Genomic DNA, 51804 nt, shown 5'->3' with positions numbered 1-51804 from the left:
ACGAGGCCCCCGGGAAGCCTTGGGTGCAGGGGCCAGCGCGGCCTTCAGTGCCACCATCGCAGGGGTGACGTCGCTGCCGCCCTCCCAGGCCGCCACCACCGCTTCGGCAGTCATGCGCAGACCACCGCCGCCACGGCCCACAGAAGGCCGCTGAGTGGCCTCAGGCCCTGACCGCCGCGTTTGGGGTGACCGTCGACGCCTCCACCGCATCCACGGAGTCGCTGTGAGTGAGCGCGGGGGTGATGGGCGCTTGCGGCTGAAACTCGTCATCCGCCGACCCATCGATCAGCGCCGGGTCGACGCCCAGGCGCTCGTCGCGAGGGCGGTCGTCCGTCACATCCTCACCCCCGATCGCGTCGAGCCCGACCGCCGTGATCGCGAAGCCGCGCCGGCCGTCCTCGGTTGCGATGATCAGCATTTCGCGTGCGTGGGCGTCGAGTTCCGCGAGCGCCAACAGGCCGCGCTTGGCCAGCGCCTCGCACACGCGCTGCAGTGACGCGCCAGGCAGGCGCTTGTGCTTCGTCACCAGGCGGTCGTCGCGCGCAGCCGCAGCACTCAGGACCAGAAGGTGGGTATCGGAAAGGGTTGTCATCTTCAGGGCTCCTCTCGTGGCGGAGCCCGACCACCGGGCTCCTACGAGCCCAAGCCCCGCTCCCGGGGCAGCGCGCGACGCCCGCATTGCGCCCGGGTCAGCCTGGCGCGAATTCTCCGCGACGACGGTAGGCTTTCTTCGTCCGACCAGCCCGCATCGCTCTCTCCATCTCCGTGCCACCAACACGTCGCTCTGTGCGGCCGCAAAGTGAAGCGGAGAAGAGAGCAACGACATTACGATCTTCGTGCGACCGCGATCGCATCATGATCACGCCAGCCCGGAGCGCCCGTGCCGGCACTCGAGTGTTTAAGTGGTCAGCAGCGCCGGTCCGTGCTCGGCGCCATGGACGACGGCGCAGCTCACCGTGCTGGCGATGCCGTGGCATGCAGTCATTGATGCAGTCGTGAACACACGCGTCCCGAACCGCAGCGCACTCGCTGACGTTAACTTTGTTCCGACAAGGCATCGCGCCAGACAATGCTGCTCTCGGAACGCTCACACGGCCACGAATGGTCGCCCTTTGACGGCATGAGGTTGTGCGTGAGGCCATAGTGACGAAAGAGCCCGTGCTTAAGGAGCAAGGCCATCGATCTCTACGTTCTTCTTTTCGCGCTGGCGGGCGGCGTCATGTTGTTGACCGCATGGCTCCCGGTTCTGCTCGTCCGCGCCCCGCTGTCGTTGCCAATGGTCTGCATCGCAATCGGTGCGGCCTATGTCTGGTCGCCGATGCCCATGCTCGGCGTGGCCAATCCACTAGAGAACCTTGCGCTGACCGAACGGCTGACGGAGTTTGTCGTCATCGTCTCACTGATGGGGGCAGGGCTGAAGCTGGACCGGCCGCCAGGGCTTCGAACCTGGATGACGACGTGGCGGCTGCTGGCCATAGCGATGCCGCTGACCATCGGCGCCATTGCGGCGCTCGGCTGGGCCTTTCTGGGCCTGGGAGCGGCGTCTGCGGTCCTTCTGGGCGCAACTCTCGCGCCGACCGATCCTGTCCTGGCAAGCGATGTGCAAGTTGGTCCGCCGAACTCCGCCGAGGAGGATCCAGTGCGCTTCGCGCTGACCTCAGAGGCCGGGCTGAATGATGGCCTGAGCTTCCCCTTCGTCCATTTCGCGATCGCGCTCGCGCTGTCGGCAGAGACGAGCGAGCCTTGGCTGGCCACGTGGTTCGTGGGCGACGTGGTTTGGAAGCTTTCAGCGGGTGCAACGATCGGTTGGATGACGGGCCGCATCATCGGCTACGTCACGTTCAGCTTGCCGGCGAAGCTACAGCTGTCCGATACGAATGACGGGTTGGTCGCACTCGGGCTGACGCTGCTTTCCTATGGCGTCGCCGAGATGATCCACGGCTACGGGTTCGTTGCCGTTTTCGTCGCAGCAGTGACCCTGCGCGCGGCGGAGCGTGCTCACAGCTACCACGAGGAGCTGCACGCGTTTGCCGAACGGATAGAGCGTCTGGCGATGACACTCCTCCTGGTGTGCTTCGGTGCGGCGATCGCCGAGGGCTCGGTCTTCGGGTCGATCGACTGGGCCATGATCGCAGTCGCGTTGGTGACGCTGCTTGCGGTACGTCCCGCGGCTGCTTTCGTCAGCCTGATCGGCACGACCCCGCCGCTAGGCGATCGAGCCGCCATCGCCTTCTTCGGCATCCGAGGCTTCGGCTCGTTCTACTACCTCGCCTACGCGCTCGGGCGTGCCCCATTTGACAGTGGGGGCACGCTCTGGACGGTCATTTGCCTCGTCGTCGTCCTGTCAGTGGTGATGCACGGGATCGCGGTCACGCCGGTCATGGCGTATCTCGATCGAAAGCGCGCTGCCTCCGTGGCGTCCTGAGCAAAGGCGCTATAGAGCGCGTAGCGTGACCGGACCGCCTTGGTCTCGCTGTGGCAGCCCGCTCCTCAATCAGCCGGTCGGCGGGCCCGCGGATAGGCCAGCAGCAACCCGCCGAACACGGCGATCCAAAACAGATAGTGGGCAACAAACACCACCCAGGCCAGCGTCGGCTTCAGCGAGCTCAGGTTCGGATGTCACGAGGCCAGGTAATTGCGCACGCCGGTGGCGATGAAGGTGCGCGCCTCCCCAGGCTTGCCCTCGATCGATTTCGCGATGCCATACACGTCATCGGCGTTGCGCTTCAGGAACAGCCAGGAATCCTCATTGCGGAACTGCTGGTCGCCGCCCCAATCACGCGTGTAGATGAAGTCCACATCCTCGGTCTCGCGCGGCGACGTTGACCGCTCCACGCGCCGCACCTCGGTGCCAGTGACATAGCCGTGCCCACAAACGGACGGCTCATTTCGAACGGCACCCACAGCACGATCGCGGCAACGACGATGGCCAGCGCACGAAAGTCGCGCCGCCGGAGGCTGCGCCAGGCCAGCAGCAGCAGGATGGCCAGCAGCACCAGGCCAAGCGAAACGTAGTTGTAGAGAAAACTCATCAGCGTTCCGTCCTGCCTGTCGGCGTCGCCGCGCCACCGCGACCTACGCAACTCTATTGGACACGGCCCCAGGGAGCACGCTCAGGGTTGCCATGCGCGCAGGGATCACAAGATGGAGCCGTCCTGCGCGACGAGGCGGCCTCGGAAGAACACGAGGCGCCGCGGCGGATGCTGGCCAATCGCCTCGCCGATGGTCTCGGCCGAGATGCTAAAGAAACTCGCCTCCTTTCCCGCAGCGATGCCGTGGCCGGCGATGCCGAGGACCTCTGCTCCGACGGCAGAGCACATTCCGAACAACTGCTCCAGCAGAGTGTCGTGACGGACATCGACGCGCCAGCCGATGATCGCCGCGCGTTCCAGCATGTCGCCGTTGCCGTAGGGGCTCCAGGTGTCGCGCACATCGTCATTACCGCAGAAGACGCGAACGCCTGCATCAGCGAGCGCGAAGAGCGGCGGCAGCGTGGCGCCGCCAGCGCCATGGCTCGCCAACGCAACGCCGGCTTCTGCCATGAGCTCGGATGTTGCCTTCTGCTTGCTTTCGGCTACGCCACCGAGGCAGAAGCCGTGGCTGATCGTCACCTTTCCCTGCATGCCAAGAGCGCGCGTACGAGCGCAGATCTCCTGCACAGCGTAGAGGCCGAGCTCGCCCGGCTCGTGCAGATGGATGTCGATGCCGACCCCATGTCGCTCGGCGATGTCGAAGATGGTGTCGAGCTGGCCGCGGGCGTCGCGATCGACTTCGGATGGATCGATGCCACCGACCAAGTCCGCGCCGGCGCGGATCGCGTCCTCGACCAGTGCGGCGACACCGGGGACGCGCATCACGCCGGCCTGCGGAAAAGCCACGATCTGGATGCTGGCGAGATGCGCGTGCGCCTCCCGCGCCGCCAGCACGCCTTCGAGGGCACTCAGCTTGAAGGCGGGGGTGATGTCCGCATGAGTCCGAATATGGCCGGTGCCATGGGCCACGCAGCGGCGAATCAGCGCGCCCGCCCGCGCGGCCGTTGGGAGCGGCAGGGCTGGCAGCGTCTCCTGGTCGGTTTCGATGCGACTCATGCGGAAGGGCTTCGCGCGATGCGGCATCCAGGGCAAGCCGAACAGGGTCTTGTCGAGGTGCATGTGCCCGTCAGTCAGTGCGGGCAGCACGAGATCGCCGCCAAGGTCATGAACAACACCAGCTTGGGGCATGAGGCCGCTCGGGGGAATAATGGCGGCGATGCGCGTGCCCTGGACGGCGATCGCCATGCCCTCTCGGCCGTCAGGCAGACGGACATTGGTGAGCAGGATGTCGGCGGCGGTCATTGCAGGAGCTCCGCTGTTAGGGCCTGCGCGAAATCCTGAGTGTCGCCCAGGCGTCCGGAGGCCGGCAAGTTGACGCACGCAGGACGTTGCTCGCCCATGCGACCTGCGCGCCCAAGCCAGACGGCGTACAAGCCAACAAAGCTCCAAACCCCCAAGCTACTGAAAAGTTCAGCAGGTCACCACGCAGCCTGTGCCGGTAATCCCCCGGGCGCGCGAGCGGCGTCGATCTTGGTACGAGCGCGAACGAGTTCACCAACCGCGTCGTCGGCCGCGCCTATGCCGAGTACCTGGCGAACGCAGACCTCGCCACGCCCATCCCCCGCGATGACACCATCCCCCTCGTCACCGAGGGGACGCAGATCCTCAGCATCACCCACACGCCGCTGGCTGTGACCAACCGAATTCGGCTCACCTGCCTAGGCTTCGGCATCGCGGCCAGCGGCTATACGGCGATGGCGCTCTTCCGAGACGGCGTCGGCGTCCAGGTCGGTCGCGCGACGAACAACGCTTCGTGGGAGGTGCCGCTTGGCTTCGACTACGAGGAGGCCGCCGGCACGACCTCGCCGATCGCGTACACGGCCCGCGCTGGTGCGTCCTCAGGATCGATGCGCATGAATGGCACGACCACAGGCCCGGCTCTACGGGGGCGCCGCGCGCACCACGCTGGTGCTCACGGAGCTGCGGCCATGACGATCGTCGCACGCTGGGGTGATGCGGAGCGGTGCTCCGTGCTAGTGCTGAGCGGCATGGATGGCGCGCCGCTGGCTGCAGAGGCGGTGCCGGGGGATGCGGTCTGGGCTGCGCTGGTCGCGGCGGGCGTGACCCCGGAGCCCTACGCCGAGCCGGCGCCGCCGCCCGACGCGCTCGTGTCGCTCTCCGTGGTCACGGAGCGGCTGAAGGCTGCCGGCGTCTGGCAGGCGATCGTCGCGCTGGTCTTCGATCCTGCGAACCGCAGTGCGCTCGCAGACCTCGTCATGGTCCAGCAGGGCATCGCGCCGAACGATCCCGTCGCACGCGCGCTCATCAGCGCGGCGGGAGCGGATCCGGAGGTCGTGCTGCGGCCGCCATGCTTCCATTCGCCGCGTTATCAAGCGTCGCCCCGCCCAGAAGAAAACTGGGCGGGCCGTTTCGCGCTATGGCGCAGCTGCCTCCGATCGGCGGCAAATGATCAACCTCCCAACGGCTATTTGCCGGGGTGCGCCCGCCGGGCGGGAGCGCAGGCACTCTGCCGTACGCCAGCAGCGACGCGAATAACTCGTGTTCGTCGCGCCAGAGGCGGCGGATCCATCCGATCGCGCAACGCAAGTGGCCTATGTCGCCAGTGCCTTGTGCGGCGCTTGCAACGCGGCGCTCAATCTCGCGACGCGCTCTCAACGCCGGCGGTAGGCCCGTCTTCAACCGGCAGCTCGCAGTGGTTATGGATGTGTGTCGCGGCGACAGCGGCGTGGCCCATCCCTACGACGATCTGGTCGAGCCCCAGCACCACGTCGCCAACGGCATACAGCCCCTTCACAGTCGTCTGGCAATGGGCGTCCACCAGAACCGCACCGGCGGCGTCACGTTCGGCGCCCAACGCTCCGGCCAACCCAGAGCGGTAGGTCAGCCCGAGCGCCGAGTAGAGGATGTCGAAGCGCAGTTCCGCCCCGCCGGAGGTGCGCACGGCCGCTATACGGCCATCTTGCACGTCGAGCCCCGAGATCGGCTCGTCCACGAGACGGATGCGGTGTCGCTCCGCGAGCGCACGCTGCGGCGGGAGCAGGTCAAGGGGACGGCCGAGCGTCAGCAGCGTGACGTCGTCCGAGTAGGTGCGCGCGATAAAGGAAGCCTCGCCCAGGCCGCGCGGCCCATGCCCGATCACCGCGATGCGGCGGTCCCGCGATTCGTAGCCATCGCAGATCGGGCAATAACGGACGAGGCCGCGACGCACGGCATCCGGGAGGTCCGGCAGATCTGGCTCGACATCGATCCCGCCAGTGGCAAGCAGCACCCGTCGCGCGTCCACCTCGCAGCCCCCCTCCCTCGTTTCAACCTCTGCACGGAAGCCGTCTCGTCCCGACTTGCGCAGCGCAGCGACGCGGCCGTCGAGCGGCGAGACACCGTAGCGGCCGGCGTGCTCGCGCACGCGCGCAAGAATCTCCGGGCCCGGGATACCGTCGGCGAAGAAGGGGATGTTGTGGCTGCTGGGAATCCAAGCGGCGCGCGGATCCCCCTCGTCGACCACCAGCGCACGCCGACGGAAGCGTGCGAGGTAGAGCGCTGCCGTCATGCCCGCAGGTCCCCCGCCGACGATCAGGCAATCCAGGCCGTTCTGGGATACAGGCAAGCTCATGCGGGAACCTTCAGCAGGTCGCGAGTCGCACTGCGCTCGGTGCAAGCGGTCATCTTGCTCCCAAGCGGCTCGACCGCCCTTCGTGCAACCATAGCTTGTGTGCTGCGCCCGGTTCCTTCGCCCACCGCGTTGCCAGCGATGTTTGACTGTTCTCATTGCTGCTTTCTGCGCGCCGTACGCCGGGGCGCTCCGCTCGCTGCAAGCCCGTGCGATGCTAACCTACCTCACGTTTGCCCATCCCAGGCGCCACGGCAGGAGTTGGCGCATCGAGCCTGAGATCAATCGCACGAGGCGCTGCGTGGTGGCCGTGGGCGAGATGGCCCATGGCCGACGCGACCTCACCAAAGGTGGGCGGGCTGCGGAGGCGCAGCGAGATGACGCCGTCGTCATACACGAAGCGCAGACGGCCGGCGGCTGGGACGCAAGGGTCACGTGTGTGCACCATGTTTCGAACTCCGTTGGAAGATGGCTTAAGGGGCGATCGCCGTACACGCCTGTTCGAAGGACTCGGCTGTAGGCTTCGCCGCACGGCACCATCGGGCGCTCTTGGGCGCGAATGGGCCTCTTCACCTGTGTGGAGAGTAGCGCTTCGGTCTACCGGCGCGGCACCCTCGGAAACTACCAACGCGCAACGCTGCAGCGTGTCAGCCGCGCTGAAGCGGTGCAGCCGAGGCTGCGAGGTGGGCGAGCGCAGGCAGCGAGGTTGCCTCCGTCTCGCGCATGATCGCGGCCCGGTGATTTCGACGGTCCTTCGGCTTATGCCAAGGTCGACGTTGATATTCTTGCGAGGCACGCCGGCGAGGACAGATCCATGATCTGACGCTGACGTGACGTTAGCCCAGCGAGCCGGCGCGCTGCGGCTTCCGCCTCCTGCCGAGTGAGCCGTCGGCCTATCCCGAGTGATCGGCGGTGGTAGCAGGCACGACCGCTGGCAGCCGATGCGCTGCTGGTACAAGCGTCCGTCCAGCAGATTCCCAGTCGGCTGAGCGCGGCCATCCGACCTTGATCTCGAAATCGAAGCCGGCCAGCCAGGTGACGCCCACTGCCGTCCGGTTTGGATAGGGGGGCGCGCCGATGGCGCGCTCTCGCACCGCCATCACGGCCTCGAGCTGCGCTGGCGGGTCGGTATGGAAGGTCGTGACATCGATGACGTCGTCGAGCGTGCAGCCGGCGGCCTGGAGCACCGCGGCAAGGTTGTCGAAGGCGAGCTGAACCTGGCGCGCAAAGTTCGGCTCGGGCGAACCCTCCTCGCGGCTCCCCACCTGGCCGGAGACGAAGAGGAGATCGCCGGAGCGGATCGCGGCGGAGTAGCGGTACTTCTCGTAAAGCGCACGCCGTCTGTCGGGAACTATGGCTTGCCGTTCGGGCATGGCTCGGTCCTCTCTGGAGTGTGGGAGACGTCGTCGCGAATAAGGCGTCTCCCCCTCATCCGCAGAAGAGTTGCTCGATCGTCAGCCGTCCAAATTCTTGGGTAACTGCACGAGAACCATCTGCGAGTCGGATGCTCGCCCAGCCTCAGATCCTGACTTCCGATCCGTCCGGGTTCGCCTTGATGTGGTACTGCCCGCTTTCGCGGAAGCTGCGGACGGTGGCGAAGGTGTCTTCCATGAATTGGACATAGTGCAGCTTGCCGTCTCTGCCGCGTGCCAGGACCGAGAAGGGCGATGTCACGGTCTTGCCCAGTGTGTTGGACGTATAGGTGAATGTGCCGAAGATCGCTGCGCCGTCCTCGTTCTCGAAGCTGTCCTGGATCTCGAACTCATCGACCCGCCAGTAGCGGCTCACATCGACAAAAGCCTGGACCAGACCTTCGGTGCCTCTGGTCGTCCCCGCCCACGGCAGAACGTGCTTCACTTCCGGACTTTCGTAGTTCAGCGAGACATAGGTGAAGTCATCGGTCGTGTACTGCTCGACGAAATCCAGATCCGTCGGGTTCGACAAAATCGCCTGCATGATCGCCAGAGGCGATGTTTCAGACGCCGGATTGCGACGCGTGTTCACAGTGCCAGGCATGATATGCTCCTTCGCTGATCATGGATGAGAACCAACCCGGCATTGTCGCCGGGATCTGACCCTCCCCTTTGTTGCGAAGCGCTGATTCGTCGCTTGCACAGACCGGGAGCGCGGGGACAGGGGGTGGAGAAGCGTCAGAGCCGAGCAATGCCCGGCCGGAGTGCTATGTGCTTGTGCTCCTCGAAATCTTCCAAGGCGGCCAAGCCATTCAGCCGCCCGAGGCCGGACTGTTTGAAGCCGCCTTCCTCGGTGCTGTCGTAGACTTTCGCCCAGTCGTTGATCCAAATCGAACCGGCATCGAGGGCCTGAGCAATGCGCAAGGACCGCTCGACATCGCGCGTCCAGACGCTCGCCGCGAGACCATATTGACTGCCGTTCGCTAGAGCGATGGCCTCGGCCTCGTCGGTAAAGCGCTGGATCGTCAGTACTGGCCCGAAGGTCTCCTCCTGAATGATGGCTAAGCTGTTGTCGAACACCTCCAGAAGCGCGGGACGGAAGAACGCGCCGCTCGCCAAAGGGCCGACCTTCACAGGCCCGCCGCGCTCCACGACCGTCGCACCGGAGGCTATCGCCTGCTCCACCACGCGATCGACGCGGTCGACATTGGCCCGGTCGATCAACGGCCCCATGTCGCTCGAAGGATCGGCGGCCGGACCAACCCTCACCTTGCGCAGCCGATCGGCAACGCCATCGCGCACCGCGCCGTAGATGCTGTCCTGCACGAGCAATCGAGAGCCGGTCATGCAGAACTGGCCGCCGAACACCGTCAGCGCTTTCTCAAGCACGGGCAATGCGGCATCGATGTCCGCATCCTCGAAGAGGATCATCGGCGTCTTGCCGCCAAGTTCCATCCCGAAACGCTTCATGTGCTTGGCGCCGGCGCTGGCGATGGCGCGGCCCGTGCGGGTCGATCCCGTGAAGCTGACGACCGGAACATCGGGCGATTCCACGAGATAGGCCGAACCCTCCGGGCCGCTCTCGAAGAAAAGGTTGATGACGCCAGCGGGAAGATCCTCGGCCTGCGCCATCACCTCGGCCATTACGCTGGCAGTCTGCGCCACCTGGCCGGGCAGCTTGATGACTGTGGTGCAGCCTGCAGCGAGCGCAGGGGCGAGGGAGCGGATTGTCAGCACCACCGGCGAGTTCCAGGGCGCGATCACGGCGGCAACTCCCATCGGCTGACGCAGGATCATGGAGATGCTGCCCGGCTTGGGCGTTACCGCCCTGCCGCGTTCAAGCAGAGCGGTGGCGGCGGAATAACGCAGCTTGCTGGGGACCATGTCGAGTTCGAACGCCGCCTCTCCCTTTACCTTGCCGTTCTCAAGCGAGAGGATCTCGAGCAGCTTGTCGTAGTTTCGTTCGAATGTGCGAGCCAATTGTTCAAGCACGCGGGCGCGCAACTCGTGATCCTGAGGCCAGATCGTCTCGCGGAAGGCTTTCAGTGCTGCTGCAACGGCTAGCTTCGCGGCGTTCAAGCCGTCGTCCGGGTAATGGCCGATGACGCCGTAGCTCGCGGGGTCGATCGACTCCTTCAACGTGCCCTCGGAACGCTGAACGCCGTTGATCCAGTTGAACGCCTTGTGCGTCCTCATGCTGCCGAGCGTCTCTGCCATCATCATGTTCCTTGCTTGCAGGCCGCCGTCAGAGGATCGGCGGGAGGTCATGGCACTGATCACGATTTCTGCCGTCGCCATGCTCGCGCGATTGTCCTGACGGCGGCCTAGACGGCAAGCACGTCCACCACGTCGTCGAAGGTGCAGCCGGCGGCCTCCAACACTGCCGCGAGACGGTTGAAGGCGAGCCCTACCTGCTTGACGAAGGCAGGCTTGGGCGAGCGGACACCGAGCACGCTGGAGACCATGCCGACGAGCAGACCGACATCGGCCGAGGCGATGTAGATGGTCATCCGCGCACTCCCTGTCGTTGCAGGCGTAGCGAGGTGGCAGGACGATGACCGCGGGAGGGAAGCCGCGGCGCCGCGGCAACGTCGCGGCGCCGCTGGACCCTTCACCCCATCCGCTCAGGCCGCGCCGCGCACGAAAGCCAGCAGGTCGCGGTTCAGCACATCGGCGTTCACCGTCAGCATCCCGTGCGAGAAGCCCGGATAGGTCTTCAGCGTGCCGTTCTTCAACAGCCGGACCGCGATCCTGGCCGAGCTTTCGATCGGCACTATCTGATCGTCCTCGCCGTGCATCACCAGGGTCGGCACGGTGATCGCCTTCAGGTCGTCGGTCTGGTCAGTCTCCGAGAACGCCTTGATGCCCTCGTAGTGGGCCTTCGCGCTGCCGATCATCCCCTGCCGCCACCAGTTCTGGATGACGCCTTCATGCGGCGTGGCGCCGGGCCGGTTGAAGCCGTAGAACGGCCCCGCCGGCACATCCCGGAAGAACTGCGCGCGGTTCGCCGCCAGCGCGTTGCGGAAGCCGTCAAACACCTCGATCGGCAGCCCGCCGGGATAGGCTTCGGTCTTCAGCATGATGGGCGGTATCGCGGCGACCAGCACCGCCTTGGCGACGCGACCGGCCGGCTGGCCGTGCTTCGCCACGTAGCGGGTCACTTCCCCGCCGCCGGTGGAATGTCCCACGTGCACCGCGTTGCGGAGGTTCAGGTGTTCGGCCACGACGAAGGCATCCGCCGCGTAGTGGTCCATGTCGTGGCCGTCCGAGACCTGGGCCGAGCGTCCATGGCCGCGCCGGTCGTGCGCGACCACGCGATAGCCGTGCTGCAGGAAGAACAGAAGCTGCGCGTCCCAGTCGTCGGAGGACAGCGGCCATCCATGATGGAACACGATGGGCTGGGCGTCGCGCGGGCCCCAGTCCTTGTAGAAGATCTCGACGCCGTCGCGGGTCGTCACGTAAGGCATGGTGGCTGGTCCTCCTGGGTTGGTATTGCTCTGTGCGCCGGCCGCACGCGGCATGCCGGCGAGCGCGATCATCGCGGCCGCTCCCAGTTCGATTGCCTGGCGACGTGTCCGATCGAGTGCCGCGTCCATACTCACAAGCCCCTCGCCTGTTCCGCTCTTCGCGGGCCGTCCTCACCATGTCTCGGGGCGGCGAGGCGCGTCGTTGTGGGGCGGCCAAATTCTTCCAAAGAGATCGAGCCGACCGCTGTCGCCTTCGCCACATCTCGGGGGGATTGCCTCCGAAACGGCTCGCAGGAGGTTGTTCGCGCCACTCCGCACTCCGGGCCGGCGGCGCAAAATCGCCATGTGCGTTCGGTGCCAGCCCGTGATAGCCGCTGCGTCTCTTCCGGAGTCGAGGCCGAAACTCCAAAGACTTTCGAAGGAAGGAGAGATGCGAATGCCCGGACCGGCAAAGGTCTATCTGTTCGGACCCGTCCGCCTCATGCCTGATCGGCGTGCACTTTCTACTGGCGGGAACGAGCTGCCGATCAAGAGCCGCGCCTTCGACCTCCTGCTTGCGCTGATCGAGCGACGCGAGCGGATCGTCGGCAAGACCGAGCTGATGGATCTCGTCTGGCCAGGGCGCGTCGTCGAGGAGGGCAACCTGACCGTCCACATCGCGGCCCTGCGCAAGCTGCTCGGGAGTGGTGTCATCACGACGGTCCCGGGGCGCGGGTACCGCTTCGTCGCTCCTGTCGAGGAAGTCGAGGCCGACACCGGCGAGCAGCCTGTGTCTGGTTCATCGCTCTCGCCGGTCGAGGCCGGGCACGCCGAGGGGGAGGTCCCGCCAGCCGCGTTGCCGCGCATGATAACTAGGCTTCTCGGCCGAGCCGAGGATCTCGATCGGGTCGAGGCCCGGCTCGACGCCTCGCGCCTTGTGACCATCGTGGGAGCCGGCGGGATCGGCAAGACCCGGCTGGCGATCGCCACGGCCGACCGCGTCAGTCACCGCTTCCCCGGGGGCGTGTGGTTGGCGGATGCGGGATCGCTCGAGGATCCCGAGTTGATCCCGACCGCGATCGCCGCAGCTGTCGGCATCGAGGTCCGCCACGGCGATGTCCTCGGTGGGGTCATCCTCTTCCTCGGACCGCGACGAGGCCTGCTGCTGCTGGACGGGGTCGAGCACATGCTCGGCACCGTCGCGCGCGCGGCCGAGGCAATCCTGCGGGCCTGCCCGAAAATCGTGATCCTCGTGACCAGCCGCGAGCCGCTTCGCGCCGAGGGCGAGAACCTGCACCGCCTCCAGCCGCTCTCGATGCCGCCTCCGGGCCAGCCGATCCCGGCTGCGGAGCTGGACGCACATGCAGCCACCGAGCTGTTCGTCGAGCGCGCGCGTGCCCTCCTCGGGGATTTCGCGCCGACCGACGCCGAGGCGCGGGAGATCGCCGAGATCTGCTGGCGGCTCGACGGCATACCGCTCGCCATCGAGCTGGCGGTCCCCACGCTGCAGGCGCTGCCACTATCGGAGTTGAGGGCGCGCCTGGACCATCGGTTCGGCCCGCTGATGACCGGGCGGCGCACGGCTCTGCCGCGGCAGCGGACGCTCGGGACCACGATCGGCTGGAGCCTCGACCTGCTGGAGCCGGCGGAACGCGACCTTCTCCTGCGGCTGTCGGTGTTCAGCGGGGGCTGGACGGTGGCATCGGCGACCCAGGTCATCGGACGGGCCATGGGCGAGGACGAGACCTGCCGGCTGATCGCCGAACTCGTCGACAAGTCGCTGGTCCATGCAGATCTCACGGAAACGCAGCCGCGCTACCGGATGCTTGGCGCTACGCGGTACTACGCCGCTCGGAGGCTTCCGCAGAAGGTCCTGGATGAGACGCGCGCCGAGCACGCGCGCTGGCAGGCGCGCATCTACGAGCGAGCAGAAGCCGAATGGCCCTTCATGACTGATGACGACTGGGCCGAGCGCTACGCGCCGGAGATTGAGAATCTACGCGCCGCGCTGCACTGGGCGCTCGCGCCGGGCGGCGACGGACGGCTCGGCGTGGAGCTGGCGAGCTACACCGAGCATGTGTGGACGGAACTCTCCCTGGCGGCCGAGCAGCGCCACTGGTTCGACCAAGCGATCGCTGCCATGGAAGCGGCGACGCCGCCCGATGTTGCCGGGCGCCTGTGGCTTGGGCGCTGCGGCTGGCTTGCGGTCGGGGATGCGCAGGCCCTAGCGGCGTCGAGCAAGGCCGTCGAGCTGTTCCGCCAGGTGGGCAGCGCCCTCGATCTCGGCCGCGCGCTCTGGCGGCATGCGTTCCAGCATATCAGCTGCGGCAGGCTCGATGCCGCGGAGCCGCTGCTGCAGGAGGCGGGCGCGGTGCTTCGTGCCTCGCGCGAGAGCAAGGCGCTCTGCTCCTGGCTACGTGCCAGCGCGCTCGCCTGTTCCTGGCAAGGCCAACTCGAGGGAGCCGGGGAGCTGCTGGACGAGGCGCTGTCCCTGGCGCAGCGCCTGCGGAGCCGCCGCGACGTAGCCCTGACGCTCGGGGGGATGGCCGAACTCCACTTTGCGGGGGGCCGGCTCGACGAGGCGATCGGGACGGCGCAGCAGGCGCTGGCCTCGTTAGGTGCGACGCCGAACCGCTCCGTCTGGGTGCAGCACGTCGCCGGCGCCATCGCGTCGTATCTGCTCGTCAGAGGCGACATCGCGCGCGCGGCTACGATCGCGAATGAGCGCCTGAAAGCTGCCAGGATGATGGGCCTTCCGCACGAGGTGGTGGCCAATGTCGAGCGGCTCGGCCTAGTCGCCGCGCACAGCCGGAATTTGGAGGCCGCCGGGCGGCTGCTCGGGTTCAGCCAGTCCTACCACGCGGCACGGCAGAGGCCGCGCAGCTTTGGCTCGCGCGCCGTCTACGACCGGCTTCTGGCCAAGCTGCACAGAGGCTTGCCGGCGGACATGCTGGAGCAATTGCTCTCCGAGGGCGCCAGCCTCGGCGACGAGGCAATAAGCGAGGAGTGCTTGCGCATCGCAGCTTCCGCATGATCCGTGCGTGTTCAGAGAATTCGTTTCTCGGTTTCCACTGATGCTCCACCTGCTCTGTTCGTCTCGCATTGGCGATGGTTCGAATCCGGGTGCGCGCCCTCCGCCAGCCCCCATGCGGCGCGTGCTCTCGGTCGGAACTGAGGGGCCGATGCACTAACTTTCAAAGCGGACCACCAATGCGGGGCAGGTCGGCTTAGTGGGCCGAGCAGCGCGTCGCGGTGCCGCATGCGAGGCGAAGGAGAGAGCGGGGAAGAGGTACGCACCCAGCCAAGGAACAGCCAAGTCAGCGCAGAGCCTTCCCGGCCAGCATGGCACGGTCAAAGTACAACGGCCGCGAACCGATCCGATCGCCAGCCGCAATCAGGGAGGGCATAGGCCTTCCTTTCATCCGCTTCGCGAGCGCAGCCTCCCAAGCGGCAAGGAGGCAACGATCCAGGAGCGAATTCCTCCTAAGCGCCGGGCGCCCTGGCAAGGCGGAACCCGCCGTAGTTCATCCGAATGCTGGCAGGAACCCCGTCGCGGATGGCGGAGCGGAGGGTCTGTGGCCCACTGAGCCATGAACCGCCGCGCGCTATGCGCGAGCCGCAGCCAGTGGTGGTATTGGCCTGCGACGCATCCGCCGACGCGCCCACGTAGCTGTGTCGGTAGCAATCCTCGACCCACTCAACAACATTCCCGACCATGTCGTGCAGCCCGAAACGGTTCGCGAGAAACCGGCCCACCGGCGACGTATACGCAAAGCCGTCCGTGCACGGCGGAACCGTCCAACCCGATGCACCGGACAGTTGCGCAAGCGTCGTCTCGTCCGCCCCGTTCGCGTGCCGGCACTGCTCCGCCTCGCTCTCGCCCCACCACCAGCGCGTCTTCGTACCCGCGCGCGCCGCGTACTCCCACTCAGCCTCCGTCAACAGCCGATAGCGCTGCCCCGTCTGACCGCTCACCCAACGCGCGTAGGCCTGCGCATCCTCCCAGCTCACGCACACCACTGGATGATCTTCCGCCTGCACAAAACCAGGGTTGCGCCAGCTCATCCCCGGCAGATCCTCGGGCTCTCCCTCACTCCAGACCCAGCACGACCCACCGTCGCCGCGCCCGGTCGCCTGCGCGAAGGCACGATACTGCGCCACCGTTACAGGGTACCGCCCCACCGCCAACGGAGACCGCAGCGTGACGTCACGTTGCGGCCCCTCGTTACTCTCGCGCCCCGCCTCGGACGCCGGAGAGCCCATCAGGAAACGTCCCGCAGGGATCACCACCATCTCAGGACACTCGGGACAGTCACGGAAGCTCTCACCAACGGTAACTGGATAGCCGCTCGGTCGCATCGTCTCGCCGCCTGCCTCTGCGGCGACGTCAGGCCCGGCCGGGAGCTGAGGAGCGCAGCTCACGACCAGCCAGACACACACGAGCAACGGGGCAGGCGAAGCGCGCACGGACATCCCTCAAAATTCGATTTCGTTAGCGTTTCATCTTTCATCCGGACCGGTCGAGCGGAAGTGCGGAGACGACGGCCTTGGAGTTCCATTCAGTGGTGAGGCACTGTCGCTAGGCGCCCGCTGCCGGGCCATGCCCTCCATCGCAATAGCGGGTGGGACGATCCAGCCCATGCGGGAATGTTCAGGAAGCCGGGGCTATACGAGGAGGTGGGGCAAGGCAAAGAAACGGGCGCCTCCGGCGGCGCCCGTGCCGGTGAACTGCGGCCTGGGTCTTCGCATCGGTTCGAATGCTGGCGCCCTTCCTCCGCCGGAGGATCCTCAGGTCGGTCAGGCCGCCAGCGTCCGCAGCGCCGCGAGGCCAACGGGCGCATCAGCCTGCCACGGCAGCTGGAACAGGCGCCTTGCGAGACCGGCCCGCAGCCGGTCGATCTGGTGCGCCTCCGCTGCCATCCGCTGGCGCAACACGGGATCCGACGCACCGCTCCCGGACAGGGCGCGATTGACGATCCAAGCGTAAGGCTCGATGCCGGCGCGGCGCAGATCCTCCTGCAGCGCAGCCGCCTCTGACACCGGCGTCGTTTCCGGCAGGGTCACGATCAGGATCTGCGTGTGCGCGGGATCCTGCAGGCGCATCAACGGTGTGACGATGCGGCCCTGGCCGTTCGCCTGGTCGAGGCTCCGCGTCATCTGGCGGTGATAGGCGCCGGTCGCGTCCATGAGCAGCAGGGTGTGGCCGGTGGGTGCCGTGTCCAGCACCACGAACCTCTGGCGTGCCTCGGCAACGATTCGGGAGAAGGCGTGAAAGACCGCCACCTCCTCGGTGCAGGGCGAACGCAGGTCCTCCCGCAGCAGGGCGCGACCGGCCTCGTCGAGGCTGCGGCCACGAGTCTCCATGATCTTCGCGACGTAGCGTTCTGTCTCCGCCTTCGGGTCGATCCGGTCGACGCGCAGGCCCGGCATCTCGCCGCCGAGCGTCATCGCGAGATGCGCCGCCGGGTCCGTGGTGCTGAGGTGAACAGCGTGCCCGCGTGTAACGAGACCGAGTGCCACGGCGGCAGCAATCGTGGTCTTGCCGACGCCGCCCTTGCCCATGACCATCACGAGCCCATGCCCGCGCGCGGCGAGGCCATCGACCAGCGCATCGAGGCTGGGCACGGCGGGCATGGCCACCGTGCCGGGCGGCGCACTGAGCCCAGACGGTTCCGCGCCCCGGCGGAACAGCACGCGCAGCGCGGCAAGGCCCACCATGTCGAAGCCGCGCAGCGGCACCTTGTCGCGCGGCAGCCTGCGCAGGGCCTCGGGCATGCCGGCGAGCGCGGCACGGCCGCTGCCCTCGATCGCCGCCGCCACGGGGTCATCGGTCCTGCTCGCATGGAACACGCCGTTGATTACCAGCCGCTGGTTGGCAAGGCCGAGGGCGGCAAGCTCGCCGGCGCTGCGCGTGGCCTCAGCAAGCGCGGCTGGGTCAGGCCGGGTGACGAGGACGATGGCAGTCGTCGCAGCATCGCCGAGCGCGTCCATCGCCGCGCGGAACCGCTCCTCCTGCGTTTTCAGCCCCGAATGCGGGCCGAGGCAGGAGGTGCCGGCCTCGTTCGTCGCCAGAAAGCCGGTCCATGCGGCAGGCAGGCTCAACAGCCGAAGCGTATGGCCTGTCGGTGCGGTGTCGAACAGGACATGGTCGAACCCGGGCGCACCGCCTGCGAGCAGCGCGGCGAACTCGTCGAAGGCTGCCACCTCGGTCGTGCAGGCGCCGGAGAGCTGCTCGCGAACGGTCGCGCGGGCCGCCTCGGCTGCTCCCTCCATCTGCGCCAGCACGCGCCCGCGATAGGCCTCGGCTGCCGCCTCGGGGTCGATGTTGAGCGCCGAGAGGCCGGCGACGCCGGGCACCTCGCGCGGCGTGTCGGTGAGCGGCGCCCCGAGCATCTCATCAAGGTTGGACGCAGGGTCCGTGCTGACGAGCAGCACGCGCCTGCCGCCCTCCGCAAGGGCAATGGCGGAGGCACAGGCAATCGAGGTCTTCCCCACCCCACCCTTGCCGGTGAAGAAGAGATGCCGCGGCGGCGCGGTGAGGAAGGACGGCAGGTCAGCCACCGGCAACGTCCGCCATCTGTTCGTAGGCACGCAACGCATCAGCGCCATACACGGCGGCCGGCCCGCCGCCCATGTAGAGGGCGAGCGCGACGGTTTCCGCGACCTCCTGCCGGGTCGCACCGTGCTTGTGCGCCGCCCGCGTGTGGTAAGCGACGCAGCCGTCGCAGTGCACTGCGATGCCGATCGCGAGCGCCATCAGTTCCTTGGTCTTTGGGTCCAGCGCGCCAGCGGCGGTCGCTGCCATCCCGAGCGCGCCGAAGCCCTTCATCGCCTCGGGCGCGGCGCGGCCGATCAGCGCAGCACCCTGCGCCACCGTCTCGGCGCGCTCCTTGAAGTCGGTCGTCATCCGCGTTCCTCCCGCCAGTCAGAGCCGTTCGAGGCAGAGCGCGATGCCCTGGCCGCCGCCGATGCAAAGCGTGACAAGGCCGCGCGTCTGCCCCGCCCGCGCCATGCCGTGCAGCAGGCGTGTGGCCAGCACGGCACCGCTTGCGCCGATCGGGTGGCCATGGGCGATGGCGCCGCCCTCGGGGTTCACGGCCTCCTCGCGCAGGCCCGTCTCGCGCATCACGGCGATGGCAATGGCGGCGAAGGCCTCGTTGATCTCGGCGCGCTCGATGTCGGCGGCGTTCCAGCCAGCCCGCGCCAGCGCGCGCTGAACAGCCGGGACAGGACCAAGGCCGAACATGCCCGGCTCCACCGCGCCAACGCCAGCCGAGACGAGCCACGCGACTGGTTTGAGGCCCAGTCGTTCCGCGGCGCCGCGCTCGGCCACGACCATGGCGGCGGCGCCGCTGTTCAGGCCAGGCGCGTTGCCGGCGGTGATCGTGCCATCGTTGCGGAAGGCCGGGCGGAGCTTCGCCAGCGTCTCGGCCGTCGTTTCGGGGCGGTTGTGCTCGTCCTTCGAAAAGGCGGTCGGCCCCTTGCGGCTCTGGATCTGCACCGGGGCGATCTCGGGCTCGAACAGCCCGGCAGCCTGTGCCGCCGAGAAGCGGGTCTGCGAGCGCAGCGCCCAGGCATCCTGGTCAGCCCGAGAGATCTGCAGCTTCGTGACCAGGTCCTCGGTGTGCCAGCCGGAATGCTCACCGGAGAAGGCGTCGTTCAGCCCGTCCAGCAGCATGCTATCGAGCACCTGGCCGTCGCCCATGCGCATGCCCCAGCGACCATTGGGCAGCAGGTAGGGCGCGCGGTCCATGTTCTCCATGCCGCCGGCGATCATCACCTCGGCCTCGCCGAGGCGAATCTCCTGTGCAGCCGAGGCAATCGCCTGAGCGCCCGAGCCGCACACGCGGTTGACGGTCAGCGCCGGCGCGGACACGGGGAGGCCGGCGCCGATCGCGGCCTGGCGGGCGGGGTTCATGCGGTTGCCGGCCTGGATGACGTTGCCCATCACCACGCCATCGACCTTTGCCGGATCGAGGCCCGCGCGCACGACCGCGGCCCGGATGGCAACGGCACCAAGTTCCGTTGCCGTCGTATCTTTCAAGGTGCCCGAAAAGGTGCCGATGGCCGTGCGCATTGGAGCGCACAGAACAACGTGCCGGCGAGCCATGGTTGTCCTCCAGCCAATGACATTATTTTTTAGTTTCGTTCCACCTCACAGCCACGGGCATTGTCGTAGATCAAACAGTGGGACCCACGCAGCGCGCTCACTGCCCGCAGGACGTTGACCCAAAGGACAGATTCGAACGTCGCCGATGGTTCCCGACTGAAGCGGGAATGCTGGTCATATTCGCATCCTGCTCGGTCAGAGAAAGGCAGCCTGCAGGCCTCACTCGTACATATCCGAGACTTTCCGCCCCCGGTTCCTTTCCCTACGCCACCGCATCCCCCAGCAAACTCTCTCGTTGCTATCGGGCTGCGCCCTGAGGCGCAGGCTTTCGCGGACTTTGCGCCGCGACTGGCCGATGTGGGGTCGCAACGAGGCCGGAAAATCGCTCTCTCCTGCCCCTTTCTCTCCGAACCTGGCTACTTGCACGATTCACCCGCCAGCCGGAAACCCGCAGAAAACTTACACTCTGCGTGGCGAAAAGGGGGACGAGTTTGCATAGAAAGATGGGTAGGCAAGAGCAACCAGGCCCGACGGCGGTCCTAATCCCGCTTATCGCTCGTCGATAGCCACTTCGCCGGTCTTGTCGACCAAAGAAGCCATGTTGAATAGGGAGATGCGCCAGCAGCATCGGCTAGTGCGAGGCGCGGCGGCAATGCATTGCAAGTACTCAACGGAGAATCCCCGCCTTATGCCCGCTCGGCCGGCTGGCCGCTCGCCGGCGCGCCTGCCAGCGCAGAGGCAATTGCCGCGAGGAGGTCACCCCGGGAGAATGGCTTGCCAATAAAGCCTGCGACTGGGACGTCACCTCGTCCGCTGGGCGGGGCGTATCCCGACACGAGAAGGACAGGCACCGATGGATGCATCCGCGCGACCAGCCTGGCCACATCGTACCCGTCATTGTCCCCCGGCATCACAACGTCAGAGAGAACAAGGTCGAACCGCTCTCCGGTCTGAAGAAGGGCAATCGCGTCGTCGCCGCTTTCGGCCGTTAGCACCTCGTAGCCGGCATTCCCGAGGATCGCCGCTTCGAGTGCGCGGACTGCGTCGTTGTCGTCGATCGCGAGGATCCGGGCGCCGGAAGGCCTCGCAGCACCATTGGAAGGCAAGCCGACAGCTGTGGCCACGATTTCGGTCGGTCGCGCCGTGGGTTCGGCTGCTGGCTGGATGGGCGCTTGAGCCGATGTTCCCGCGGGTGTAGCCGCGCTCTGATCTCGCGTCACCTCGGGCAGGTAGAGGCTGATGCGGGTGCCGGCGCCGAGCGTGCTATCAATCTCCACATGACCGAAGGACTGGCGGACAAAGCCGAACACCTGCGCCAGGCCCAAGCCAGTGCCTTTCCCCGGCCCTTTTGTGGTGAAGTATGGATCGAAAACGCGGTCGATGATCTCCGGCGGTATGCCCTCCCCGGTATCGCTGACCGAGATCCGGACGAAGTTGCCTGGTGCCGCATCGGGGTTGCCAAGGAGCTGCGTCTTGCCCAACAAGGCATACGAAATTGCGATCTCGATCGTGCCGCCCTGCGCCATGGCATCGCTGGCGTTCAATACGACATTAAGGAGTGCTGAGCGTAGCTGTGTCGGATCGGCGACACAGGCAATTCCGGGCGCGCTACTTGCGAACGCGACGTCGATTGTCCGGCCCACGGCGTTCCGAATCATCGGGAGCATGTCCTGGACAAGCGCTCCCACATCGAGTGGCACCGCGGCGAGTTCCCGGCCGCGCGAATAGGCAAGCAGACTCGCCGTGAGGCTCGCACCGGTCTCAGCGGCCTTGCGCGCGGCGCCGATGTGGTCGTCGTGGCCCCGCCCGCTCGAGCCCGGGGACTCGAGCAAGTCGAGACTCATGATTATCGTCGTCAGAAGGTTATTGAAGTCGTGCGCTACGCCGCCCGTGGTCCGCATCAGCGCCTCCAGCCGCCCTGCCGATTCGGCATGCAACCGCGCCAGCGCCTGCTGCCGCTGCCGTCCCTCCCCGATCGCAAGTGTTGAGGCAACGATGAGCGCCCCAATGCCCGCCAGAGCAGCCGCGAGAAAGGGCGCAGCCACTCCGAGGGCCTGCGCCCTAACTCCTGCGTCTGGCACCGAAAAGCTCACGCGTAGCGGATAGTTGTGAACGTCACGGTGCGCGACAAAGCGAGCAGGCGCAGCTTCCGACATCGTCCTATGGCGCACGAGGACCAAGCCGTCACTTCGCCATAGTACAGCGTCGTGCTGCTCCACAGGAGCGAGGGAGGCAAACACTCCAGCGAGGTAATCGGGGCTCATCGCGACGTGCAGCGTTCCGAGAAACGCCCGGTCCGCCGACGGTCTGCGGCGCGCAAGCGCGATCGACGCAAGGCCTGTGGCAACACCCACGAACGGCTCACCGATAAAAGTCCCTGAGTGGCCATCCCGCAGCGCTCGCCAAAAAGCGTGTCTCGTCAGCGTAGAGCCTTGTGGGAAGGCGTGACTGCCTGCGATAACGCGGCCCTCGCGATCCGCGATCCAAATAGAAACGACCTGCTCAAACTGCCCCGATAGTCTGGCAAGCAGTGAATGAATATCCGGGACTGCTATCTCCTCGTCGCTGAGCCCGGCAATCCTGTCGCTGACGCGATCTAAAATCAGATCATGAGTCTCGAATTGCTTTGCGATGTACTCGTGCATCAGTGCAGCCGTACGCTCTGTACGCTCGTCCGCCAACCGCGCGCTTGCTCTCTGGAACTCCACGAGAGCCACAATAAAGAGCAGTGCCGGCACCACGATCACCGCAACGTAGAGAAAAGCAGACCACCGCGTGAAATGGGGAGCAAGCATGATACACCGCACTCCTGCCCGCACTGCGGGAGTAACCTCTGGCTCGATTCATACCAAAGGTAGCAGCAAAATTTGTATCAAGTTTGCGAGGATCAGTACGTCCGCACGCCACCGCAACCCACAGCAAACTCCGTCGCTCGCGAGTGGTCGCACTCTGAGGCGCAGGTGTTCCGCGGCTCGCGTGTCGCGACTGGCCGATGCGGATCGGGAACGAGGGACCTAAATATTGCGTGGCGAAATCGGGGCAGAGTTCGCATAGGTTAGTCGGGGGGCACGCACAAAAGGCAAACGACATCCGTGGAGCAAAGGGAACATCCAGACCGTGCGGCCTGATGCTGATTGGGCTCCGCCTCGAAGGGCCAAGCCACGCCGAGCGATAGATCAGGGTGGCGCTTTTCTCCGGACTCAGGCGTGCCGTGCTCATCGCGGAGAGAATCGATATGCTTAAGCAGTAATGCAGCGGCGCTGCGTGCAGGGTCCGCAGATTTACAAGCCTTCGCGAAGAGACGCCTCCGCAGCGCCGCCGCCGGCCTCGGTACTACATCGTAGGCGTTGCGTGACCATGACACAGGCCTGTGGTCCGTGCAGTGAGCCTCGGCGAACTGTAGGAAATGGAACTGTAGCTTGGTGACGTCGCCGTGTGGGAGAGCATCCAGCACCCCAGCCCACAAGCGCTCGTCGTCTCGCTGGATGGCTGCCACGGCACACAAGACACGGACGGCTTTGTCGTTGCCTTCTCGCATCAGGGACAGAATCTGTTCCCTCAATGTGCCGTGGGCAGCTATCGCACCTACTACCGCGGCCAAGACGGGATCGCTCTCTCCTCGCCACAGCCACGCATCTCGGATGTCAGCGGGCCCCGTGACCGCACGCAGGAGCGCGGCGGCAGCAGGCAGATCCCGCCAGTGCATGGCCAATGCCCTTAGCCAGCCGTCGTCGCCAGTGGCTAGCTCAGGCAGCACCTCCGCGAGGGCAACCAGAGTGGCAGCCGCAGCCGCCTGCGGGTTGTGCCCCAGGGCCTCGACCGTTTGGCGAAGCATCCAGGGAGAGACGTGGCCACTGAGATCCGACAGCAGCGGCGGTACCTCGAGGGGAGCATCAAAAAAGGCCAGGAGTGACAGCCATTGATCAACAACATGGAAGCGATGCGCACGGTTGCCCCAATTCTCGTCTTGTCAGGTCTTTGCGGCCTCCGCGCACAGGGCTGCCAGCGTCGTACCTGGCAAGACATGTCCTTGCATGGTCAGCGAAGCAAAGCCCCTCAACCGAGCGTAGGAGTTTCCACCCCGCCCTTGGGGGATTGACTGCAATGCCATCACATCACTTGCGCCGCCCCCACAAGGGAGCCCGGCAACAACGGCCGCGAGGGCGACTGCCGTGGCGACCGCCCTCTCGCCACCGCGCTCCAATTCAATGTCGGCAATGCGCTTTAGGATCGCTACTGCGTATGGGTGTGGTGACTCGATGACTGCCTGAGGCTCACGCTCCCGTTCGGCTGCAGCGGCAAAGTCAATCCAGCTTGATGGATAGCGCCCCACCTGCCGCTCGCGGGCACAAGTCCGCAGCACCTCGCCGGCTTCGACGCAGAAATTGGGGTCGTCGAGGAGAACCATCGCGGCTGAGGCCGCAGCCTCGCCCCCGATTGCAGCCAACGCCAAGCGGTAGTCTCCAAGCGGGGGACCGCCTGAGTGTAAAGGCTGGCCGGAAACGCGCGACTGCGCGCGCGCGCGGCGCCACCAGTCCAGATCGTGTTGGAGCAATCGGACAATCACGTCTACGCCTTCCGCAAGCCGAAGCGAGCCGATCAGTCCGGCAAGCCGTGCGCCGTCGAGTTCGCGCCAATCATCACTGGCTGTGAGAGAAGCGGCCCACTGCTCGGCGACGGCAAGCACGATAGCGCCGTCGTCAGCGTTGGCCTCGGAGATGGAGCCTGCGTCGGGTCCGTCGCTGCTCTCGGGGGAAAAGATCCTGCTCAGAGGCCGCACCAGCCGTTCTGCATGCTCCCATGACGACGGCGCACGGCTGGCCAAGAATCGCGCCGCAGCAGCCGCTGGCAAAGCACTAATGGCATCCTCGATCGCGTGGATTCGGGCGCGCCAGGCTTCGTTACGCACGCCGCAAGCAGACCAAGCCGCCAGTAAACGGTCGAACAGTGCGGCGACCTGTTCGTCGGTAAGGAGGCTCGCCGCCACACGTCGCTCCTCTGCAGACCTCAGCTTGCCAGCAGCAAGCTGTTCGAGGAGTGCGTCGCGCTCGGCTCTTGTTGCAGGACCGATAGCGAGTGGCGCTGCCCATCGTCCTACGGACAGACCCCGAGCGAGGCGCCGCCTGACCACCTCACCTACGCCGCACGGATCGAGGCGCGCTGCGGCCTGAACAATACTAAAGGCACCATCTTCGGCTGGATCAAATGTGGTGGCCTCCATCTCATCCAGCACGGACCGCATCGCAATCTGCCCCCGCGTAACAAGGTCCAGTAGCTCGGCAACTCGATTAAGGGGCCGCGATTCGCGTTTGCTCAGGCGAACCTTCGCCTGCACCAGCTTCGCTCCGAGTTCCTCCGGTAATTCAGAGGGCGCGAACCAAGTCTGTGGCGCGCACGCGTCCCAGTCGGCGTCGGTGAACGAAATAGCAAGCGTCGTGAGCAGCCGCCGCGATCGACGCCACGCGAGGCTCAGCGCTACCTCAGAGCGCAACTCGGCGCCAACGGCACCCTGGACTATTTCGACCGCCGCTTGCTGAGCGGTCGAGGAGCCGTCCATGACAAGGCTGACGACCAGATCCTGCAAGGCATCGCGTGGCAAGGCACGCGCGCGGGCTAGGAGGTTCCCGCCGAAGTTGCCCGGAAAGAGCGCGAATTGTGGAGTAGCCCGGAGCGCGCTCAGGCGGATCGGCTGGTCCGGACTGCCCACAAAGCGCCAAACCTCTTCACAAAACTCCTCCCGGCCTGTGGCCAGCATAAAGCCGAACCCGCGATCGACTTGGTCGGCGCGATGCCAACGGTGCGCGAGTTTCAAGACTGCTTCCTTCGCACCCTCCCAGACGACCGGATCCGACCGGCGGAGGATCGCCGCGCCCAGCATCGAGTCGATGCGGAGAGTCCCCTCGATCAACTTAGACACAGCGGCGGCTCCGTGGCCGCCATCGCGCGACAGACGCTCAGCAGCGAACTGGAGCGCACCTTCGTAAGTCGGTGTATCGACAATCTCTCCGAGGGCGGACGACAGCGGCAGGACCGCACCTGCCATGATTTGCCGCTCCACGGCGAACGACGCATACCAATCCCTTAACTCTTGGTGGGGAAAGCTGTAGCTCCCGCCGGTCTGTGCGGAAGCGCGAGGTGTTGCGCGGTGAGAAGGTTCAAAACGTCTTCAGGCTCGGGCGTGGTTCCAATCTGGCCCTCGGCTACCAGAACTCGCGCTGCGCCAAACACCGCACGGCGGGCATCCTCCTGTTGCAGCACGGTGCTTCCCGCCTCTACCGCGGCGAGCGCCAAGGCCTGGAGATAGCCTTCACGAAAAGCACCAACACTTGGCCGAGCAGGCAATTCGCCTGCCGGATGCTCGTGGCTGCTGATCAGGTGCTGCAATAGCTCTCCCCGCAGAGCGGCAGCATTTGCCGGCGCCGAGAGAAACGCGGCGAGGTACAGGGGCGTGCGTGTTATCTCGTCGAGTGCGGCATCCCTTTGAAGCGCTTCCCTGCGTGGATCATTCCGCGGGACAGCAAGCTCGATAATGTCGTCGCGCAGTGGTTCAGTCAGACGCTCGACGCGCAGCACAACGTCGGCCGCCGCTGGCCCCGTTGCCTATCTACTGGCCACAATGAGCCGCACGCCGGGGAACTCGCGCCTCAGCTTCCCGAGGACAATCCGCAATCCCTCGCTAGAAGCAGGTGAGACCTCGTTCCAACCGTCCAAGAGGATGATCAACCGCCCGTCCCGGGCCAGCGACCGCAGGTGGTGAACGGTCGCGCCCCGCTCGACGAAAGCCGCTTTGCTGGCGCAATGTGCGAGTAGGTCGTCGCGCGGCGATGACACCGACCACTCTGGGGCACTCGCAACCACGGCAGCAGTTTCAGGGTATTGGTCGAACAGAATTGCGCCAAGCTGCAAGAGCGTGGTGGTCTTGCCGCTGCCGGGGCTACCCTCGAGCACTGAGAGTCCTGACAAGTCATTAGCTGCTGCCTCGAGAGAGACGAGGGGTCCGCGGCCCTCTCTGTCCTCAACCTTGCGCAGCGGTAGCGCAACTTGTGGGCCACGGAACGCGAGGGATGCATTACGAAATTCGCTGAAGTCCGCTTGGGCCGCCTCGCGTACCGGCACGATCGCTTCCGCGACTGTCGGCGTTGGATCGTTCAAGCTTGCAGGCTTCTCAACGCGCCGGAGAGTCTCCTGGCCAACGACACTCAGGTCGCCGCGCATGCGCTCAGCAACCACGTCGATGAGACGCTGTGCCAGAGCCTCGGCTTCGGCAGGATCAAGGCCGCGAGCCGAGGCCGTCGTTAAATCCTGCGCAAGCCGCGGCCTGTCGGCGCCAGGACCAGCTCGTGCGATCTCGTTTGCCTGATGTCGAAGAGCTGCCCTGACAGCGGACTTACGGAGGAGCGCTTCGTGGGCAGGGAATGCCGCCAAACGTGGTCCGGACTGCGTGTGCGACAGCACCACGCACGTGCCACTGTCGCAACAACCATCGCCATGGCTTTGCCACGACACCCAGCAGGACGGACTTGCTAAGTGCCTCAAAGCCGCTCAGGACCATTTTCGCGCACAAAGTAGGGCTCGATGCCGTCTCACCTGCGCGCAGCGATGCCCCAGCGAGCCGGCAAGCAGTCCCCGGGCAAATGAGCGGCCCGCGCGCTTTGACCACATTGCCCTGCCGGGCAAAGAACGCTGCTCACGAATCACGATCGCGCAGCTCGTCGAGCGTCCGGCCATCGGGCAGGCAGGCCATGGTGTAGATGCGGATCGAGGGCCAGCCGGTGAAGCGCTGGCCCCATTCATTGAAGGTCACGCGCTGCCCTTGGAACTCCACGTGCCGACCGTCGAGCACGCGGGCCGCTGAGTTGTCCCGGCCCCGGATCGTCAGGGTTTCCCCAACCTTGAGGCGGCCGAGCTCGATGAGATCCTTGGTCGACTGAAGCTTGCGGCGCTCCTGCGTGTCCGCCTTGGAGGCGTCCGCGCTATCGATCCCTCCTGCGAGCGGCACCGGTGTGCTGTTCTTCGTCGTGGCGGGTCCTGGTGCGACTGGCAGCGTGCCCGACGCCGTGTTGCCGATGGCCTTGAACAGGTTCGGATAGCTGACCGCGATGCTGGCGCGCCGCAGCGACTTGCGGATGTCGGCCAGCGCGAGTTGCGGCACGCGCTTGCGGATCAGCGCAGCGAACGCGTCATCCTGCAGCGTCTGCTCCAAAGCCCATTGCACCTCACGGTCGACGTGCCAGGCCTGCCAAAGTTCATCGATCGCGCGAGCGCGCATGTTCTCTCTGCTGAGCAGGCTGAGGACGCGGGCCGCCTCGTCCAGCGAACCCGGGTCATCGATGCGCACTGTGGTGAAGAGCTTTCGATCAGCTTCGACCTGCGCGTGAACCTTGTAGAAGCGCCACTCCGCGCCGTTGGTGAGCACGCACCAGTCCACGCCGGCGACACTGGCGTAGTTGATGGTTTGGACGATCCACTTCCGGTCATCCAGATCGTGCCCGAGCGGCTTCGCCTCGACGAAGAGCACCGGTGATCGGTTCAGGAAAAGGGCATAGTCGACTGGGTTGTCGGCCGCGTTGTGACGGTACTCGTTGCGGACCTCATCGATGTCGAGAATGTCCCCGCCGAGAGCCTCAATCGCAGGGGTGATCAGGATCCGCTTCGTATCCTGCTCGGAGGGCCTGGCGCCTTTCGCGCGGAGCCCGGCAACCCGGTCCCCGATCTGGCGGAGTGCTGCAGCGAGCGGCCCAGAAGCTGCTGCGGCTGGCGAAGCGGGAGGGGACGAGCGGACCGAGAAGGGCAGCCTTCGCCACGATGCCAACGTGCTGGCCATCACCGGCATCGAGGCGGACTACGACGGCGAGGCAATACCCGTCGCGCAGGCGGTCGAGAATCTCCAACGCTGCAGGCTGCTGGGGATCGTCTACCCCTCGCCGAGCCATGCACCCGAGAAGCCCCGCTGGCGGGTGCTGTGCCCGACATCGCGGGAGCTCCCGCCAGCTCAGCGGAGCCGCCTCGTCAGTCGGCTCAACGGCCTGTTCGGGGGCATCTTCGCTGCCGAGAGCTGGACGCTGTCGCAGGCCTACTACTTCGGGTCCGTCGCGGAGAATCCGAGCCACCAGGTCGTGCTGGTCGACGGCACGCCCATCGATCTGCGCGACGACCTCGACGCAGCGGTGATCGGCAAGCCGTTGACCAAGCAGGCTGGTGACGCAATCACCGGAACCGGCCCGCTCGACGAGGCAGCACTGCTCGCAGCGGTGGCGCGCGGCGAGAGCTACCATTAGGCAACGGTACGACTGGCTGAGCTCTATGCGTCCCGTGGCGTACCGAAGCACGAGGCCGAGAAGCGCCTTCTCGATGCGATGGAGAACGTGTTTCCGCCGGACCGTGACGCACGATGGCAGGAGCGCTGTGCCGACATCCCCCGCTGCGTCGAAGACATCTGCACGAAGGAGGAGAAGGCCCCCGCCGAGGCTGGCGATGGCCTTGTGACCGAGGATAGCGTGGCGCTGGCCTTCGCGCGGCAGCACGCCAGTGAGCTCCGCTTCTGCCACCACACAGGCAAGTGGTTCCGATGGACCGGGGCGATCTGGCAGAAGGATGAGACCCTGCTCGGCCTCTGCCTGGCACGTGACCTCGCCCGCGCCAGCGGCGCCGCGCACGACGACAGGGTCCAACGTACCACGGGCCGCTCCACGTTCGCTTCCTGCGTCGAGCGCTTGGCGCAGGCTGACCGCATGTTGGCGGTGACCAGCGGGGCCTGGGACCGCGATCCCTGGCTGCTCGCGACGCCCGGCGGCACCGTCGATCTGCGCAATGGCGTGCTGCGCGAGGCATCACCAGACGATCTCATCACGCGATCGACAGCGATCACCCCCGCCGCCATCGCCGACTGCCCGAACGGGCTAGCCTTCCTTCATCAGGCAACGAACGGCGACGCAGACCTCATTCGGTTTCTGCTCCCTGCTTGTTCGGCCCGATCTGCTTCACCCACTTGAGCACTTCCACGCCGATCCCCCGCTTCTTCAGCCCCGCCAGGTAGCCCCGCACCGTGTGCGGCGCCCATCCCGTGGCCTCGATGATCGGCGCGACGCTCGCGCCGTCCTCACGCCGTAGCAGCGCCAGCACCGCCTCGTTCTTGGTCCCGATACGAGGCCCCCGGGAAGCCTTGGGTGCAGGGGCCAGCGCGGCCTTCAGTGCCACCATCGCAGGGGTGACGTCGCTGCCGCCCTCCCAGGCCGCCACCACCGCTTCGGCAGCTTGCCGCATACTACCCCCACCTCGCCCCACAGAAGGCCGCTGAGGGGCCTCCGGCTCTGACTGCCGCGTTACGGCTTCCAGCGGTTCCACCGCATCCAAGGGGCGCGCTGTGACTCAACGCGAGCGCCGTCGGCGCCGCTGGAGCAGGCTCGGCGTTCTCAGGGCCCTCGATGAGCGCCGCGTCCACCCCCAAGCGTTCGTGACGGGGCCGCTCGTCCACCACGTCCTCAACGCCGATCGCCTCGAGCCCGGCCGCAGTGACCGCGAAGCCGCGCCAGCCATCCTGGGTCTCGATGGTCAGCACGCTGGGATCGCGCCCTTCGAGTTCTGCCAGCGCCAGCAGTCCGCGCTTGGCCAGCGCCTCGCACACGCGCTGCAGCGATGCGCCTGGCAGGCGCTTGTGCTTCGCAACAAGCCGGTCGTCGCGTGCAGCCGCAGCGCTCAGAACAAGCAGGTGGGTGTCGGAAAGGGTCGTCATCGTCAGGGCTCCTCGTCACGGAGCCCGACCACCGGGCTCCTACGAGCCCAAGCCCCGCTCCCGGGGCGGCACGCGAGGCGTGAGGGCGCCTGGCTCAGCCGGGCGCCAACTCTCCCCGCCGGTGGTAGGCGTCAGTCACCTCCCGCAGCCGCCGGGTCCAGCCGGCCACGTTTGCGGCATGGCCCCGCAGCACCGCGTCCGGGTCCGCGCCGAAATCGTCCGCGCTCATCGCCTCGAGGTCCGTGACCAGCGCATCGAACTCGGCCTTCGCTCCCAGGAACGCTTCGAGGCTCCGCTGCTGGTTCGCCACCGCACTCTCCATCGGTTCAGTCCGCATCGATCTCTCCATCCCCTGCGCCCCCAACACGTCGCTCCGTGCGGCGACGAAGTGAAGCGGGATTGCGAGCAAGGCTATGGCTATGTTGGCTGCGTCGGGATCGCTTCGTGATCCGATCGTGCACGCCTGCTCCCCGGACTCGGAAGCGAGCCGGAGGGTGGCGTCAGCGATGCCTTCGTGGACGCAGCTCGCAATCGTGCCTGGCCGGGCAGGCCGGGCAGTGCTCCATGACTGCCTCTTCTGCCTTGCTCCACCAGGAACTGGCGCACAGCAACTGCCCGACGATCGTCACGGATGTCTCCGGCTGGGTCCCCGAACTGGGCAACCCGAGGGCCGCCCGCGTCAGGTTGCAGTCGTTCCAGGCCTCACGCGCAGTGGCACGCGCCAGGAACGCATCTGGATCTCGAATGAGGTCCAGCATGTGCTTCCCTCCTCGACCGATACACACGTGAGCGTGCCGTCAAAGAAGTTAGCAGAAGGCTAATGTCGTATTCACGCTAGCGTTAGCGTGAGAGACGTGTCGGGGACCAAAGCGGGCTTGGGCGGGATCGCCCAACGGTCACGCGAAGAAAGAGAAGTTGAACCCGACACGCGCCTGCACGTGGCGGGTTGAAGGCACGGCATCAGACGATCGGCGCGATCCCGCCGAGACGGACCCGGCCGCCATCAGCCACCGAACGCGGCAGGGGATTGATGATGCCCCCAAGGCGAACCTTGCCGGCGTCAGTCGTCAGCCCCGGAACGCGGATACGCTTGCTCGTCATCTGCATTAACCCCTGATTCCCAGCGACGACCGGCCGATCCAGCCGCCTGCGGACATAGGTATGCCAGGTAAACATTAACGGATCGTTCCAGCGACATGCAGCGAACGCATGTGCATCGCTCTGGAATCGAGCTCCCTTCGCGCCGCGCAGCCACTGTCTCTGCAGCCGCAGTCCACAGCGACAGCCGCCGCCGCCGGCGGGGACAGTCAAGGCAAATACCGTGTCGGACGCGCTCGTTGCTGCGGGCGTCACGCCAAAGCCCTACGCCGAGCCACCACCCCCGCCGGAGGCGCCCGTGCTGCTTTCGGTGGTCGTGGAGCGACTGAAGACTGCCGGCGTCTTGGAGGCGGCCATCGCGGTCGCGTTCGATCCCGCCAACCGCTCCGCCCTCGCAGACCTCATCGTAGTGCAGCAAGGCATCACGCCCGATGATCCGGTTGCGCGCGCTCATCAGCGCCGCAGGTGCGGATCTGGAGGTGGTGCTGAGGCCACAGTAATCGTTCCTGCATCGCATGCTGCAGCAGCCCGCCCGGGCATCCTGCAGCAGACTGTCTGGCGCCTCGATCGATGCAGGACTCAGAATGCGACCGATGATCCTACTCAGCCAGGCGGGCGCCATCGCGCGCCTTGTAGTCATCGGCCTTGATAGGCTGATCGAGCGTGAGGCTCTGCGGCCTGCTGGAGCAGCGCCTGCATGCGGGACTGCCACGTTTGCAGCCCATTGGAGCCTTTGCGTGGTGAAACCCAACGGCCGGCTCTCGAATGTCGACCTCGGCGCTCCGATGCCAGCTCTACAGGCGATAAAGCGGGACACGGTATGGACCGTTACGGCGACATTAGATCTCAACGGGGCGCGCGGCGCGCCAACTCCACCAGGAGCGCAGCAGCTTCGCGATCAGCGGGATCGAGGGCGAGCGCAGCCTTTGCATGCCGCTCCGCCTCCGCGAACCTGCCGCGATCGCGCTCGAAGGTGGCGGCCGCGATCAGGCTATCGCGATGACGTGGATGACGTGCGAGCACGGCGAGCGCCTCGTCCACGCGATCCTGGCGATGCAGCGCGAGCGCGTAAGTGTAGGCGTAGCGTGGTTGGTCCGGCGCGAGACTCGCCGCGGCGGCCAGCGTTTCGGTCGCTTCGCCGATCCGCCCGCGCCGTGCCTGCAGGAGCTGACGAGCGGAGAAATAGGTAGTTTGTTCCGTGAAACAGGCGGGCATCAGTTCAGTCCGCTAAATGGCGTTCAGGCAAACGCGCATCAGCAGGCTATACGAAGATATCCTCCACGCAATAACGAGTAAGCTTGAGCGCAACGATGGAGTTTTCTAATGGTAGGGCTCGACGCACTAGAGAAGGGCATGCGTCTGCGCGAGGAAGGAAAGTTGACTGAAGCAGAGCATGCATTTGCAGTTGCAGCCCCACACGGAATTGCTGAAGGATGGATTCAGCTAGCACAGATTCAAGAAGGGCGAGGAGAAGCGGAGCTAGCAAGGCTAAGCATACGAGAGGCAGAGAAGCTAGCCGAACAAGGCGACACGTTAGCAAACTCGAGTCGTAGCCTTGTCTATGTGATTGGACACGGGCTATTTGCGACAGTCGATAATGAGTAGTTTATGCACATACTACCGAGATTACGCGACCGATCTGGCACCGCGCAACCTCCAACCCGTTGTGACCTGAGCGCCGTGGCCTCGTTGTGGCAGCCCGCGCCTCAATCTACCGGTCGGCGGGCCCGCAAATAGGTCATCAGCAGTCCGCCGAATACGGCGATCCAGAACAGATAGTGCGAGGCAAACACCACCCAGGCCAGCGTCGGCTTCAGTGAGATCAGGTTCGGATGCCATGAGGCCAGGTAGCTGCGCACCCCGGTGGCGATGAAGGTGCGCGCCTCCTCCGGCTTGCCCTCGATCGATTTCGCGACGCCATACACGTCATCAGAGTTGCGCTTCAAGAACAGCCAGGAATCCTCGTTGCGGAACTGCTGGTCCCCGCCCCAGCCACGCGTGTAGATGAAGTCCACATCCTCGGTCTCGCGCGGCGACGTTGACCGCTCCACGCGCCGTACCTCGGTGCCAGTGACATAACCGTGGCCGACAAATGGCCGGCTCATTTCGAACGGCACCCACAACACGATCGCCGCAACGACGATGGTCAGCGCACGAAAGTCGCGCAGCCGGAGGCTGCGCCAGGCCAGCAGCAGCAGGACGGCCAGCAGCACCAGGCCAAGGGAGAGATAGTTGTACAGAAAACTCATCAGACTTTCCGTCGCTCATCTGCCATCTGGTGAGGTAGGCTACCCACCATCCGACGGCGTTTGCAAAGGAGGAAGTGCCGAGAGGGCGCCGGCGGCCAGCGCCACCGATCAGTGATTGTTGTCCGACTGATGATTCGGCTGAGTAGGGCGACGTACCGGCAGTCTGCGCAGACAGCGACTGCGGTGCGCAGCATCGCGTCGGCGGCGGCGGCCGGCCGATCGCCAGCATGCGCCTAGCGTCATGGCAGCCATCCGCTCGGCGTCAGCACGAGCCCAATTCCAAGACCGAGCAGCGCCCGAACCGGCAGCACCGCTGGCGATAGCCGCACCAGTGGCGCCAGGAGCGGCCCTGCCCCCAGCAGCACGGCGCCCGTCAGCATCGCCGTTCGGTCCACCTCACTCTCGCGAGGCCGAAGCCCGCGCACTCCAGCACCACGGTGTCCACGATGACCATTGCGCCCGCCGCGGCTACGGACAGGTTGAGCGCCAGCGCCCCGCGTAGCCGCGGCTTAGCGAGATAGATGCGCCAGCAGCGCGTCGTACGGCCAACGCTCCCCCCGAGGTCGTCGGGGGCATTGGTGAGGGCAGCACGCGCCAGCGCCACCACCGGCAAGTTCGTAGGCGAGCAGGCCGAGCGCCACTTCGCGAAGCCGGTACCGAGAAGCGACAACACCTGGGTCAGGAACAGATTGCGGAAGTGACGTTCGCACGCGGCTAAGCATCGCAGTGGTGCTCACAACGATATCGGCTGACGCCTTTCGTTCTTAGACCGATGTGTTTTGCCTGAGAATGCTGCCACATTTGCGCCGGCAACATTCATGCGTAGCAAACTGCCAGTTGGATCAAAGCTCGGCCCGCTTCAACAGCTGCGCATTGAGTGCCACGATCACCGTGCTGGCCGACATCAGCACTGCGCCGACGGCGGGTGTGAGCAGGATATCCCAAGGCGCGAGGACACCCGCAGCCAGGGGGATAGCGACGATGTTGTACCCTGCCGCCAACCAAAGATTCTGAGCCATCTTGCGATATGTAGCCCTGCTCAAGGCAATGATCCGAGGAATGTCACGGGGATCGGACCTCACGAGCACGATGTGCCCGGCCTCCACGGCGACACCGGCTCCGGCGCCGATTGCGATCCCGATATCGGCTGTGGCGAGCGCCGGAGCATCGTTCACGCCGTCGCCGACCATCGCAACCTTCTTGCCCTGCGCCTGAAGCTCTCCGACCTTGCCGGCCTTGTCGTCGGGAAGCACCTCAGCGAACACCGCGTCGATTCCAAGTTCCTTCGCGACCGCGTCGGCCACGGCCTGGGCGTCGCCCGTCAGCATGGCGACCTGGATCCCCCGTTCGTGCAATGCAACGACGGCTTGGCGGCTCTCCTCGCGAATCGCGTCGGCCACCGCGTAAACGGCCAGCGCTTTGCCGGCGCGGACGAGATAGATCGCGGCCTGCCCGCGGCCGGCCGCAGCACTGGCCGCCTGCTCGAGCGCGGGCGGCACGAGCACGCCTTCCGCCCCCAGCAGTGCCGGCCCGCCCATGTGGTATTCCGCACCTTCAATGGTCGCTGCCACGCCCTTGCCGGTGAGTGCGCGAAAGCCATCGGCTGAGGGAATGTCGATACCCTTGTCTTCGGCAGTCTTCACGATGCCTCGGGCGATCGGGTGCTCGGATTCCGATTCGATCCCGGCTGCGATCCGAAGTGCGTCGTCCTCGGACAGACCCTCTGCAACTGCCATGGCCACGACCCGGAAATCACCCAGCGTCAACGTGCCCGTCTTGTCGAAGATCACTGTGTCGAGGTTGCGCGCTTCCTCCAGTCCGCGCCGGTCGCGCACCAGAAGACCGTTGCGAGCGCCAAGCGTCGTGGAGATGGCCACCACCAGCGGCACGGCCAGACCAAGCGCATGGGGGCACGCAATGACCAGCACCGTCACCGTCCGAACCACGGAGAAGTCGATTGCTGCGCCCACCGACTGCCAGGCGACGAAGGTGACCGCGGCAGCGGCAATCGCCACCACCGTCAGAAGCCGCGCCGCACGGTCCGCCAGGTGCTGCGCTCTCGACTTCGACTTCTGCGCATCCGCCACAAGCCGCATGATGCCCGAGAGCTTGGTCTTGTCCCCGGTTCCGGTAACCTCAACGCGGAGCGATCCTTCTCCGTTGATCGTGGCGGCGATCACCTCGTCGCCTTCGCGCTTCTTCACCGGCCTGGACTCGCCGGTGATCATCGCTTCGTTGACGTCACTCTGCCCCTTGCGCACCAGGCCATCTGCCGGGACGCTTTCGCCAGGGCGCACCAGAACGAGGTCGCCATTCTTCAGTGCGCTGACAGCGACCTTCTCCTCACCCGTCTCAGTGATGCGCGTCGCAGTGTCGGGGAGAAGCTTGGCCAGCTCCTTCAATGCTCCCTGAGCCTGGTCGATCGACCGCATCTCGATCCAGTGACCGAGGAGCATGATCGTCACCAGCGTGGCCAGTTCCCACCACAGCGCATCCGCCGTGATCAGTCCGAGTTCTACGATCCAGGAGAACAGGAAGGCGACGGTGATCGCGAGTGAGATGAGCGTCATCATCCCCGCCAGCCGGAACTGCAGCTCCCGCCACGCGCCCTGCAGGAAGACCAGGCCGCCGCAGACGAAGACGGCAGTGCCGAGCACGGATCCGATCCAGGCCGATCCAGGAAACACCGGGGCGCGGTAACCGAGCAGATCCTGGATGTGCCCGGCCCAGACAACCACGGGAAAGGTCAGCGCAAGCGAGAGCCAGAAACGGTCCCGGAACATCGCGGGAGAGTGGCCCTCGTGCTTGTCATGGCCTCCGTGGGCGTCATGGACGCGGCGATGGGCGGTCGTTGCCGGATCCGCCATCCTCACGCCCACCGGGTTGCTCACTGGTCCCGACGAGGTTTCTGTTTCCTGGTGATGCGGACCGCGGTGACCGTGCGTGCCGCCGGTGGTGCTCTTGCTCATCCCGCAACCTCTGCCAGGGGCGCGATCACCGTGGCGTCAAGCCCTACGTCAATCTGTGTCCGGACCGAAACGGCAGCCAACACAGCATTAGCGCGCGGCTCGTCATTGTCGGCAACATGGCTGGAGCCGCAGTGACTGACCCACGCTTGCGGACCAGCGAAGGTCACCTCGCATCACCATTGGCTGTGCCGTGGATCAGCGGGCAGCGTAGGAGGATCCGGTCGAGGAGTGCGCCGAGCGCGTGACCGCCATGCTCCTTGACGAGATTGAACGCCGCAACCAGGACGAAGCCAGTCAGAGCCATTCCGGTGGGCGACCGCCACCACATGGGCGATGCCTCCACCGTGAGACGTTGCCTCTTCGTCAGTACATTCGGCCCATCCGCATCCCACGACCGTGTTCGATCATCAGCTCATCGGCCGTGCGCCGCTGCTCCTCCGAGAGCGCGGCGTAAAGAGGGCCGGCGGCAGCGGCGACCGCGCGCATCGCTTCAAGTTGTTCCGACAGCGCGGCGATCCGCCGCTCCATCTGCTGCAGCGCCGTCGGCGGCGCGGCCGAAGGCTGGCCAGGGGCCTGCGTCGGCATGGCGGCCTGCCCCAGCCGTTCAGTCTGGCTACGCACCGCATCCGCGAACGTGTTCCAGGGTGCTGCCTGGGCGTCGGTGATACGAAGCTCTGCGCGGATGAAGGCCAGCCGACCTTCGATCCTGCGATAGTGTTGCATCCCCACAGGTCCAGGCGATGCAGCCATGCGGCCCTGCATCATCTGCATCATCCGGCCCATGTCGCCGCCCATCATCATGCCACCCGCTCCTGGCTGGGCCGCACCGGAAACCGGTGGCGATGCGGCTTGCGCTGCGCCAGGCGTCCCTGCCGGATGGTGGGGGTCTGGCGTGGCAGGTGTCTGTGCAACGGTGAGGCCCGAACCTGCCATCATCCCCGCGACCGCTGCCGCTAGGATCACAGGCCTGATCATGATCGTCATGGCTTCCTCACACTCGTTGTTTGTTGGCGGTGTCACGGGGCAGACCGCACGGCACCGAATACTCTCGACAACGCGCGGGCCACAGACGCTCGCACGGCCGCAGGCTCTCGTGGCACCTGCCGGTCAGAGCCTGAACAGATACTTGAGCAAGGCTGCGATTGAGAGGAGAACCAGCACGAGAAGGAGCACGCCGAACAGGCCCATGCCCCAACCCATGCCGGACTGCATCATCCCTTGCATCATCGCGGCATCCTCCACTTCCTGGACGGGCACGGTCCGTCCCGGCGGCCTTCAGCTTCGCCCGAGCCGTGCGAGGATCGCGCGCATCTGGGTGATCTCCTTCTCCTGCGCAGCGATGATGTCCTGGGCGAGCTTGCGCACCTCGTCATCCTTGCCGTGATCGAGAACGATCCGCGCCATGTCGATCGCGCCCTGATGGTGCGGGATCATGCCGGCGGCGAAATCCTTGTCCGCATCGCCGGTATAGGTGATCGCCATGTCGCGATGCATCTTGTCCATCGCCGCCCGATAGGCCGTCGTCGAGGGAGAAGCGACGCCATCTGGCGAGCCGTGCTGCATGCCCGGCATCATCTGGCCGCCTGGCATGCGATGGGCGGGGGGCATGCCCTGCGCCAAGGCGTATCCAACCCATCCGCCAACAACGGCAGCAAGCAGACCGGTCATGACGATCGAACGGCGCATCGGGGTCTCCCTCGGCTTCTGGTGCTCCCCAATGTCGCCATTACGGATGTCTCGGGCGTCAGCGGTTCATGACGAAAGATTGCAGACCGCGCCTACAGCGGGACGCCACCGCGAAAGCGCATAAACACCGTGTGAGGGTGGCTGCCGAATGCGATGACGTCATACGTGTCTGGCTGCTCGCCAGGTACCTCCATGCCAGGCGACCCGATCGGCATGCCAGGCACAGCGAGCCCCCGAACGGAGCCAGGACGCTCGGCAAGAAGCCGTTTCACCGCCAGTGCCGGTACATGCCCTTCGAGCACATAGTCACCGATCCGCGCAGCGTGGCACGAGAGCAGGTCCGACGGCGTTCCGAGCATCCGCCGAATGGCTCCGACCGACCGCACGACATTCGCCTCGACCGTGAAGCCGTGCTCGCGCATATGCGCGATCCAGTCACCACAACAGCCGCAATTCGGATCGCGCCAGACCTGGACCACAGGAGCGGGTTCGGCGCCAACCTGATGCGGGACCGCCAAAGCGGCAAGCCCCACGATCACCACATGTCGGCGATTGATCGTCATCGCTGTTTCCTCTCATTTCTGACCAGGCTTTGGCAAACACACCGTGGCGGTGAGTCCGCCTGGCGGACGGTTTGCCAGCCCGATGGTTCCGCCATGGTGTTCGATGATCTGACGTGCAATCGTCAGCCCAAGCCCGCTTCCCCCGGTGCCCCGGTTACGCGACGTCTCGAGACGGCGAAACGGCTCGAACACGGCTTCCAAGTGCTTCGCCGGAATTCCCGGCCCGCTATCATCGATCCGCACCACAACCTCGTTTCTACCATCCTCGACACGCACGCGAACGCTGCCTGCGTATTTGATGGCGTTGCCGATCAGGTTCGCGAATGCGCGCTTCATCGCAAGCGGACGGCAGATGAGCCGGAGCTGTGATGGCCCCTCGAACCCAGCGCGTGCACCGGAATCGGTTGCTTCGTGACAGAGCGTTTGGAGAGTAGCAACGAGATCGACCGGCCGTCGAAGCTCCGCCTCCGTTTCGCCGCGGAGGTAGGCGAGCGTGGCATCGATCATCGCCTCCATCTCATCGAGATCCCTATCGATCGACTGCTGTGCATCGGGATCATCCACGAATCCCGCACGCAGCCGAAGCCGTGCGATCGGCGTCCTAAGGTCGTGGCTGACCGCCGCCAGTGCCTGTGTGCGGTCGGCGATCAGGCGATCGATACGGGCCTGCATCCTGTTGAACGCACGTGCTGCGTGGCGCACCTCGTGGGGCCCTTCCTCCGGCACGCGGACGGCCCCTGCCGTCCCGCCGATGCTGTCGGCCGCATCCGACAATGCACGCAGCGGCCGGCCGATGAGCCGCACCACGACGACACCCAGGATGAGGATGCCGATGGCCATCGCGGTCGTTGAAAGCAGCGTTCCATGTTGCGACGCGACAGGGCGGAACAGGGCGGCTGAGAAGTTCAGCCACGTGCCGTCGGAGAGCGGAATGGCACCAACGAGAAGGTGCGGCGTGACGTGGGATGCCTCCTCCGCGTAGCCGACGCGCAGACCGGAGCCGACGAGTTCGGGGGCCCGCTCAGCCAGCCGTGCCCGAACGGCCTCGATGCGCTGACTTGTCTCTGCCGAAAGGCGCACCGTTGGGCTTGCCGTCCAGTGCATGTCCAGGCTGGCGGATGAGAGCGCATGCGCTGCCCTGTCGCGTTCCTCGGGAGGCTGTTCGGAGACGAGGCGCTTGCCTGCCACGAGACGTTCAGCGAGTTGCTCCTCGCGGCCGGTGCCGACCAAGGCCTCTGTGCCGACCTGGTGCAGCCAGAGGCTTCCGAGATGGAACAGCATCAGGCCAGCGAAGAGCACACCCATGATCCGCCCGGCCAGGGTGTCGGGCACCAGGCGTGACCACACGCGGCGCGGCAGGCTTGTTTGCACCCCGCTCGCGGCAATGCTGGAGACGATGAACGACCGGCTCTCGCTACCGCTCATGCCAGCCGCCTGACCTGCGGCACGAGCATGTAGCCTGCGCCCCTCACCGTCTTGATGATGCTCGGGCTGTCGTCGGTCGGCTCCAGCTTCCGGCGCAGGCGGCTGACCATCACGTCGACTGCACGCTCGGTGCCATGGCTGACGACGCGATTGCGCGCGAGGTCGAGCAGTTGGTCACGGCTGAGGACGCGCTGTGAGTGCTCGCAGAATGCAAGGAGAAGCTCGTACTCGCCTCCGGACAGGTCCGTCGAGACACCATCGGGCGAGGTGAGCTCACGCCGGCGCGCATCCAACGTCCAGCCACCGAACACAAGGTGATCACCCCTCGCTCCAGCCACAGGCTCTCCGCCTGCGCCGCGCGACCGCCGCAACAGGGCGCGAATGCGGGCTAGCAGCTCCGCGCGTCCGAAAGGTTTCGGAATGTAGTCATCCGCGCCGAGTTCCAGCCCCACGACCCTATCGGTCTCCTCCCCACGCGCGGTGACCATGATGATCGGTACGCCCGAGCGCGCGCGCAGTGCGCGGCAGAGATCGAGTCCGGACGTGCCAGGCAGCATGACATCGAGCAGCACAAGATCGACTGTTGCGTTCGTGAGCGTCTCCCACATCTCACGCCCGTCGCGCACGCCGGTAACCCGAAAGCCGTTTTGGCGGAGGAACTTCGCGATGAGCACACGCATTTCGCCGTCGTCCTCGACGACGAGGATGTGCGCCTCGGGAGCGAGTGCATCGGACGGCTCGCGCAGGGGTTCCATGCCTGGTTCCCTGTATCTTCGTTCGTCAGTGCCGTCGGTGGCGTCGATGCGGTCCTGCCGCCGGGGTACCACGATACCCCCGAAGGTGATCGTAGGCCTCCATCTGCGCCTGCGTCAGTAGGGCTGCCTGTTCGACGTGCGTACGCAGATGAGCGTTGCGAAGTTCGCCCTGCAGCATGCCGATGATCGCGGTACGTCTATCGAGTTCGGCTTCTGTGATGCGGCGTTCACGGAACAACGCGTCCAGCACCCGCTCTTCTTCGACGATCCGAGCACCGATCGTGCTGGCCCTCTCGCGCATGGCAGCAGCGAGCCTCTCGGTACTGTCGCGTTGCGCGTCGGTCAGGGCAAGTCGATCGGCAAGCTCGAGCCCATGCAACGGGCCCGGCCAGCCGTTCAGTTCGGCGGCAAGTGCCAGCCCCATGCCGCGCCCCGCCAGGAGGTCCGCCTGCTGCTCGTCCGAAAGCGCCCGGATGGGCCGGTCCACCATTCCGGCATAGGGCGATTGGGCATCGGCGATGGCCGGGATCGAGAGAAGAAGTGTCAGAACAGCGATCATCCTGCGCATAGGACCTCCTTGAGCCGAAGCCGCGAGCTGCGGACTGTGACGAGCGTGCCCAACCATCGCGTTGCCTGGTTGTGACAAAGTGTTGCTGTAGGCCAAGCAGTGGAACTGCCGCTTGACCCTCCAACGATGGGAGGGTCTAGAGGTCCTGTCTCCCGCAACGCTGCGACAGGAGACAACCATGCAGCACTTCGACGTTCCCGACATGACCTGCGGCCACTGCGTGAAGACGATCACGCAGGCCGTGCAGTCGGTCGATCCCGTGGCAAAGGTCCAGGCGACCCTCGCCACGCACAGCATCAGCGTGACCTCGAGCGCGAGCGCGGCAAGCCTCTCCGCCGCCATCGCCGCCGCCGGCTACGCCAACACCCCCCGGGCCTGAGGCAGGAGCAACCGCGATGGCCCCCGACACTAACATCACGGAGTGGATGCCCGCGCTCCCGGCGTCCACCTCCGCTTCGCCGGACGCCACGCTCTCGGTCCCGATCGAGGGCATGACCTGTGCCTCCTGCGTTCGCCGCGTCGAGCGGGCCATCGCGGCCGTGCCCGGCGTGGCCGCCGCCGCCGTGAACCTCGCGACCGAGCGGGCCGAGGTCCGCTTCGACGGCACCCCGGCTCTCGCGGCGGTGCTCGGCGCCGTCAGCTAGGCCGGCTACGGCGTGGGTACCGAGGCGACCGACCTCGCCGTGGAGGGCATGACCTGCGCCTCCTGCGTCGGCCGCGTCGAGCGCTCGCTGAAGGCCGTGCCCGGCGTGACGGAGGCCGCGGTGAACCTCGCGACCAACCGTGCACGCGTGACGCACCTGCCCACCGTCACCGTCCCGGCGCTGATCGAGGCCGTGCGCGACGCCGCCTACGGCGCCCAGCGCATCGGCGCGGAGGCCCCGGTCGACCGCGGCGACCGCGAGCGCGCCGCGCGCGCTGCCGAGATCCGCGGCCTCGCACGCAGCCTCGGCCTCGCCGCGCTGCTGACCCTGCCGCTGATGGTGCTGGAGATGGGGGCCCATCTGTCGATGGCCGTCCACCACGCCATCCGCGACAGCATCGGCTTTGCGCTGAGCTGGAAGATCCAGTTTGTGCTTGCCGCGCTGGTGATGTTCGTCCCTGGCCTGCGCTTCCAGACCAAGGGCTGGCGTGCGCTGCTGCGCGGCGCGCCGGACATGAATTCGCTCGTCGCGCTCGGCACCGGTGCTGCCTTCGCCTACTCGACCGTTGCGACCTTCGCCCCCGCCTTGCTGCCAGCCGGTGCGAGGCACGTCTTCTTCGAGGCGGCGGCGGTGATCGTGACGCTGATCCTGCTCGGACGCTGGCTCGAGGCGCGGAGCAAGGGCCGCACCTCCGAGGCGATCCGTCGGCTGATGGGCCTGCAGCCGCCCACCGCGCGCGTGCTGCGCGACGGGGCGGAGCAGGAGATCCCCGCCGCGCAGCTGATCGCCGGCGACATCGTGCTCGTCCGGCCGGGCGAGCGCATTCCCGCCGATGGCGAGGTGACCGAGGGTGCCTCCTTCGTCGATGAGGCGATGATCACCGGCGAGCCCGTCCCGGTGGAGAAGACCGCAGGCGCGCAGGTGACTGGCGGCACGGTGAACGGCACCGGCGCCTTCCGCTTCCGCGCCACCGCCGTGGGCGGGGAGACGGTGCTCTCGCAGATCGTGCGCATGGTCGAGCAGGCGCAGGGATCGAAGCTGCCGATCCAGGCGCTGGTCGACCGCGTGACCATGTGGTTCGTGCCGGCGGTGCTCGCCATCGCGGCGCTGACCTTCGGCGTGTGGCTGGTGTTCGGATCGGATCCGGCGCTCGCCTTCGCGCTGGTGAACGCGGTCGCGGTGCTGATCATCGCCTGCCCCTGCGCCATGGGCCTGGCGACGCCGACGTCGATCATGGTCGGCACCGGCCGGGCGGCGGAGCTTGGCGTGCTGTTCCGCAAGGGCGAGGCGCTGCAGGCGCTGCGGGACGTCGAGGTCGTCGCCCTCGACAAGACCGGCACGCTCACGGAAGGACGTCCGACGCTGACCGATCTCGCGGTGGTGCCCGGCGAGGATGAGGCCACGATCCTGTCGCTGGTCGCCGCGGTCGAGGCGCAGTCCGAGCACCCCGTCGCGCAGGCCATCGTCACCGCGGCGCGGACGCGCGGCTTGGTTCTGCCCGAGGCGACCGGCTTCGAGGCCGTTCCCGGCTACGGCGCCACGGCACTGGTGGACCGGCGGCGCGTCGCCGTCGGCGCAGACCGCTACATGGCTCGGCTCGGCCTCGACGTCGTGCCCTTCGCCACCACTGCGGCTACGCTTGCGGACCAGGGCCGCACGCCGCTCTACGCTGCGGTGGACGGGCGGCTGGTCGCGGCGCTCGCGGTGGCCGATCCGGTCAAGCCGGGAACGCCGGCGGCCCTCGCCGCGCTCAGGGCGCACGGGCTGCGCATCGCCATGGTGACGGGCGACAACCGCCGCACGGTGGAGGCGATAGCGCGGGGGCTCGGCATCGAAGAGGTGGTCGCCGAGGTGCTGCCGGACGGCAAGGTCGCCGCCGTGCAAGGCCTGCGCGAGGGCGGGCGGAAGGTTGCCTTCGTTGGCGATGGCATCAACGACGCGCCCGCGCTCGCCGCCGCCGATGTCGGCCTCGCGGTCGGCACCGGTACCGACATCGCGCTCGAGAGCGCTGATGTGGTGCTGATGTCGGGCGACCTCGGCGCGGTAGCGACGGCCTTCGGGATCAGCCGGGCCACCATGGCGAACATCCGGCAGAACCTGTTCTGGGCCTTCGCCTACAATGTTGCGCTGATCCCGGTCGCCGCTGGCGCACTCTGGCCCTTCGGCGGCACGCTGCTCTCGCCCATGCTGGCGGCGGGCGCGATGGGGCTCAGCAGTGTTTTCGTGCTGGCGAATGCACTCCGGCTGCGGCGGTTCCAACCCGCCGCGGCCACCGGGCGGGAGGGTGCGTGATGAATATCGGCGAAGCAGGGAAGGCCTCGAGCGTCTCGGTCAAGATGATCCGCCACTACGAGGCGAACGGCCTGCTGCCCGCGGCACCGCGGACAGAGAGCGGCTACCGCGTCTACCGCCCCGACGACGTGCACGCGCTGCGCTTCATCCGCAACGCCCGCGATCTCGGCTTCCCACTGGCGGAGATCGAGGAGCTGCCCAGCCTCTGGCGCGACCGGGCGCGGGCCAGCGCCGAGGTGAAGCGCCTCGCCATGGCGCATGTAGCGGCCATCGAAGACAAGGCGAAGGCCCTGCACGCGATGGCCAACACGCTGCGGCAACTGGCCACCGCCTGCCACGGCGACCATCGACCGGACTGTCCAATCCTGGAGGGCATTTCCGGTGAGGAGACGCCGTTACCGTCGACGAATGGGAATAGCGGCCACACACGCGCGGGCGGGATGCTGCGGCGGGCGAGCATCGCTCGCGCTCCGCAGGAGTAGGGCGCCCGCCCAGCCCCAAGGAGTGATTGTGTCTTGGGTCGAGGACGTAAGCTTCCCGACGTCCTCGGTGCCTTGCGCTCCGCTGGGAGTAGCTGTTTGGCCCAACCGTGGCCTCGGTTGTGATGCAGTTTTTCAGCCCCGTGCATGCTCCTCCGGCGGCCGGATGTGGCGGAAGGCCCAGAGCAGCGCGAGATCATAGGCTACCTTAAGCAGACCGCAGACGATGAAAGGGGCCGCATGCCATCCCGCGGCAAAGACTGCTCCCGAAATTGCAGGCCCGGCCGCGGCCGCAAGGCTGCGCGGCACACTTGTGAAGCTTGCCGCCGCGGTGCGCTCCTGTGGCGTAACGACAGCCATGACATAGGAGGTCCGCGTCGGCACATCCATCTGCGACAGCGCCGCCCGCAGCAGCAGCAGGCCGAGCGCCCATTCGACACCGGGCGCGAACATTGCCGCGATGAGGCAAAGGCTCGACGGGATGTGAGTCAGAACCATGGTGTTGATCAGCCCAATCCGCGCCGCGAGCCAAGCCGCGACAGGAAAGGAGAAGGCCGACAGCACGCCCGACCAGAAGAAGAACACACCTGCCTGCGCCAGCGAGAGGTTGAAGCGCTCGAACAGCCACAAGGCGAGAAGAGCCTGCACCGCAAGGCCGCCGGCAAAACTGTCGACGCTGAACAGGGCGGCGAGTTTCAGGACGATGCTCCGCGACGGCCCCAGCGGCGCGTGGTCCATTCGCAGCGCCTCCGCCGGGACTGGTTCTAGCGTGCGATAGGCAAACAGACAGGCGAGCCCAATCATCGCGTAGAGCAGGAAGACTGCCCGCATGGCGTCGCGTTCGCCGAAACCAAGGCCGACCAACGCATCCGGCCCCGCCGCCGCCAACGCACCGGTAGCGGCTGCGAGCGCACCGACAAGGCTGTATTGCGCAAAGACCGCCGTGCGCCGCGCATCCGGCGCAGCCGAGGTCAGCACGACCTGTTCGAGCGGCGCAAAGACACTGACGCTGCCGGCGGAGGGGTTAATGGTCCCGAAAAGGGCGAATGCGGCGAGCAGCGCGAAGCCTGCAGCCGCCGCAAAGCCAAGACCCGTTCCGATCATCAGCGCCGCTGCCGCAATAAGAAGGCTGCGCGGATCCACGCGCGTGCCGAGAACGCCGACGCCCAGCGTCATCAGTGCCGAGCCGAACAACGCGATGGTGGCGACCGCCCCGACCTCGCGCGCGCCGAAGCCAAGCGTCACGAGATAGGCTGGCAGCACCACGGCGACTAAGCCATCGCCGAAGTCGCGCAGGCCGCGCGCCCAGACCACGGGGCGGATCGCATGCCGCCACTCCGCCGCGTGTCGCGGCACTGCGCCCGCCTCGCTCATTGGCCAATCGCAAAGCACCGCGGCAGCCCTGCCGCGGCGGTGACGGCACCCCACAAGGGACCCGCCAACACATGGCCACGGACCGCGATGGGCAGGCTGCGCACATTCTTGGCGAGGTCTTCGTCCGTTCGGACGTTGGCAACGATGGGTGCGTCGGCGGTTACCGCGACGCGTGTCCATTGCACGATGGCGATGAGATCGGGACTCGGCACGACACGCCCCTCACTGTCCGTCCGGATTACGGAAGCGTGGACGCGATTCTTGAGCCGAAGCCTTACGGGGCGATCGCGGAAGGCCCCTTGCCGTTAGGATGAAGCCGAACGCTGCAAGACGTCAACAAGCGCGAGCCTGGCGACCGGCTACCCCTTTTTCTAACGGTAAGGACGGTAGACGTTCCAAACTCGGTTCCCTTTGCTACGCCACCTCTTCGCACCGCAAACTCTCTCGCTCCCTAAGGCCCCCGTCCTGGGGCGCAGGTTTTCCGCGGGTTTGGCGCTGCGACTGGCGGATGCGAAGTCGGAAACGAGCGCCGAAAATCGCCCTCCCGCCTCTTTCTCTCTGAACCTGCCTACTTGCGTGATTTACCCGCCAGCCGGAAAGCCGCAGAAAACCTACACTTCGTGTGGCGAAATCTGGGCGGAGCTCGCATAGGCGGGTGCCCCAGCATATCGATAATTGTGAATCTCCCCGGGCCTAAAGATTTCTGTTGAAGGCTCTCCCGGTTCTGCTGACCACGGAAGACATGAGAGATCTTGGCGTAAGTTCTGTTGGTCACCGCCGCCGCATGCTCGAATCGGTCAAGGCAATCCGTGGCGGATTGGATCCGGGAACGAATACCGGCAAGCCCAAGCAACGCTTGGCGAAGGCGAGCGGCGCCAAGTCACGGTGATGTTCTGCGAGCTTGTCGGATTCACGCCAAAGGCCGTGCGCATCGGTCCAGAGGATCTAGCCATAGGCGTCGCAGATTAGCACGCGGCCGTGGCGGCATGTGTACGCGCAGAGGGGGACACGTCGCTCTGTTTCTCGGCGATGGCGTGATGGCCTATTTCGGATGGCCGGAGGCACATGAGGACGATGCCTAACCTTGCCGCTCGCCTGCAGGTCGCGGCAGAGCCGGGCATGGTCGTCGTTTGTCCCACACCGGATCGGGTTCCGTGTTCTCCGGCGCTTCGCTGAGCGCCGCGTCGACGCCCAGCCGCTGGTCGCGCGGACGGGCGTCGCACTCCTCCTCAACGCCGAACGCCTCGAGCCCGGCCAGGAGGGATCGTAAAACCGCGAAAGCCGTAATCGATCTCGAGCGTCAGCACGTCCCTCGCGAAGCGATCGGTTCCAGTCGGCCAGCGTCGCCGCATGGCCCCACAGCACCCACTCGGGGTCGTTGCCGAAGTGGTTGGCGCTCATCGCCTGAAGCTCGCCCACCTGCGCGTCGAATGCAGCCTTCACTGTCAGGAACTCCTCGAGGCTCAGGTGCTGGTTAACACCACCCGCTCCGCCCGATTAGTCCGCATCGATCTTAATCTGCGCCCCCAACACGTCGCTCCGCCTGGGCGCGAAGTGAAGCGAAACCCCGACTAAGGAAATTGCGATGATGGCACCACAAAGGTCCGAGTGTGATCCGCCATGCTGGTGCCGTCAGATCTCGACACTGCGGCATCGTCCTTCGCTGGGACGATCCGGAGCGGCTCTCGGTGCTCGTGCTCAGCGGCATGGATAGGGCGCTGCTGGCTGCAGAGGCGGCGGCGTGCGATGCAACGATCTAGCTCTACGCCGAGCTAGCGCCGCCGCCTGACGCGGTCGTCAGCTCGCGCTGTTCGCCAAGCGCCTGAAGGCTGCGGGCGTCTGTGGGCGATCTTCGCGCCTGTGTTTCATCCCGCGAACCGCTGCGCGCTCTCAGACAGGACCACAGTCCAGCCGGGCTTTGCGCCAAACGATCGGGTTGCGTGAACCCAAATCAGCCGCGGAAGCAGATCCGGAGGTCGTGCTGTCAGCAGCGGACCTGCGGCCTTGCTTAAATGCCGAAGCGGCTCGCCATGCCAAAGCAGCACGGCGAGCCGCAAACCGATGTCAGACGATCGGGGCGATGCCGCCCAAGCGGACCTTCCCAGCGTCGGACACACTGCGCAGAACTGGGTTTATGATGCCACCCAGACGAACCTTGCCGGAGTCGTTAGACGTAGCGGGAAGGCGAATACGCTTGGTCATCGGCTTTCTGCTCCTTGCTGTGTGATGGCGACCGGAACTCCCGCCCGCCGCAGTCAATTGTGTGCAATAATGATTAAAAAATTCCTTCTACCAATCATCGACGGTTCGCCAACGGTCGCCCTTTGACCCTCCGCGGGCAGCATTGCCCGGTTCGATGCGCACGAACTGCACCACCGCCGGTCGGCTGTATGGCGGTACGGCGCGCGACCGCTAATCCCGGGGCGCCGCAGCGCTGTTGTGGCTACAGGCGCTCAAGCCCATGCGGCGCTCCGCGAGCGGCACTCGCAAGGCGCGAAGTACGCCCTTCTACTCGCGGATCGATTGAAAAGTGTCAGATGTTGGCTAATGGACCGAGCCGCGGGCCAACTCCTGTGCGCTTCCGAGTCGACGAGGCCGCTGCGTAGTCCGATCTTTTTGCTGCTGGCCGGGCGGACAGCAGGCCCACCGATCAGCCACGACCCGCGGGTGAACATCCTTCTCGACGCTGTCGATTGAATAAACACCGGAATGGAGCCTAGATCGGCAACTTCCCAGGCCGAGATCGCCGAAGCGGCGGGGCGCAACCGCCGGAATAGGGGTCAGGAATTGGTTCGTACCGAGTCGGAGAAGGCCGATAACGAGCGCGAGCGCGACCGTTTGTCGCATGCCGCACGACAGCGTGCGGACAGGCTTCGCCGAAGAAGCTTAACCATCGAGCACCTCCGCCCACAGCTCTCGTGCCGCTCTCGGTGTGGCAGAGCCCCTCGCCGCCGCGGGAGTATGGGAGGCGATCGTCGCGCTCATATTCGATCCTGCGAACCGCGCCGCGCTCGCCGACCTCATCATGGTGCAGCAAGGCATCGCGCCCAGCGATCCCGTCGCGCGTGCGCTCATCAGCGCCGCTGGGGCGCATTCGGGGGGTACTGCTTCGACTGCCGTGAGCCTCGCGTCCCCCGTTCTCGCGCATCGGCCCGTCCAGGAAAGCCCTGGGCGGGCCTTTCTGCGTTTCGGGGGTACCGGCTGTTGCTTGAGCCCCAAGGACGGTGACTGGTAAACCAACACGCCGGATCACAGCGCTCACCCCGCATCCGCGTGCGGTGGCGACAACATGGCTTGGCGTGCGATGGCACCCTGCCCTCGAGCCACAATTGGAAGCGATAGCGAGATTTTCCGCGACGGAGGGATCAGCCTCGAAACGAACCACGCCGGACGATTGGCAGGAGGTGCGCCAAAGGGGCCTTAGGCGGGGTCTCGTCGCGTACAGCGCGCCGCTTATCTCAAGGCGGACAGCGCCCACGTTCAACACGTTTTTGCACGCGCCTGGGCACGTCCGCATTTCATCGCAGCCGAGCAAGAGGCGCATCGGGTTGTGTCGCGGTTCATAGGCGCTGCTGAAACAGGTCGGCTCGGTCGATGAGGTCGTCGCGTTCGCCTGGTGCGCTTAGCGCGATACCAAGGCCGGAGCGGAACCAGTAGCGCGTTCGCACGCCGCCATCGAGGCGCTGCCCGCCACCCGAGCGCCCGGCGCTGTCCGGCCGGATGTAGAGCGTCACGCGGCGGCCCTCTCCGTCCGCGTAGATCAGCAGCACCGCCGAGCCGTCCTCAGTCGCGAGCTTCCGCCCCTCGACCAGGCTGAGGCCGAGGTCGGAGAAGTCCGGCGGCGACACGGCCTGCCCGGCCCGCGCCGAGAGCTCCACGAGCGCCCGCGCCAACTCCGGCTGGCCGTTCCCGGCCGCGACCTGCCCCGCGGCGGCGAAGACGCGATAGGCCGCGACCGCATCGCCCATCGGCGCCTCCGCCCGCATCTCGCCCGCTGGGAGCGGCAGCAGCCCGCGGCCATGCCACCCGCCGATCAGGCCGAGGACGAGCGAGGCGGCGGCGATGGCGGTGAGCTGGCCGGTCCTGCGCGGCACCCTCTCTCGCTGCGCCGCGCGCACCACGGAGACGCGCAGCCGCGCCGGCACCGGCTCCTCCGCGATGGGTCGCAACGCCTCCTTCAGCGCGGCGCGGTCGCCGGCCATCGCCGCGACGCGCGCGGCAACCTCCGGGCGGTCCGCGAGATAGGCCTGGACGCGCGCCGCGGCCTCGGCATCGGCGCGCCCGTCGACGAAGGCCTGCAGGTCGTCCTCCCCGAGCGGCCGCGGGTCAGCCATGGCGACGCATCGGGACGACCCGACCCTCCATCAGGGAACGCAGCGTCGAACGCCCGCGCGCAAGGCGCGACATCACGGTCCCGATCGGTATGCCTAGCAGGTCCGCGGCGTCCCTGTAGCTCATCTCCTCCACCCCCACGAGCAGCAGCAGGGCGCGCTGCTCCTCCGGCAACTGCGCGAGCGCGGCGACGAGGTCGCGCCGCAGCAGCGGCGCATCGTGGCCGGGCGGCGAGGGCGGCGCATGCACCTCTTCCTGATAGCTGGTCTCGCCGCCGCGGCGCACGGCGCGGCGGTGGTCGGAGACGAAGCGCCGGTAGAGGATGCTGAACAACCAGGGCTTCAGGCTGGCTTCGCGGCGCAGCGGCAGCGTCGCCGTCAGCGCCTGCAGCAAGCAGTCCTGGACCAGGTCGTCGGCCGCGTGCTGATTCCGCGTCAGGCCGTAGGCGAAGCGGCGCAGCGCTGGGATCACCGCGTCGATTGCAGCGTCATGGCGGTACCGCCAGGTCATTCGGCGACACCCGCCACAGGGCATCGCGGACTGCGTCTAAGCCGGGCCTGATCGGACATCATCGACTCATCTCCGGGATCCTTCAGGCATGCGACGCCACGGGGCGCAGTTTATTCCCCTGGCGGCTTGGCTCTTTACACGCGGCGGCGAGGGCGTCGTGTCATCACGCATCGGTGATGCCGCCTCCTGTGCGGCGGGGCTGCGCGCAGGATGGCTGGATCGTGCCCGCATCTCGCGCCCCGTGCGGCCGCACGAGAGGCAACGGCTGCGGAATAAGCGCTCGCGCATCGCGTCCAACGTCGCGTGCCGGCCGCGAGCCGGGCACCGGTCGAAGGAGAAACACATGACGAACGGATTGCTGCATGGGACGCGGCGCGGGATCGGCGCATCGGCCCTCGCCCTGCTGCTCGCCGGTGCGGCGCGGGGGCGTGACGCGCGCGCCGCCGCGCCGGTGGTCAGCGACGGCATCGTGCGCGCCTTCGGGCCCGGCGGGCCGCACG

At 66.5% G+C, this 51804-nt stretch carries 48 protein-coding genes; 11 read left to right on the top strand and 37 right to left on the bottom strand.

The window, feature by feature from the left end:
* Positions 1 to 160 precede the first annotated feature (160 nt).
* Entirely contained in the window at positions 161 to 592 is a 432-nt protein-coding gene (locus FIF60_RS16315) for a hypothetical protein (RefSeq protein WP_144299349.1), read from the bottom strand.
* Positions 593 to 1219: 627 nt separating this feature from the next.
* Here FIF60_RS16315 and FIF60_RS16310 point away from each other — a divergent pair.
* Complete coding sequence (locus FIF60_RS16310; RefSeq protein WP_144299348.1) at positions 1220 to 2425, top strand: cation:proton antiporter; 1206 nt, start codon at positions 1220 to 1222, stop codon at positions 2423 to 2425.
* Between the two features lie 194 nt (positions 2426 to 2619).
* Here the strand turns inward: FIF60_RS16310 and FIF60_RS16305 are convergent, their stop codons facing one another.
* The 8 genes from FIF60_RS16305 to FIF60_RS16270 form a co-directional block, all read right to left on the bottom strand.
* Positions 2620 to 2835 (bottom strand): hypothetical protein, encoded by a 216-nt coding sequence (locus FIF60_RS16305; RefSeq protein WP_144299347.1) that lies wholly within the window; start codon positions 2833 to 2835, stop codon positions 2620 to 2622.
* A gap of 302 nt (positions 2836 to 3137) precedes the next feature.
* Positions 3138 to 4334, bottom strand: a complete 1197-nt coding sequence (locus FIF60_RS16300) for an amidohydrolase (protein ID WP_144299346.1) — start codon at positions 4332 to 4334, stop codon at positions 3138 to 3140.
* A gap of 1351 nt (positions 4335 to 5685) precedes the next feature.
* Complete coding sequence (locus FIF60_RS16295) at positions 5686 to 6663, bottom strand: NAD(P)/FAD-dependent oxidoreductase (protein ID WP_144299345.1); 978 nt, start codon at positions 6661 to 6663, stop codon at positions 5686 to 5688.
* A gap of 890 nt (positions 6664 to 7553) precedes the next feature.
* Positions 7554 to 8033, bottom strand: coding sequence for a RidA family protein (locus FIF60_RS16290; RefSeq protein ID WP_144299344.1), 480 nt, complete (start codon positions 8031 to 8033; stop codon positions 7554 to 7556).
* 145 nt (positions 8034 to 8178) lie between these two features.
* Entirely contained in the window at positions 8179 to 8676 is a 498-nt protein-coding gene (locus tag FIF60_RS16285; protein ID WP_204251220.1) for a nuclear transport factor 2 family protein, read from the bottom strand.
* A 134-nt stretch (positions 8677 to 8810) separates the two neighbouring features.
* A complete protein-coding gene (locus tag FIF60_RS16280; protein ID WP_204251219.1) occupies positions 8811 to 10289 on the bottom strand; it encodes an aldehyde dehydrogenase family protein in 1479 nt (492 codons plus the stop codon).
* Between the two features lie 107 nt (positions 10290 to 10396).
* The gene (locus tag FIF60_RS22285; protein ID WP_144187183.1) at positions 10397 to 10582 is read right to left on the bottom strand and encodes a DUF1427 family protein; all 186 of its coding nucleotides are present in this window, start codon (positions 10580 to 10582) and stop codon (positions 10397 to 10399) included.
* 114 nt (positions 10583 to 10696) lie between these two features.
* Positions 10697 to 11539, bottom strand: coding sequence for an alpha/beta fold hydrolase (locus FIF60_RS16270; RefSeq protein WP_144299353.1), 843 nt, complete (start codon positions 11537 to 11539; stop codon positions 10697 to 10699).
* Positions 11540 to 11975: 436 nt separating this feature from the next.
* On the opposite strand from FIF60_RS16270, the gene FIF60_RS16265 reads away from it, so the two are divergent.
* Complete coding sequence (locus tag FIF60_RS16265; protein ID WP_158639265.1) at positions 11976 to 14552, top strand: ATP-binding protein; 2577 nt, start codon at positions 11976 to 11978, stop codon at positions 14550 to 14552.
* Positions 14553 to 15001: 449 nt separating this feature from the next.
* Here FIF60_RS16265 and FIF60_RS16260 read toward each other — a convergent pair whose 3' ends face one another.
* The 7 genes from FIF60_RS16260 to FIF60_RS16235 form a co-directional block, all read right to left on the bottom strand.
* Complete coding sequence (locus FIF60_RS16260; protein ID WP_158639264.1) at positions 15002 to 15811, bottom strand: formylglycine-generating enzyme family protein; 810 nt, start codon at positions 15809 to 15811, stop codon at positions 15002 to 15004.
* A 504-nt stretch (positions 15812 to 16315) separates the two neighbouring features.
* Positions 16316 to 18079 carry an arsenical pump-driving ATPase gene (gene arsA / locus FIF60_RS16255; protein ID WP_239451671.1) on the bottom strand — a complete coding sequence of 588 codons (1764 nt, stop codon included), beginning with the start codon at positions 18077 to 18079 and terminating at the stop codon, positions 16316 to 16318.
* A complete protein-coding gene (locus tag FIF60_RS16250) occupies positions 18072 to 18425 on the bottom strand; it encodes a carboxymuconolactone decarboxylase family protein (RefSeq protein WP_144187176.1) in 354 nt (117 codons plus the stop codon). Before FIF60_RS16250 ends, arsA begins: the two co-directional genes overlap by 8 nt.
* 18 nt (positions 18426 to 18443) lie before the next feature.
* Positions 18444 to 19628, bottom strand: coding sequence for a thiolase family protein (locus FIF60_RS16245; RefSeq protein WP_144187174.1), 1185 nt, complete (start codon positions 19626 to 19628; stop codon positions 18444 to 18446).
* Between the two features lie 686 nt (positions 19629 to 20314).
* Positions 20315 to 22423 (bottom strand): ATP-binding protein, encoded by a 2109-nt coding sequence (locus FIF60_RS16240; RefSeq protein ID WP_144187172.1) that lies wholly within the window; start codon positions 22421 to 22423, stop codon positions 20315 to 20317.
* Positions 22424 to 22683: 260 nt separating this feature from the next.
* A complete protein-coding gene (locus tag FIF60_RS22415; RefSeq protein WP_408869875.1) occupies positions 22684 to 23166 on the bottom strand; it encodes a hypothetical protein in 483 nt (160 codons plus the stop codon).
* Positions 23167 to 23598: 432 nt separating this feature from the next.
* Positions 23599 to 25671 carry a hypothetical protein gene (locus FIF60_RS16235; protein ID WP_144187170.1) on the bottom strand — a complete coding sequence of 691 codons (2073 nt, stop codon included), beginning with the start codon at positions 25669 to 25671 and terminating at the stop codon, positions 23599 to 23601.
* A 92-nt stretch (positions 25672 to 25763) separates the two neighbouring features.
* Between FIF60_RS16235 and FIF60_RS16230 the strand changes: the two genes are divergently transcribed.
* Positions 25764 to 26015: a hypothetical protein gene (locus tag FIF60_RS16230; RefSeq protein ID WP_144187168.1), complete on the top strand. Its 252-nt coding sequence runs from the start codon at positions 25764 to 25766 to the stop codon at positions 26013 to 26015.
* A 213-nt stretch (positions 26016 to 26228) separates the two neighbouring features.
* Here the strand turns inward: FIF60_RS16230 and FIF60_RS16225 are convergent, their stop codons facing one another.
* Both FIF60_RS16225 and FIF60_RS16220 read right to left on the bottom strand, forming a co-directional pair.
* Positions 26229 to 26843 (bottom strand): ATP-binding protein, encoded by a 615-nt coding sequence (locus FIF60_RS16225; protein ID WP_144187166.1) that lies wholly within the window; start codon positions 26841 to 26843, stop codon positions 26229 to 26231.
* A gap of 472 nt (positions 26844 to 27315) precedes the next feature.
* Complete coding sequence (locus FIF60_RS16220; protein ID WP_158639263.1) at positions 27316 to 28452, bottom strand: type I restriction endonuclease; 1137 nt, start codon at positions 28450 to 28452, stop codon at positions 27316 to 27318.
* Here FIF60_RS16220 and FIF60_RS16215 point away from each other — a divergent pair.
* Entirely contained in the window at positions 28442 to 28906 is a 465-nt protein-coding gene (locus FIF60_RS16215; protein ID WP_144187162.1) for a hypothetical protein, read from the top strand. The two genes, FIF60_RS16220 and FIF60_RS16215, sit on opposite strands and share 11 nt — an antisense overlap.
* Positions 28907 to 28984: 78 nt before the next feature.
* Positions 28985 to 29620: a hypothetical protein gene (locus tag FIF60_RS16210; protein WP_144187160.1), complete on the top strand. Its 636-nt coding sequence runs from the start codon at positions 28985 to 28987 to the stop codon at positions 29618 to 29620.
* Here the strand turns inward: FIF60_RS16210 and FIF60_RS16205 are convergent.
* The 6 genes from FIF60_RS16205 to FIF60_RS16185 all read right to left on the bottom strand — a co-directional run bounded on the left by FIF60_RS16205 (position 29568) and on the right by FIF60_RS16185 (position 32673).
* Positions 29568 to 29891: a DUF3489 domain-containing protein gene (locus FIF60_RS16205; RefSeq protein ID WP_144187158.1), complete on the bottom strand. Its 324-nt coding sequence runs from the start codon at positions 29889 to 29891 to the stop codon at positions 29568 to 29570. The two genes, FIF60_RS16210 and FIF60_RS16205, sit on opposite strands and share 53 nt — an antisense overlap.
* Position 29892: 1 nt before the next feature.
* Positions 29893 to 30360 (bottom strand): hypothetical protein, encoded by a 468-nt coding sequence (locus FIF60_RS16200; protein WP_144187156.1) that lies wholly within the window; start codon positions 30358 to 30360, stop codon positions 29893 to 29895.
* Positions 30361 to 30454: 94 nt separating this feature from the next.
* Positions 30455 to 30697 (bottom strand): hypothetical protein, encoded by a 243-nt coding sequence (locus tag FIF60_RS16195; protein ID WP_239451670.1) that lies wholly within the window; start codon positions 30695 to 30697, stop codon positions 30455 to 30457.
* A 163-nt stretch (positions 30698 to 30860) separates the two neighbouring features.
* Complete coding sequence (locus FIF60_RS16190; protein WP_144187154.1) at positions 30861 to 31118, bottom strand: hypothetical protein; 258 nt, start codon at positions 31116 to 31118, stop codon at positions 30861 to 30863.
* Between the two features lie 202 nt (positions 31119 to 31320).
* Entirely contained in the window at positions 31321 to 31536 is a 216-nt protein-coding gene (locus tag FIF60_RS21700; RefSeq protein ID WP_158639262.1) for a hypothetical protein, read from the bottom strand.
* Between the two features lie 768 nt (positions 31537 to 32304).
* Entirely contained in the window at positions 32305 to 32673 is a 369-nt protein-coding gene (locus tag FIF60_RS16185; protein ID WP_144187152.1) for a tetratricopeptide repeat protein, read from the bottom strand.
* A 108-nt stretch (positions 32674 to 32781) separates the two neighbouring features.
* Between FIF60_RS16185 and FIF60_RS16180 the strand changes: the two genes are divergently transcribed.
* Positions 32782 to 33063 (top strand): hypothetical protein, encoded by a 282-nt coding sequence (locus FIF60_RS16180; protein WP_144187150.1) that lies wholly within the window; start codon positions 32782 to 32784, stop codon positions 33061 to 33063.
* Positions 33064 to 33164: 101 nt separating this feature from the next.
* Here the strand turns inward: FIF60_RS16180 and FIF60_RS16175 are convergent, their stop codons facing one another.
* The 10 genes from FIF60_RS16175 to FIF60_RS16130 all read right to left on the bottom strand — a co-directional run bounded on the left by FIF60_RS16175 (position 33165) and on the right by FIF60_RS16130 (position 41673).
* Positions 33165 to 33707 (bottom strand): DUF1523 family protein, encoded by a 543-nt coding sequence (locus FIF60_RS16175; RefSeq protein WP_144187148.1) that lies wholly within the window; start codon positions 33705 to 33707, stop codon positions 33165 to 33167.
* Between the two features lie 842 nt (positions 33708 to 34549).
* Complete coding sequence (locus tag FIF60_RS16165) at positions 34550 to 36676, bottom strand: copper-translocating P-type ATPase (protein ID WP_204251218.1); 2127 nt, start codon at positions 36674 to 36676, stop codon at positions 34550 to 34552.
* A gap of 163 nt (positions 36677 to 36839) precedes the next feature.
* Positions 36840 to 36980, bottom strand: a complete 141-nt coding sequence (locus FIF60_RS22410) for a DUF2933 domain-containing protein (RefSeq protein WP_158639261.1) — start codon at positions 36978 to 36980, stop codon at positions 36840 to 36842.
* Positions 36981 to 37039: 59 nt separating this feature from the next.
* Complete coding sequence (locus FIF60_RS16155) at positions 37040 to 37477, bottom strand: Spy/CpxP family protein refolding chaperone (protein ID WP_158639260.1); 438 nt, start codon at positions 37475 to 37477, stop codon at positions 37040 to 37042.
* Positions 37478 to 37783: 306 nt separating this feature from the next.
* On the bottom strand, positions 37784 to 37933 hold the full coding sequence (locus tag FIF60_RS21695; RefSeq protein WP_158639259.1) for a hypothetical protein: 150 nt from the start codon (positions 37931 to 37933) through the stop codon (positions 37784 to 37786).
* A gap of 18 nt (positions 37934 to 37951) precedes the next feature.
* Positions 37952 to 38362, bottom strand: coding sequence for a CopM family metallochaperone (gene copM / locus FIF60_RS16150; RefSeq protein WP_239451669.1), 411 nt, complete (start codon positions 38360 to 38362; stop codon positions 37952 to 37954).
* A gap of 92 nt (positions 38363 to 38454) precedes the next feature.
* Positions 38455 to 38925, bottom strand: coding sequence for a DUF411 domain-containing protein (locus FIF60_RS16145; RefSeq protein ID WP_144187139.1), 471 nt, complete (start codon positions 38923 to 38925; stop codon positions 38455 to 38457).
* Between the two features lie 12 nt (positions 38926 to 38937).
* Positions 38938 to 40350 carry an ATP-binding protein gene (locus FIF60_RS16140; protein ID WP_144187137.1) on the bottom strand — a complete coding sequence of 471 codons (1413 nt, stop codon included), beginning with the start codon at positions 40348 to 40350 and terminating at the stop codon, positions 38938 to 38940.
* Positions 40347 to 41105 (bottom strand): response regulator transcription factor, encoded by a 759-nt coding sequence (locus FIF60_RS16135; protein WP_144187135.1) that lies wholly within the window; start codon positions 41103 to 41105, stop codon positions 40347 to 40349. The genes FIF60_RS16140 and FIF60_RS16135 overlap by 4 nt, the downstream gene beginning before the upstream one ends.
* Before the next feature lie 25 nt (positions 41106 to 41130).
* Entirely contained in the window at positions 41131 to 41673 is a 543-nt protein-coding gene (locus FIF60_RS16130; RefSeq protein WP_144187133.1) for a hypothetical protein, read from the bottom strand.
* Between the two features lie 178 nt (positions 41674 to 41851).
* Between FIF60_RS16130 and FIF60_RS16125 the strand changes: the two genes are divergently transcribed.
* Genes FIF60_RS16125 through cueR form a run of 4 tightly spaced genes read left to right on the top strand, consistent with a single transcriptional unit; the run spans position 41852 to position 45091 of the window.
* Positions 41852 to 42052 (top strand): heavy-metal-associated domain-containing protein, encoded by a 201-nt coding sequence (locus FIF60_RS16125; protein WP_144187131.1) that lies wholly within the window; start codon positions 41852 to 41854, stop codon positions 42050 to 42052.
* A 16-nt stretch (positions 42053 to 42068) separates the two neighbouring features.
* A complete protein-coding gene (locus FIF60_RS22450) occupies positions 42069 to 42317 on the top strand; it encodes a heavy metal-associated domain-containing protein (RefSeq protein ID WP_239451668.1) in 249 nt (82 codons plus the stop codon).
* A gap of 12 nt (positions 42318 to 42329) precedes the next feature.
* Complete coding sequence (locus FIF60_RS16120) at positions 42330 to 44609, top strand: heavy metal translocating P-type ATPase (RefSeq protein ID WP_338032096.1); 2280 nt, start codon at positions 42330 to 42332, stop codon at positions 44607 to 44609.
* Positions 44609 to 45091 carry a Cu(I)-responsive transcriptional regulator gene (gene cueR, locus FIF60_RS16115; RefSeq protein ID WP_144187129.1) on the top strand — a complete coding sequence of 161 codons (483 nt, stop codon included), beginning with the start codon at positions 44609 to 44611 and terminating at the stop codon, positions 45089 to 45091. Before FIF60_RS16120 ends, cueR begins: the two co-directional genes overlap by 1 nt.
* Before the next feature lie 132 nt (positions 45092 to 45223).
* On the opposite strand, the gene FIF60_RS16110 is transcribed toward cueR, so the two are convergent.
* Positions 45224 to 46462, bottom strand: a complete 1239-nt coding sequence (locus tag FIF60_RS16110; protein ID WP_144187127.1) for an MFS transporter — start codon at positions 46460 to 46462, stop codon at positions 45224 to 45226.
* Positions 46463 to 47168: 706 nt separating this feature from the next.
* Here FIF60_RS16110 and FIF60_RS22405 point away from each other — a divergent pair.
* A complete protein-coding gene (locus FIF60_RS22405) occupies positions 47169 to 47351 on the top strand; it encodes an SAM domain-containing protein (RefSeq protein ID WP_144187126.1) in 183 nt (60 codons plus the stop codon).
* 2671 nt (positions 47352 to 50022) lie between these two features.
* On the opposite strand, the gene FIF60_RS16100 is transcribed toward FIF60_RS22405, so the two are convergent.
* Both FIF60_RS16100 and FIF60_RS16095 read right to left on the bottom strand, forming a co-directional pair.
* Positions 50023 to 50796 (bottom strand): anti-sigma factor family protein, encoded by a 774-nt coding sequence (locus FIF60_RS16100; RefSeq protein ID WP_144187124.1) that lies wholly within the window; start codon positions 50794 to 50796, stop codon positions 50023 to 50025.
* Positions 50789 to 51304: a sigma-70 family RNA polymerase sigma factor gene (locus FIF60_RS16095; RefSeq protein ID WP_144187122.1), complete on the bottom strand. Its 516-nt coding sequence runs from the start codon at positions 51302 to 51304 to the stop codon at positions 50789 to 50791. Before FIF60_RS16095 ends, FIF60_RS16100 begins: the two co-directional genes overlap by 8 nt.
* Positions 51305 to 51804 lie beyond the last annotated feature (500 nt).

This window comes from Elioraea rosea, from assembly GCF_007644105.1.
Taxonomy (GTDB): Bacteria; Pseudomonadota; Alphaproteobacteria; order Acetobacterales; family Acetobacteraceae; genus Elioraea_A; species Elioraea_A rosea.
This window is presented reverse-complemented; position numbering and strand designations above follow the sequence as displayed.

Coding starts and splice junctions, on each gene's coding strand:
- FIF60_RS16315 (WP_144299349.1), bottom strand. CDS start 592: ATGACAACCCTTTCCGATACCCACCTTCTGGTCCTGAGTGCTGCGGCT.
- FIF60_RS16310 (WP_144299348.1), top strand. CDS start 1,220: ATGTTGTTGACCGCATGGCTCCCGGTTCTGCTCGTCCGCGCCCCGCTG.
- FIF60_RS16300 (WP_144299346.1), bottom strand. CDS start 4,334: ATGACCGCCGCCGACATCCTGCTCACCAATGTCCGTCTGCCTGACGGC.
- FIF60_RS16295 (WP_144299345.1), bottom strand. CDS start 6,663: ATGAGCTTGCCTGTATCCCAGAACGGCCTGGATTGCCTGATCGTCGGC.
- FIF60_RS16290 (WP_144299344.1), bottom strand. CDS start 8,033: ATGCCCGAACGGCAAGCCATAGTTCCCGACAGACGGCGTGCGCTTTAC.
- FIF60_RS16285 (WP_204251220.1), bottom strand. CDS start 8,676: ATGCCTGGCACTGTGAACACGCGTCGCAATCCGGCGTCTGAAACATCG.
- FIF60_RS16280 (WP_204251219.1), bottom strand. CDS start 10,289: ATGGCAGAGACGCTCGGCAGCATGAGGACGCACAAGGCGTTCAACTGG.
- FIF60_RS22285 (WP_144187183.1), bottom strand. CDS start 10,582: ATGACCATCTACATCGCCTCGGCCGATGTCGGTCTGCTCGTCGGCATG.
- FIF60_RS16270 (WP_144299353.1), bottom strand. CDS start 11,539: ATGCCTTACGTGACGACCCGCGACGGCGTCGAGATCTTCTACAAGGAC.
- FIF60_RS16265 (WP_158639265.1), top strand. CDS start 11,976: ATGCCCGGACCGGCAAAGGTCTATCTGTTCGGACCCGTCCGCCTCATG.
- FIF60_RS16260 (WP_158639264.1), bottom strand. CDS start 15,811: ATGGTGGTGATCCCTGCGGGACGTTTCCTGATGGGCTCTCCGGCGTCC.
- FIF60_RS16250 (WP_144187176.1), bottom strand. CDS start 18,425: ATGACGACCGACTTCAAGGAGCGCGCCGAGACGGTGGCGCAGGGTGCT.
- FIF60_RS16245 (WP_144187174.1), bottom strand. CDS start 19,628: ATGGCTCGCCGGCACGTTGTTCTGTGCGCTCCAATGCGCACGGCCATC.
- FIF60_RS16240 (WP_144187172.1), bottom strand. CDS start 22,423: ATGCTTGCTCCCCATTTCACGCGGTGGTCTGCTTTTCTCTACGTTGCG.
- FIF60_RS22415 (WP_408869875.1), bottom strand. CDS start 23,166: ATGCGAGAAGGCAACGACAAAGCCGTCCGTGTCTTGTGTGCCGTGGCA.
- FIF60_RS16235 (WP_144187170.1), bottom strand. CDS start 25,671: ATGGCAGGTGCGGTCCTGCCGCTGTCGTCCGCCCTCGGAGAGATTGTC.
- FIF60_RS16225 (WP_144187166.1), bottom strand. CDS start 26,843: ATGCGCGGCGACCTGAGTGTCGTTGGCCAGGAGACTCTCCGGCGCGTT.
- FIF60_RS16220 (WP_158639263.1), bottom strand. CDS start 28,452: ATGGCCAGCACGTTGGCATCGTGGCGAAGGCTGCCCTTCTCGGTCCGC.
- FIF60_RS16210 (WP_144187160.1), top strand. CDS start 28,985: ATGGAGAACGTGTTTCCGCCGGACCGTGACGCACGATGGCAGGAGCGC.
- FIF60_RS16205 (WP_144187158.1), bottom strand. CDS start 29,891: ATGCGGCAAGCTGCCGAAGCGGTGGTGGCGGCCTGGGAGGGCGGCAGC.
- FIF60_RS16200 (WP_144187156.1), bottom strand. CDS start 30,360: ATGACGACCCTTTCCGACACCCACCTGCTTGTTCTGAGCGCTGCGGCT.
- FIF60_RS16195 (WP_239451670.1), bottom strand. CDS start 30,697: ATGCGGACTGAACCGATGGAGAGTGCGGTGGCGAACCAGCAGCGGAGC.
- FIF60_RS16190 (WP_144187154.1), bottom strand. CDS start 31,118: ATGCTGGACCTCATTCGAGATCCAGATGCGTTCCTGGCGCGTGCCACT.
- FIF60_RS21700 (WP_158639262.1), bottom strand. CDS start 31,536: ATGTTTACCTGGCATACCTATGTCCGCAGGCGGCTGGATCGGCCGGTC.
- FIF60_RS16185 (WP_144187152.1), bottom strand. CDS start 32,673: ATGCCCGCCTGTTTCACGGAACAAACTACCTATTTCTCCGCTCGTCAG.
- FIF60_RS16180 (WP_144187150.1), top strand. CDS start 32,782: ATGGTAGGGCTCGACGCACTAGAGAAGGGCATGCGTCTGCGCGAGGAA.
- FIF60_RS16175 (WP_144187148.1), bottom strand. CDS start 33,707: ATGAGTTTTCTGTACAACTATCTCTCCCTTGGCCTGGTGCTGCTGGCC.
- FIF60_RS16165 (WP_204251218.1), bottom strand. CDS start 36,676: ATGAGCAAGAGCACCACCGGCGGCACGCACGGTCACCGCGGTCCGCAT.
- FIF60_RS22410 (WP_158639261.1), bottom strand. CDS start 36,980: ATGGCTCTGACTGGCTTCGTCCTGGTTGCGGCGTTCAATCTCGTCAAG.
- FIF60_RS16155 (WP_158639260.1), bottom strand. CDS start 37,477: ATGATGATGGGCGGCGACATGGGCCGGATGATGCAGATGATGCAGGGC.
- copM (WP_239451669.1), bottom strand. CDS start 38,362: ATGCGCCGTTCGATCGTCATGACCGGTCTGCTTGCTGCCGTTGTTGGC.
- FIF60_RS16145 (WP_144187139.1), bottom strand. CDS start 38,925: ATGACGATCAATCGCCGACATGTGGTGATCGTGGGGCTTGCCGCTTTG.
- FIF60_RS16140 (WP_144187137.1), bottom strand. CDS start 40,350: ATGAGCGGTAGCGAGAGCCGGTCGTTCATCGTCTCCAGCATTGCCGCG.
- FIF60_RS16135 (WP_144187135.1), bottom strand. CDS start 41,105: ATGGAACCCCTGCGCGAGCCGTCCGATGCACTCGCTCCCGAGGCGCAC.
- FIF60_RS16130 (WP_144187133.1), bottom strand. CDS start 41,673: ATGCGCAGGATGATCGCTGTTCTGACACTTCTTCTCTCGATCCCGGCC.
- FIF60_RS16125 (WP_144187131.1), top strand. CDS start 41,852: ATGCAGCACTTCGACGTTCCCGACATGACCTGCGGCCACTGCGTGAAG.
- FIF60_RS22450 (WP_239451668.1), top strand. CDS start 42,069: ATGGCCCCCGACACTAACATCACGGAGTGGATGCCCGCGCTCCCGGCG.
- cueR (WP_144187129.1), top strand. CDS start 44,609: ATGAATATCGGCGAAGCAGGGAAGGCCTCGAGCGTCTCGGTCAAGATG.
- FIF60_RS16110 (WP_144187127.1), bottom strand. CDS start 46,462: ATGAGCGAGGCGGGCGCAGTGCCGCGACACGCGGCGGAGTGGCGGCAT.
- FIF60_RS16100 (WP_144187124.1), bottom strand. CDS start 50,796: ATGGCTGACCCGCGGCCGCTCGGGGAGGACGACCTGCAGGCCTTCGTC.
- FIF60_RS16095 (WP_144187122.1), bottom strand. CDS start 51,304: ATGACCTGGCGGTACCGCCATGACGCTGCAATCGACGCGGTGATCCCA.